Annotated in this window: 50 protein-coding genes and 1 tRNA gene (1 of these 51 cut by a window edge); 17 read left to right on the forward strand and 34 right to left on the reverse strand. The window is 71.9% G+C overall.

Translation table 11 applies throughout. From position 1 onward, the window contains the following. Positions 1–41: 41 nt before the first annotated feature. From SSNG_RS42090 to rsmI, 4 genes are all read right to left on the reverse strand, one after another. Positions 42–464, reverse strand: a complete 423-nt coding sequence (locus tag SSNG_RS42090) for a hypothetical protein (RefSeq protein ID WP_007264575.1) — start codon at positions 462–464, stop codon at positions 42–44. A gap of 146 nt (positions 465–610) precedes the next feature. Then, positions 611–1,522 (reverse strand): TatD family hydrolase, encoded by a 912-nt coding sequence (locus SSNG_RS14460; protein ID WP_007264576.1) that lies wholly within the window; start codon positions 1,520–1,522, stop codon positions 611–613. A gap of 9 nt (positions 1,523–1,531) precedes the next feature. Further along, positions 1,532–1,918, reverse strand: coding sequence for a hypothetical protein (locus tag SSNG_RS14465; protein WP_128637462.1), 387 nt, complete (start codon positions 1,916–1,918; stop codon positions 1,532–1,534). A 268-nt stretch (positions 1,919–2,186) separates the two neighbouring features. After that, entirely contained in the window at positions 2,187–3,083 is an 897-nt protein-coding gene (rsmI, locus tag SSNG_RS14470; RefSeq protein ID WP_007264578.1) for a 16S rRNA (cytidine(1402)-2'-O)-methyltransferase, read from the reverse strand. A gap of 154 nt (positions 3,084–3,237) precedes the next feature. Here rsmI and SSNG_RS14475 point away from each other — a divergent pair, with 154 nt between their 5' ends. From SSNG_RS14475 to SSNG_RS14485, 3 genes are all read left to right on the forward strand, one after another. Then, positions 3,238–4,917: a phospholipid carrier-dependent glycosyltransferase gene (locus SSNG_RS14475; protein WP_241695234.1), complete on the forward strand. Its 1,680-nt coding sequence runs from the start codon at positions 3,238–3,240 to the stop codon at positions 4,915–4,917. A gap of 79 nt (positions 4,918–4,996) precedes the next feature. Beyond that, positions 4,997–6,643, forward strand: a complete 1,647-nt coding sequence (locus SSNG_RS14480) for a penicillin-binding transpeptidase domain-containing protein (RefSeq protein ID WP_007264580.1) — start codon at positions 4,997–4,999, stop codon at positions 6,641–6,643. Positions 6,644–6,707: 64 nt separating this feature from the next. After that, on the forward strand, positions 6,708–7,187 hold the full coding sequence (locus SSNG_RS14485) for a YbaK/EbsC family protein (RefSeq protein ID WP_007264581.1): 480 nt from the start codon (positions 6,708–6,710) through the stop codon (positions 7,185–7,187). A 46-nt stretch (positions 7,188–7,233) separates the two neighbouring features. On the opposite strand, the gene SSNG_RS14490 is transcribed toward SSNG_RS14485, so the two are convergent. The 4 genes from SSNG_RS14490 to SSNG_RS14505 all read right to left on the reverse strand — a co-directional run bounded on the left by SSNG_RS14490 (position 7,234) and on the right by SSNG_RS14505 (position 11,246). Next, positions 7,234–8,397, reverse strand: a complete 1,164-nt coding sequence (locus SSNG_RS14490; protein ID WP_206731297.1) for a serine hydrolase domain-containing protein — start codon at positions 8,395–8,397, stop codon at positions 7,234–7,236. A 147-nt stretch (positions 8,398–8,544) separates the two neighbouring features. Beyond that, on the reverse strand, positions 8,545–9,306 hold the full coding sequence (locus SSNG_RS14495; protein ID WP_128636964.1) for an ABC transporter ATP-binding protein: 762 nt from the start codon (positions 9,304–9,306) through the stop codon (positions 8,545–8,547). A 115-nt stretch (positions 9,307–9,421) separates the two neighbouring features. Continuing rightward, positions 9,422–10,183: a cobalt ECF transporter T component CbiQ gene (cbiQ, locus tag SSNG_RS14500; protein ID WP_007264584.1), complete on the reverse strand. Its 762-nt coding sequence runs from the start codon at positions 10,181–10,183 to the stop codon at positions 9,422–9,424. 1 nt (position 10,184) lies between these two features. Continuing rightward, positions 10,185–11,246 carry an energy-coupling factor ABC transporter permease gene (locus SSNG_RS14505; protein ID WP_007264585.1) on the reverse strand — a complete coding sequence of 354 codons (1,062 nt, stop codon included), beginning with the start codon at positions 11,244–11,246 and terminating at the stop codon, positions 10,185–10,187. Positions 11,247–11,422: 176 nt separating this feature from the next. Between SSNG_RS14505 and SSNG_RS14510 the strand changes: the two genes are divergently transcribed. Further along, positions 11,423–11,815: an SsgA family sporulation/cell division regulator gene (locus tag SSNG_RS14510; RefSeq protein WP_007264586.1), complete on the forward strand. Its 393-nt coding sequence runs from the start codon at positions 11,423–11,425 to the stop codon at positions 11,813–11,815. Between the two features lie 122 nt (positions 11,816–11,937). On the opposite strand, the gene SSNG_RS14515 is transcribed toward SSNG_RS14510, so the two are convergent. Beyond that, the gene (locus SSNG_RS14515) at positions 11,938–14,148 is read right to left on the reverse strand and encodes an MMPL family transporter (RefSeq protein ID WP_007264587.1); all 2,211 of its coding nucleotides are present in this window, start codon (positions 14,146–14,148) and stop codon (positions 11,938–11,940) included. A 202-nt stretch (positions 14,149–14,350) separates the two neighbouring features. Next, complete coding sequence (locus tag SSNG_RS14520) at positions 14,351–14,959, reverse strand: TetR/AcrR family transcriptional regulator (RefSeq protein WP_241695051.1); 609 nt, start codon at positions 14,957–14,959, stop codon at positions 14,351–14,353. 277 nt (positions 14,960–15,236) lie between these two features. On the opposite strand from SSNG_RS14520, the gene SSNG_RS14525 reads away from it, so the two are divergent. Then, positions 15,237–18,500 carry a S41 family peptidase gene (locus SSNG_RS14525; RefSeq protein WP_042801018.1) on the forward strand — a complete coding sequence of 1,088 codons (3,264 nt, stop codon included), beginning with the start codon at positions 15,237–15,239 and terminating at the stop codon, positions 18,498–18,500. A 238-nt stretch (positions 18,501–18,738) separates the two neighbouring features. Here SSNG_RS14525 and SSNG_RS14530 read toward each other — a convergent pair whose 3' ends face one another. From SSNG_RS14530 to SSNG_RS14545, 4 genes are all read right to left on the reverse strand, one after another. Beyond that, the gene (locus SSNG_RS14530) at positions 18,739–18,927 is read right to left on the reverse strand and encodes a hypothetical protein (RefSeq protein ID WP_042801019.1); all 189 of its coding nucleotides are present in this window, start codon (positions 18,925–18,927) and stop codon (positions 18,739–18,741) included. Between the two features lie 76 nt (positions 18,928–19,003). Next, complete coding sequence (locus tag SSNG_RS14535) at positions 19,004–19,888, reverse strand: SDR family oxidoreductase (RefSeq protein ID WP_007264591.1); 885 nt, start codon at positions 19,886–19,888, stop codon at positions 19,004–19,006. Next, on the reverse strand, positions 19,885–20,928 hold the full coding sequence (locus SSNG_RS14540; protein WP_007264592.1) for an alpha/beta hydrolase: 1,044 nt from the start codon (positions 20,926–20,928) through the stop codon (positions 19,885–19,887). The genes SSNG_RS14535 and SSNG_RS14540 overlap by 4 nt, the downstream gene beginning before the upstream one ends. Further along, positions 20,925–22,550: an NAD(P)/FAD-dependent oxidoreductase gene (locus SSNG_RS14545; RefSeq protein ID WP_007264593.1), complete on the reverse strand. Its 1,626-nt coding sequence runs from the start codon at positions 22,548–22,550 to the stop codon at positions 20,925–20,927. The genes SSNG_RS14540 and SSNG_RS14545 overlap by 4 nt, the downstream gene beginning before the upstream one ends. Positions 22,551–22,774: 224 nt before the next feature. On the opposite strand from SSNG_RS14545, the gene SSNG_RS14550 reads away from it, so the two are divergent. Beyond that, positions 22,775–23,446, forward strand: coding sequence for a MerR family transcriptional regulator (locus tag SSNG_RS14550; protein ID WP_241695052.1), 672 nt, complete (start codon positions 22,775–22,777; stop codon positions 23,444–23,446). Between the two features lie 153 nt (positions 23,447–23,599). On the opposite strand, the gene SSNG_RS14555 is transcribed toward SSNG_RS14550, so the two are convergent. Beyond that, positions 23,600–24,403, reverse strand: coding sequence for an exodeoxyribonuclease III (locus SSNG_RS14555; protein WP_007264595.1), 804 nt, complete (start codon positions 24,401–24,403; stop codon positions 23,600–23,602). Between the two features lie 38 nt (positions 24,404–24,441). Between SSNG_RS14555 and SSNG_RS14560 the strand changes: the two genes are divergently transcribed. Continuing rightward, complete coding sequence (locus SSNG_RS14560) at positions 24,442–24,948, forward strand: GNAT family N-acetyltransferase (protein WP_007264596.1); 507 nt, start codon at positions 24,442–24,444, stop codon at positions 24,946–24,948. Positions 24,949–25,272: 324 nt separating this feature from the next. On the opposite strand, the gene SSNG_RS14565 is transcribed toward SSNG_RS14560, so the two are convergent. From SSNG_RS14565 to galU, 8 genes are all read right to left on the reverse strand, one after another. Continuing rightward, a complete protein-coding gene (locus SSNG_RS14565; protein ID WP_042803517.1) occupies positions 25,273–26,589 on the reverse strand; it encodes a CoA transferase in 1,317 nt (438 codons plus the stop codon). A gap of 180 nt (positions 26,590–26,769) precedes the next feature. Further along, positions 26,770–26,843: transfer RNA gene (locus SSNG_RS14570), tRNA-Ala, on the reverse strand. 78 nt (positions 26,844–26,921) lie between these two features. Further along, complete coding sequence (locus tag SSNG_RS14575; RefSeq protein WP_007264598.1) at positions 26,922–27,959, reverse strand: hypothetical protein; 1,038 nt, start codon at positions 27,957–27,959, stop codon at positions 26,922–26,924. 154 nt (positions 27,960–28,113) lie between these two features. Next, on the reverse strand, positions 28,114–28,734 hold the full coding sequence (locus SSNG_RS14580) for a GNAT family protein (protein WP_007264599.1): 621 nt from the start codon (positions 28,732–28,734) through the stop codon (positions 28,114–28,116). Between the two features lie 17 nt (positions 28,735–28,751). After that, on the reverse strand, positions 28,752–29,255 hold the full coding sequence (locus tag SSNG_RS14585; protein WP_042803518.1) for a MogA/MoaB family molybdenum cofactor biosynthesis protein: 504 nt from the start codon (positions 29,253–29,255) through the stop codon (positions 28,752–28,754). 74 nt (positions 29,256–29,329) lie between these two features. Beyond that, positions 29,330–29,809 (reverse strand): cyclic pyranopterin monophosphate synthase MoaC, encoded by a 480-nt coding sequence (moaC, locus tag SSNG_RS14590; RefSeq protein WP_007264601.1) that lies wholly within the window; start codon positions 29,807–29,809, stop codon positions 29,330–29,332. Between the two features lie 80 nt (positions 29,810–29,889). Then, positions 29,890–31,233 (reverse strand): gephyrin-like molybdotransferase Glp, encoded by a 1,344-nt coding sequence (gene glp, locus SSNG_RS14595; protein WP_007264602.1) that lies wholly within the window; start codon positions 31,231–31,233, stop codon positions 29,890–29,892. A gap of 4 nt (positions 31,234–31,237) precedes the next feature. Beyond that, the gene (galU, locus tag SSNG_RS14600) at positions 31,238–32,140 is read right to left on the reverse strand and encodes a UTP--glucose-1-phosphate uridylyltransferase GalU (protein WP_007264603.1); all 903 of its coding nucleotides are present in this window, start codon (positions 32,138–32,140) and stop codon (positions 31,238–31,240) included. A 94-nt stretch (positions 32,141–32,234) separates the two neighbouring features. On the opposite strand from galU, the gene SSNG_RS14605 reads away from it, so the two are divergent. Further along, the gene (locus SSNG_RS14605; protein WP_007264604.1) at positions 32,235–32,861 is read left to right on the forward strand and encodes a 5-formyltetrahydrofolate cyclo-ligase; all 627 of its coding nucleotides are present in this window, start codon (positions 32,235–32,237) and stop codon (positions 32,859–32,861) included. A 24-nt stretch (positions 32,862–32,885) separates the two neighbouring features. On the opposite strand, the gene SSNG_RS14610 is transcribed toward SSNG_RS14605, so the two are convergent. Continuing rightward, positions 32,886–35,804, reverse strand: coding sequence for a penicillin acylase family protein (locus SSNG_RS14610; RefSeq protein WP_042801020.1), 2,919 nt, complete (start codon positions 35,802–35,804; stop codon positions 32,886–32,888). Between the two features lie 236 nt (positions 35,805–36,040). Between SSNG_RS14610 and SSNG_RS14615 the strand changes: the two genes are divergently transcribed. The 7 genes from SSNG_RS14615 to mscL all read left to right on the forward strand — a co-directional run bounded on the left by SSNG_RS14615 (position 36,041) and on the right by mscL (position 42,685). Next, on the forward strand, positions 36,041–37,546 hold the full coding sequence (locus SSNG_RS14615; protein WP_128636965.1) for a potassium/proton antiporter: 1,506 nt from the start codon (positions 36,041–36,043) through the stop codon (positions 37,544–37,546). A gap of 415 nt (positions 37,547–37,961) precedes the next feature. Beyond that, positions 37,962–39,284 (forward strand): MFS transporter, encoded by a 1,323-nt coding sequence (locus SSNG_RS14620; RefSeq protein WP_007264607.1) that lies wholly within the window; start codon positions 37,962–37,964, stop codon positions 39,282–39,284. A gap of 67 nt (positions 39,285–39,351) precedes the next feature. Then, positions 39,352–39,663: an FmdB family zinc ribbon protein gene (locus SSNG_RS39630; RefSeq protein ID WP_128636966.1), complete on the forward strand. Its 312-nt coding sequence runs from the start codon at positions 39,352–39,354 to the stop codon at positions 39,661–39,663. 86 nt (positions 39,664–39,749) lie between these two features. Further along, complete coding sequence (locus SSNG_RS14625; protein ID WP_007264609.1) at positions 39,750–40,583, forward strand: S-methyl-5'-thioadenosine phosphorylase; 834 nt, start codon at positions 39,750–39,752, stop codon at positions 40,581–40,583. 166 nt (positions 40,584–40,749) lie between these two features. Then, positions 40,750–41,307 carry a carboxymuconolactone decarboxylase family protein gene (locus SSNG_RS14630; protein ID WP_042801023.1) on the forward strand — a complete coding sequence of 186 codons (558 nt, stop codon included), beginning with the start codon at positions 40,750–40,752 and terminating at the stop codon, positions 41,305–41,307. 307 nt (positions 41,308–41,614) lie between these two features. Continuing rightward, the gene (locus SSNG_RS14635) at positions 41,615–42,049 is read left to right on the forward strand and encodes a hypothetical protein (RefSeq protein WP_347232449.1); all 435 of its coding nucleotides are present in this window, start codon (positions 41,615–41,617) and stop codon (positions 42,047–42,049) included. Between the two features lie 123 nt (positions 42,050–42,172). Then, positions 42,173–42,685 carry a large conductance mechanosensitive channel protein MscL gene (gene mscL / locus SSNG_RS14640; RefSeq protein ID WP_007264612.1) on the forward strand — a complete coding sequence of 171 codons (513 nt, stop codon included), beginning with the start codon at positions 42,173–42,175 and terminating at the stop codon, positions 42,683–42,685. Positions 42,686–42,701: 16 nt separating this feature from the next. On the opposite strand, the gene SSNG_RS14645 is transcribed toward mscL, so the two are convergent. The 10 genes from SSNG_RS14645 to SSNG_RS14695 all read right to left on the reverse strand — a co-directional run bounded on the left by SSNG_RS14645 (position 42,702) and on the right by SSNG_RS14695 (position 55,536). Further along, positions 42,702–42,923 carry a hypothetical protein gene (locus tag SSNG_RS14645; RefSeq protein WP_007264613.1) on the reverse strand — a complete coding sequence of 74 codons (222 nt, stop codon included), beginning with the start codon at positions 42,921–42,923 and terminating at the stop codon, positions 42,702–42,704. A 73-nt stretch (positions 42,924–42,996) separates the two neighbouring features. After that, complete coding sequence (locus SSNG_RS14650; protein WP_050779624.1) at positions 42,997–44,424, reverse strand: NarK family nitrate/nitrite MFS transporter; 1,428 nt, start codon at positions 44,422–44,424, stop codon at positions 42,997–42,999. A 2-nt stretch (positions 44,425–44,426) separates the two neighbouring features. Next, positions 44,427–44,795 carry a hypothetical protein gene (locus tag SSNG_RS14655; protein ID WP_042801025.1) on the reverse strand — a complete coding sequence of 123 codons (369 nt, stop codon included), beginning with the start codon at positions 44,793–44,795 and terminating at the stop codon, positions 44,427–44,429. After that, the gene (locus SSNG_RS14660; RefSeq protein WP_007264616.1) at positions 44,792–45,451 is read right to left on the reverse strand and encodes a Rieske (2Fe-2S) protein; all 660 of its coding nucleotides are present in this window, start codon (positions 45,449–45,451) and stop codon (positions 44,792–44,794) included. The genes SSNG_RS14655 and SSNG_RS14660 overlap by 4 nt, the downstream gene beginning before the upstream one ends. After that, a complete protein-coding gene (locus tag SSNG_RS14665; protein WP_042801027.1) occupies positions 45,448–46,047 on the reverse strand; it encodes a 4Fe-4S dicluster domain-containing protein in 600 nt (199 codons plus the stop codon). Before SSNG_RS14665 ends, SSNG_RS14660 begins: the two co-directional genes overlap by 4 nt. 7 nt (positions 46,048–46,054) lie before the next feature. Next, positions 46,055–48,373 carry a molybdopterin oxidoreductase family protein gene (locus tag SSNG_RS14670; protein WP_042801029.1) on the reverse strand — a complete coding sequence of 773 codons (2,319 nt, stop codon included), beginning with the start codon at positions 48,371–48,373 and terminating at the stop codon, positions 46,055–46,057. Beyond that, positions 48,370–49,464 (reverse strand): hypothetical protein, encoded by a 1,095-nt coding sequence (locus SSNG_RS14675; protein WP_007264619.1) that lies wholly within the window; start codon positions 49,462–49,464, stop codon positions 48,370–48,372. Before SSNG_RS14675 ends, SSNG_RS14670 begins: the two co-directional genes overlap by 4 nt. 67 nt (positions 49,465–49,531) lie before the next feature. Continuing rightward, positions 49,532–50,401: a pyruvate formate-lyase-activating protein gene (gene pflA, locus SSNG_RS14680; RefSeq protein WP_007264620.1), complete on the reverse strand. Its 870-nt coding sequence runs from the start codon at positions 50,399–50,401 to the stop codon at positions 49,532–49,534. A gap of 145 nt (positions 50,402–50,546) precedes the next feature. Continuing rightward, positions 50,547–52,817, reverse strand: a complete 2,271-nt coding sequence (pflB, locus tag SSNG_RS14685) for a formate C-acetyltransferase (protein WP_042803524.1) — start codon at positions 52,815–52,817, stop codon at positions 50,547–50,549. A gap of 1,312 nt (positions 52,818–54,129) precedes the next feature. Further along, complete coding sequence (locus tag SSNG_RS14695; protein WP_007264622.1) at positions 54,130–55,536, reverse strand: MFS transporter; 1,407 nt, start codon at positions 55,534–55,536, stop codon at positions 54,130–54,132. Positions 55,537–55,768: 232 nt separating this feature from the next. On the opposite strand from SSNG_RS14695, the gene SSNG_RS14700 reads away from it, so the two are divergent. Continuing rightward, positions 55,769–56,941, forward strand: coding sequence for a low temperature requirement protein A (locus tag SSNG_RS14700; RefSeq protein WP_241695053.1), 1,173 nt, complete (start codon positions 55,769–55,771; stop codon positions 56,939–56,941). Positions 56,942–57,017: 76 nt separating this feature from the next. Next, on the forward strand, positions 57,018–57,224 hold the beginning of the coding sequence (locus SSNG_RS14705) for a cytochrome P450 (protein WP_007264624.1). 1,050 nt of this gene lie beyond the right edge of the window; the window shows 207 of its 1,257 coding nt (coding positions 1–207); it begins with the start codon at positions 57,018–57,020; its stop codon lies beyond the right edge, outside the window.

Consider the following 57,224-nt stretch of genomic DNA (forward strand, 5'->3'; position numbering starts at 1 on the left):
CTCCGTCGACCGTGAGGCGGACGGCCTTGTCGGCGGCGATTTTAGGCGGTGGTGCCGCCGGCCAGGAAGGCGACGACGAGGGCCTGGGGGACGATGCGCCGCCAGCTGTCGCGGGCGGGGGCGGGGGCCGGGGTACGGCCGGCCGGGGCGGGGGCGGAGCGCCTGCGGCGGCCGGATCCGGATCCGGTTCCGGGGGCGGGGGACGGCGGGGGCGGAGGTTCCGCGGTGGTGGCGCGGCGGCGTCCTCCGGCGGGGGCGGCCGCGCGGCGGCGGGCGGCCCGGCGGCCCTCGCCGCGGGGGGCGGGGACCTGAGGCTCGGGGGCGGCTGGGCCGTACGGGTCCGCGTACGGGTCGGCGTACGTCTCCTCGTGGGGCGGCGCGTCGTACGGGGCGTCGTGCGGGTCCGGGCCGGGTGCGGTGTCCGGCCACGGGGCACGGCGGTGACTGCCCTGCGTTTCGCTCACGTCGCTCGCTCCACTGGTCCGGCCCCCGGCTGCTCGGGCACGGCACCCTAGCGGCAGGTGGCGTCACGCACCAAAGCCGTTCGACTACCCAGCGTGTCGGACGAACGGCTGCGCGAAGGGCGGGGTGGAGCGGGGCTGGCGGCGCGTCAGTAGTCGAAGGCGCGCGCCGTGTTGGCGGCGAGGGCGGTGGCCATGGCGTCCTCGTCGATCCCGCGGACCGCGGCCATGGCGCGGACCGTCAGCGGAACGAGGTACGGGGCGTTGGGCCGTCCGCGGTAGGGCGCGGGGGTGAGGTACGGGGCGTCGGTCTCCACCAGCACCAGTTCCAGCGGGGCCACGGCGAGGGCCTCGCGCAGCGGTGCGGCGTTCTTGAAGGTGACGGTCCCGGCGAAGGACATGTAGTAGCCGGCGGCGGCGCACTCGCGGGCCATCTCGGCATCGCCGGAGTAGCAGTGGAAGACGGTGCGCTCGGGGGCGCCCTCCTCGCGCAGCACGCGCAGGACGTCGGCGTGGGCGTCGCGGTCGTGGATGACGAGGGCCTTGCCCTGCCGCTTGGCGATCTCGATGTGGGCCCGGAAGGAGCGCTCCTGCGCGGCCATCCCCTCGGGGCCGGTGCGGAAGTAGTCCAGGCCGGTCTCGCCGACCGCCTTGACGTGGTCGAGTGCGGCCAGCGCCTCGATCTCGGCGAGCGCGTCGTCGAGGGCGCCCTGGCCTCCGCCGGGGCGGGCGCCCTGCCGGGACCAGCCGTCGGGGTCCCCGTGGACGATGCGGGGGGCCTCGTTCGGGTGGAGGGCGACGGCGGCGTGGACGTTGGCGTACGCGGCCGCGGTCTCGGCGGCCCAGCGCGAGCCCTTCACGTCACAGCCCACCTGGACGACGGTGGTCACGCCCACCGAGGCGGCCTTGGCGAGGCCCTCCTCGACGGTGCCGGACTGCATGTCGAGGTGGGTGTGCGAGTCGGCCACCGCCACCCGCAACGGCTCGGGCAGCGGGGGCGGGACGTCCTTCGACGCGGCCTTGGCGGCGGCGGCCGGGGAGGAGGAGGGGCTCGGGCTCATGAGCCGATCTTATGACCGCCTGAAGAAGGCGAGGAGGCGGGACAGCGGCCCGCGGCGCCGCTCGGACGCGTCCACGGCCACCGGCCCCGGCGCGTCGTGCGACGGCGTCCGGCGCTGCTTCGGCGGCCGGGGGGCGTTCTCGCCGGCCGGGACGGGTCCGGCGATCCCGGGGGCGATGCGGTGGTGGTAGAGCCGGTCGATCGTGCCGAGCACCGTGGAGACCTGGCCCGCGCGCATGATGCGTACGACGTGGCCGCCGCAGTTGAGGCAGGTCGGGTTCGACAGCGGCGAGGGCACCCGCTCGCCGTTCACCGTGTACATGATGAACGGCTCGCCCTTGCCGTCGACGTGGTGCTCTATCGCGTACGCCTGCTCCCAGCCGTAGCCGCACTTCATGCACGCGAACGAGTAGGCCTCGTGCACGGTCTGTACGCGGGAGGTGGGAACAGGGGCCGGTCCCGCGGCGGCCGTGACGGGTACCGGGGTGTCTGCGATCTCACTCATGCCAGCTCCTCTTGTTCCACTGGTGCCATTGCCAGTGGACGCCTCTTCGGGCGGGAGCGCATCAGGCCCTGTCCAGTAATGGACGGTCCTTGGCCGAGTCATGCCCAAAGGGGCCGGTGCGCGGTCTGAGCTTTGCTTTTCAGGTTAGCTCTTTACCGTCTTACGGCATCTTTTGTGTCGCGTTCTTTGCCGCCACGACCGCGTCGAAGACCTCGCGCTTGGGTACGCCGGCCTCCGCCGCGACCGCCGCGATCGCCTCCTTGCGGCGCTCGCCGGCCTCCTCGCGCACGCGCACGCGGCGCACCAGCTCCTCGTCGTCGACGTCGCCCGGCGCGGGGGCGGGGGCGCCCTCCACCACGATGGTGATCTCGCCGCGCACGCCCTCGGCCGCCCACGCGGCGAGGTCGCCGAGCCCGCCGCGCTTGACCTCCTCGTACGTCTTGGTCAGCTCGCGGCACACGGCGGCCCGCCGGCCGGCGCCGAACACCTCGGCCATGGCCGCCAGGGTGTCGTCCAGCCGGTGCGGGGCCTCGAAGTAGACGAGGGTGCGCCGCTCGCCCTCCACCTCACGGAGCTTGCCCAGGCGCTCGCCCGCCTTGCGCGGCAGGAAGCCCTCGAAGCAGAAGCGGTCCACGGGCAGCCCGGACAGGGCGAGCGCGGTGAGCACGGCGGACGGCCCCGGCACGGCCGTGACCTTGATGTCCTTCTCGACGGCGGCGGCGACCAGCCGGTAGCCGGGGTCGGAGACGGAGGGCATCCCGGCGTCGGTCACCAGCAGAACCCGCCGGCCGGCCTCCAGGGCCTCGACCAGTTCGGGGGTGCGGGCGGACTCGTTGCCCTCGAAGTACGACAGGACGCGCCCGGTGGTGTGCACGCCGAGCCCCTGCGTGAGCCGGCGCAGCCGCCGGGTGTCCTCGGCGGCGATCACGTCGGCCCGCTCCAGCTCGGCCGCGAGCCGGGGCGGGGCGTCGGCGAGATCGCCGATGGGGGTCCCGGCGAGGACGAGTACGCCGTGGGAGGAGGGGGCTTCGGCACCGCGGGGCTGTTCAGCTGTCACCGGCTCATCCTCTCATTGGGGCTCGTGGGGGCTGGGGCTCCACAGGGGCGTTCCCTACGATGATCCGGTGACCAGTACCGCGACGCCGCCGCCCAGCCCCGCGGGGGCCCCGCCCGTCCGGCCGGGCGGAGGCGACTCCGACTACGAGCCGCCCGTGTGGCTGCGCCGCCTGCGCGGGTTCGGCTACGCGCCGACCGCACCGGTGACCGACGTCCGCACCCGCCTCGTGCCCCCGTACGCACGGCCGTCCGAACAGCTGTGGACGGCGCTCGGCGTCCCCGAGCCGGCCCGCCGGACCTGGCGGCGGGTGATGGCCTGGGCGGGGCCGCTGCTGGTCACGCTGGTGGCGGGGGTGCTGCGGTTCACGCACCTGGGCAGCCCCAAGGCGGTGATATTCGACGAGACGTACTACGCCAAGGACGCGTGGGCCACCGTCAAGCAGGGCTACGAGGCCAGCTGGCCCAAGGATGTCGACAAGTCGATCCTGTCGAATCCCGACGCGGTACCGCTCCCCCTGGACCCCGGCTACGTCGTGCACCCGCCCGTCGGCAAATGGGTGATCGGCCTCGGCGAGTGGATGTTCGGCTTCACCCCCTTCGGCTGGCGGTTCATGACGGCGGTGCTCGGCACCCTGTCGGTGCTGATGGTCTGCCGCATCGGCCGGCGCCTGTTCCGCTCCACCTTCCTCGGCTGCCTGGCGGGCGCGCTGCTGGCGGTCGACGGACTGCACCTGGTGATGAGCCGGACCGCGCTGCTCGACCTGGTCCTGATGTTCTTCGTCCTGGCGGCCTTCGGCGCGCTGGTCATCGACCGGGACAAGGCGCGCGCCAGACTCGCCGCCGCCCTGCCCGTCGACGAGGAGGGCCGCGCCCACCCCGACGTCACGGTCGCGGAGACCCTGAAACTGGGCTGGCGCCCGTACCGGCTGCTGGCCGGCGTCTGCCTCGGCCTGGCCTTCGGCACCAAGTGGAACGGCCTCGTCGTCCTGGCCTTCTTCGGGATCCTCACCGTCCTGTGGGACGCGGCCGCGCGCCGCACCGCCGGCGCGGGCGCCCCGTACGCGGCGATGCTGCGCCGCGACGCGCTGCCCGGCTTCCTGTCGACGGTGCCGGTCGCGGTCGCCGTGTACCTGGCCTCCTGGACGGGCTGGATCCTCAGCCCGGACAACGGCAAGGGCGGCTACTTCCGCGACTGGGCCGCCAAGTACGACCAGAACAGCCCGCTGTCCTTCCTCCCCGAGTGGCTGCGCAGCCTGTGGCACTACGAGACGGAGGTCTACAAGTTCCACGTGGGCCTGACCTCCGGCCACACCTACGAGTCGAACCCGTGGAGCTGGCTGGTCCTGGGCCGGCCCGTCTCCTACTTCTACGAGTCCCCCTCGCCCGGCACCGACGGCTGCCCGGCGTCCGAGGCCGGCAAGTGCGCCCGCGAGGTGCTGGCGCTCGGCACGCCGCTGCTGTGGTGGGCGGGCTGCTTCGCGCTGCTGTACGTGCTGTGGCGGTGGTTCTTCCGCCGCGACTGGCGGGCGGGCGCGATCGCGTGCGCGCTGGGCGCCGGCCTGCTGCCCTGGTTCAACTACCAGGAGCGGACCATCTTCTACTTCTACGCGGTGGTCTTCGTCCCCTACCTGTGCCTGGCGGTGGCGATGCTGGTCGGCGCACTGCTGGGGCCGGCGGGCTCCTCGGAGCGGCGGCGCGCGGTGGGCGCGATCGGCGCGGGCGTCCTCGTCCTCCTGATCGTCTGGAACTTCATCTATTTCTGGCCGATCTACACCGGCCAGACCCTGCCCATGGACTCGTGGCGTGGCCGGATGTGGATGGACACCTGGATCTGAACCGTTACTGAGAGGTAAGGTCCCCTCACAGGTTCTTTGAACATGTTCAGAGGACGGGGGCTCCTGGGGAGGGGACGCAGTGAACGGGGCGGCGAAGGGTGCCATCGTCGGCGGGGTGTTCCTCGCGATGGTCGGCGGCACCGCATACGGGGTGTACGCGCTGGTCGGGGACGCCGGCGACGACGGCGCGGGCGACCGCGCCACGACGAACAGCGCGGCGACCGCCGCGAAGGGGAGCGGGCCGGTCACCGAGAAGGAGGCCGCCGCCACCGCGAAGGCCTTCCTCGCTGCGTGGGCGGCCGGCGACGACGCCACGGCCGCCGCGCTGACCAACAACACGCAGGCCGCGCAGACCGCGGTGGCCGACTACCGGGCCAAGGCGATGGTGTCCAAGGCCGCCATCACCCCCGGCGCGGCGGAAGGCGCCTCGGTGCCGTTCAAGGTCGAGGCCGAAGTCAGCCACCAGGGCACGGCCAAGCCCCTCGTCTACGACTCCCGCCTGACCGTCGTCCGCGGCACCGAGAGCGGCAGGCCGCTCGTCGACTGGCAGCCCTCGGTGATCCACCCGCAGCTCCAGAAGGACGAGAAGCTGCGCGCGGGCACCCCGGCGAGCCCGCCGGTCAAGGCCGTCGACCGCAACGGCAAGGAGCTGACGCCCGAGCAGTACCCGTCGCTGCGGCCGGTGCTGGACTCGCTGCGCAAGGCCTACGGGGAGAAGACCGGCGGCACGCCCGGCGTCGAGCTGTGGATCGAACCGGCGGCCCAGGACGCGCCGAGGCGGAGCCTGCTGACGCTGGTGGAGGGCAAGCCGGGGGAGATCCGGACCGTGCTGGACGCCGACGTGCAGGCGGCGGCGGAGAAGGCCGTCGCCCAGCACCCGGAGGCCTCCGTGGTCGCCGTCCAGCCGAGCACCGGCGACATCCTGGCGGTGGCCAACCACCGCAGGGACGGCTTCAACGCCGCGATGCAGGGCCGGCGGGCGCCCGGCTCGACGATGAAGATCGTGACGGCGGCGATGCTGCTGGAGAAGGGCCTGGTGGCGGCCGACCGCCCGGCGGACTGCCCGCAGAGCGTCTCGTGGGACGGCAAGGTCTTCCACAACCTGAACAACTTCTCGCTGAAGGGCCAGCCCTTCTCGACCAGCTTCGCCAAGTCCTGCAACACGGCCTTCATCGGCCTGATCGACGAGGTGCACGACAACGCGGCACTGCCGAGGACGGCCAAGGAGGCCTTCGGGATCGGGCTGGACTGGAAGACCGGCATCCCGTCCCAGGACGGCAGCGTGCCGGTGACCTCCGGTCCGGCGGCGGCCGCGGAGTACATCGGCCAGGGCGCCGTCCAGATGAACCCGCTGAACGTCGCGTCGATCACGGCGACCGCCCGGACCGGGGTGTTCCGCCAGCCGGTGCTGGTCAAGGCCTCGCTGGACGGCCGCACCCTGGCCACCGCCCCGCGCGCGCTGGCACCGGGGGTGTCGGCGCAGCTGGTGAAGATGATGAAGCAGGCCGCCGGCCCCGGCGGCACGGCGGCGGGCGCCATGTCCTCCGTGGGCGGCTCCGACAAGGGCGCGAAGACCGGCTCGGCGGAGGTCGACGGCGCGGCGGCCCCGGACAGCTGGTTCACGGGCTTCCGGGGCGACGTGGCGGCGGCCGCCATGGTCGAAGGCGGCGGCCACGGCGGCGACTCAGCGGGCCCCATCGTCGCCACGGTCCTGAACGCCTCCTGACGGGGGCGGGGGCGCCGGGGGTAAACGCGTGGCCCCGGGCCCCGCACAGCGCTAGCGTCCCGGCATGACGACCAGCACCCCGCACCCCCTCTTCGCCCGGGCCCTCACCGAGCTGGGCCTCGACCTCGACGTCCGCGCCTTCCCCGAAGGGACCCGTACGGCCACCGACGCCGCCGCCGCGATCGGCTGCGAGCTCAGCCAGATCGTGAAGTCGCTGATCTTCGCGGCGGACGGGGTCCCGGTGCTGGTCCTCATGGACGGCGCCTCCCGGGTCGACGTCGAGGCCGTACGGCGTCAACTCGACGCCGCGAAAGTCACCCGCGCCGACGCCGCGCTCGTCCGCGAGACCACCGGCTACGCCATCGGCGGTGTCCCGCCCTTCGGCCACCGCACCCGCACCCGGGTGCTGGCCGACCGCTCGCTGCTGGAGCACGACGTGGTCTGGGCCGCCGCCGGCACCCCGCACACCGTCTTCCCCATGCCCCCGAAGGAGCTCATCGAGCACGCCGCGGCCACGCTGGCAGACGTACGCGAAGGCGCCTGACCGCGGCCGCACCCGGCCACCCCGCACCCGCGCCCGCCGTACGGCGTCAGAGGCAGGACCGCAGCGCCCGCACCAGCGCCTGCGCGCGCGGGTCGGCGGTGACCGACTTGGCGTGGGCATTGGTGACGTAGCCGAAGCCGATCCCCGCCTCCGGGTCCGCGAAGGCCAGGGAACCGCCCCGCCCCGGATGGCCGAAGGAGGCCGGCGACAGCAGCGGGGACGCAGGCCCGTGCAGCATGTAGCCCGGGCCGAAACGGGTGTTCACGACCAGCACCCGGTCCGGCCCGGACGCGAACTCCGTGCCGGCCAGCGCGGTGGTGGCGGGGGTGAAGATCCTCGCCCCGTCCTCCACCACGCCGATGGTCGCCCCGTAGAAGCGGGCCAGGGCGCGCGCCGTGCCGATGCCGGCGGAACCGGGGAGCTCGGCCGCCTGGTAGACGGGGTCGTTCTCGTCCGGCGCGGGGTCGATGGCCGCGAAGGCGCGCCGGGTGAGGGAGTCCGGGTCCGCGTAGGCCTCGGAAACATTTCTCCTCGGCCGTGTCTTCAGCAGTCCCGCGCTCGCCGGCGGCTCCACCGGCGCCACCCGGCCCACCCGCGGCGCCTCGCTCTCGGGCAGGCCTATCCAGAAGTCCAGCCCCAGCGGCTCGGCGATCTCCTCCGCGAGGATCCCGCCGACGGTGCGGCCCGTCGCCCGCAGCACCAGCTCGGACACCAGCCAGCTGAAGGTCTGCGCGTGGTAGCCGTGCTCGGTGCCCGGCTCCCAGAAGGCCCTCTGTCCGGCGACCGCGCGCGCCCCGCTCACCCCGTCGGCGGCCTGCGCCGTGGTGAGCCCCCGGTCCAGCGCGGGCACTCCGGCCTGGTGGGCGAGGAGGTGGCGGACCAGCGTCTTCTCCTTGCCGCCCGCCTTGAACTCGGGCCAGTAGGAGCCCACCGGCGCGTCGAGGTCCAGCAGTCCGCGCTGGTGCAGGAGCAGCGGGACGGCGGCGGCCACGCCCTTGGTGGCGGAGCGCACGATCGTCGCGGTGTCCTCGGTCCAGGGCCCGGCGGCGTCGCCGTCGGCGTCCTTCGTGCCGGCCCACAGGTCGACGACCTTGCGGCCGTCCCGGTACACGGCCACGGCCGCACCCCGGTCCCCGAGGACCTCGAAGTTGCGCACGAAGGCGTCTCTGACGGGCTCGAAGCCCTCGGTCACCACACCCTGGATGTTCACGAGCAGGCACAACAACCATCGGCCGCCCCTTATGCCGCCGACCGCCCGCAGCCGGCCCGCACCACAGCCCGACACCCCCGGCTAATGCCACATGGTCACGCCGTGACATTAGTCGCCCACGTTACGTCGCCACCGAGCGCCGCCGCCCTACGCCGCCGCCACCGACCGCGGGTCGAAGCCGAACGGCAGCTCCAGCCGGTGCTCCCGCATCAGCGCGTCGTCGCACAGCAGGTCCCGGGTGCGTCCGTCGGCGGCGATGACGCCCTCGCTCAGGATCACCGACCGCGGGCAGAGTTCCAGCGCGTACGGCAGGTCGTGGGTCACCATCAGCACCGTCACGTCCAGTGAGCGCAGGATGTCGGCGAGCTCGCGCCGCGAGGCCGGGTCCAGGTTGGAGGACGGTTCGTCCAGGACGAGGATCTCCGGCCGCATCGCCAGTACGGTCGCCACCGCCACCCGCCGGCGCTGGCCGAAGGACAGGTGGTGCGGGGGCCGGTCGGCGAAGCCGGCCATGCCGACCAGTTCGAGTGCCTCGCGGACCCGCTCCTCCAGTTCCGCGCCCCGCAGGCCGGCCGCCGCCGGGCCGAAGGCCACGTCCTCCCGCACGGTCGGCATGAACAGCTGGTCGTCGGGGTCCTGGAAGACGATGCCCACCCGGCGCCGGATCTCGGCGAGGTTCCGCTTCTCCACGGGCAGCCCGGCCACGCTGACCGAGCCGATCCCGCCGCCGAGGATGCCGTTGAGGTGCAGCACGAGGGTGGTCTTCCCCGCGCCGTTGGGGCCGAGCAGCGCGACCCGCTCCCCGCGGCCGACGGTGAGGTCGACCCCGAAGAGGGCCTGGTGCCCGTCGGGGTAGGCGTAGGCGACCCCGGACACCTCCAGGGAGGGCGCCGCCTTCGATACGTCCATTTCCATCTCCTTTCAGGGGGTTCCCCGCTACGGTCGGTCACCTGCTACGGCAGCGGTCAGGGCTTGGCCGTCATGAGCCTCTCAGGCCAGTGAGAAGCCGCCCCAGGCGGAGGAGTCACCCCATCAGGCAGACGGCCAGGACGGCCGATGCTGTCAGAGGGAGCGCAGAGGCGCGCGCCCACTCCGTGGGCGTTGCCGCCACGTCGTCGATCACCGGCATGGAACCGGCGTAGCCGCGGCTGACCATGGCGAGGTAGACCCGCTCGCCGCGTTCGTAGGAGCGGATGAAGAGGGCGCCGGCCGTCTTGGCGAGCACCCCCCAGTGCCGGACGCCGCGCGCCTCGAACCCGCGCGAGCGGCGGGCGATCGACATGCGGCGCAGCTCGTCGGTGATGACGTCGCCGTACCGGATCATGAAGGAGGCGATCTGGACGAGCAGCGGCGGCAGCTTCAGCCGCTGGAGTCCCAGGAGCAGGGCGCGCAGTTCGGTGGTGGAGGCGAGCAGTACGGAGGCGGCCACGCCGAGGGTGCCCTTGGCCAGGACGTTCCAGGCGCCCCAGAGGCCGGAGACGCTCAGGGACATGCCGAGCACCTCCACCCGTTCGCCCTGGGACACGAAGGGCATGAGCACGGCGAAGAGGACGAACGGCACCTCGATCAGCATCCGCCGCAGCATGAAGCCGGCGGGGATCCGGGCCGCCGCCGCGACGGCGGTGATGAGGACCGCGTACCCGGCGAAGGCCCACACCGCCTCGCGCGGGGTGGACACGACGACGACCACGAACGCGAACGTCGCGGCGATCTTGCAGTGCGGCGGCAGCTCGTGCACGGGCGAGTGCCCGTGCCGGTAGAGCTTGTGCGCGTGGCCGGCTCCCATGTCAGCCGGCCGTCGGGGCGGCCGTGGACGTCGCGGTCAGGTCCTGCGCGCGGCGGCGGCGCACGGCCCAGAACACGCCGGTGCCGACGGCGACGGTCGCGCCGACGCCGATGACTCCCGCGAGGCCGCCGGACAGCCGGGCGTCGGAGACGTCCTTGACGCTGTAGTCGGCGAGCGGGGAGTCCGCGGCGGCGTGTTCCTCGACCTTGGTGTCGATGCCCTTGTCGGCGGCGACCTTCTCCAGGCCGTCGGGGCTGGCGGAGGCGTAGAAGGAGACGAAGCCGGCCAGTACGAGGGCGGTGGCCAGGCCGGTCAGCCAGAGCTTGCGGGTGGAGCGGGCGGCGGCCGGCACCGGTGTGGCGGCGGGGGCGGGGGCGTCGACCAGTTCGCCGCCGACGCGCAGCTTCAGCGGGGCGGTCAGCCGGCGCGCGCCGTGGACCAGGTCGGGGCGTACGGCGATCACGGCGCCTACGGTCGCGGCGGTGATGGCGGCCTCGCCGATGCCGATGAGGACGTGGACGCCGACCATGGCGGTGACGACCTTGCCGATCGGGACGTCGGTGGTGCCGCCGAGGGCGTAGAGGGCGGTGAAGGCGGTGGCCGCGGCGGGCACGGAGAGGAGGGCCCCGGCGAAGGCGGCGACGGTGACCGAGCGGCGGCCGGCGGGCAGCAGCCTGAGGAGGCCGCGGAAGACGGCGTAGGCGACGACGACGGTCACCACGGCCATGTTGAGGACGTTGACGCCGAGTGCGGTGAGGCCGCCGTCGGCGAAGAGGATGCCCTGCATCAGCAGGACGACGGACACGCAGAGCACGCCGGTGTACGGGCCGACGAGTATGGCGGCGAGTGCCCCTCCGAGGAGGTGGCCGCTGGTTCCTGCGGCGACCGGGAAGTTCAGCATCTGCACGGCGAAGATGAAGGCGGCGACGAGGCCGGCCAGCGGGGCGGTGCGCTCGTCGAGCTCGCGGCGGGCGCCGCGCAGGCTGACCGCGACAGCGGCGGCGGCCGCTACTCCTGCGGCCACCGAGACGGGTGTGTTGATGAATCCGTCGGGCACATGCATGGAGTAGCTCCGCATCCTCTTTCTCGCACAAGTCTTTAACCATTCAAGAGTAGTGCCCAGTTGCAAACCGTTGGCAAGAGCAGCCGGGTCACAAATAGATCCGTGCGGTTTCGTCGGAATGTGCGAGGCTGGACGGACAAACGGACGCAAATGTTCCGATTAGAGGAGTCTTGTCGATGTCAGCCACCGCCGAGAATCCAGCAGCCACCGCCACCGCGACCTCCGTCGAGGAGCGGGTGCGCGCCCGCGTGATCACCGACGAGCCCCTCTACCGGGCCATTCCGGTGGCCCTGCGCTTCACCCCCGCCGAGCCGCTGGCCGTGCGCGTGGTCTTCCCCGCCGAGCTGTCCCCCGAGGACACCGACAACGAGTGGGTCTTCCCCCTGGCCCTCCTGGAGGCCGGCCTGCTGGCCCCGACCGGGAGCGGGGACGTACGCGTCTGGCCGTGCGGTCGCGTCCAGGCGGTGATGGAGTTCCACTCGCCCGAGGGAGTCGCCGTCCTCCAGTTCGACAGCGCCGCGCTGCGCCGCTTCCTGCGCCGTACGTACGCCACCACCCGGACGGCGTAGCGGAACGCCACCGGCCCCGCACCTGAGATTCCAGGTACGGGGCCGGCGTTCGACAGGTGTGACTTTCCGGGCCCGGCGTTGACGCGGGGCGTTGACCCCGGGACGCAGCCTCAGGCGTCGGCTCAGGCGTTGACGAGCTCGCGCCGCTTGTCGGGGTCCTCCGGCGCGCCGGCGTCGGAACCGGACTCGCCGAGGTGCTTGCGCAGGCTCTCGCCCTCCACGTCCACGTTCGGCAGGATCCGGTCGAGCCACTTGGGCAGCCACCAGGCCTTGTGGCCGAGGAGCGCCAGCACCGCCGGCACGATGGCCATGCGGACCACGAAGGCGTCGAAGAGGACGGCGACGGCCAGGCCGAAGCCGATCATCTTCACCATCGCGTCGCTGGCGCCGAGGAAGCCGGAGAACACGGCGATCATGATGACGGCGGCGGCCACGACCACGCGGGCGCTGTACTGGAAGCCGGTCACCACGGCCTGGCCCGGCCGCTCGCCGTGGACGTACGCCTCACGCATGCGGGTGACCAGGAAGACCTCGTAGTCCATGGCCAGGCCGAAGACCACGCCCACCATGAAGATCGGCATCATCGACATGATCGGACCGGTCTGCTCCACCCCGAAGAGCGAGCCGAGCCAGCCCCACTGGAAGACCGCGACGACCGCGCCGAGGGCCGCGACCACCGACAGCAGGAAGCCGAGCGCCGCCTTGAGCGGGACCAGGATCGAGCGGAAGACCAGCATCAGCAGCAGGAAGGCGAGGCCGACGACGAGCGCCAGGTAGGGCAGCAGCGCGTCGTTCATCTTCTGCGAGAAGTCGATGTTCAGCGCGGTCTGGCCGCTGACGAACACGTCCTTGCCGTTGCCCTCGCGGATCTTGTGGACCAGGTCCTCGGTCTCCGTGGAGGACGGCCGGTCCTTCGGGATCACGCTGACGATCGCGGCGTCCTTGGCCTCGTTCTGGAGCGGGGGCATCACTGCAGCCACCCCGTCCAGGCCCTTGATCCGGTCGGCGGTGCTGTCGGCCAGCGCCTTGTCACCGTCGACGACCACCATCAGCGGACCGTTGAAGCCGGGGCCGAAGCCCTCGGACAGCATGTCGTACGCCTTGCGCTGGCTGGTGGAGACCGGCTTGGAGCCGTCGTCCGGCAGGCCCATCTCCAGCTTGCTCGCCGGGATCGCGATGGCGCCGAGGCCGATCACACCGGCCAGCAGCACCACGACCGGGCGGCGCAGCACGAAGCGCGCCCAGCGGGTGCCGCCGTTGGCCTTGGGCTCGGCGCCGGCCGGGCGGCCCTTGCCGAACAGCTTGCTCTTCTGGCCGGCGGGCAGCACCTTCCTGCCCGCGAAGCCGAGGATCGCGGGGACCAGCGTCAGGGCGACGAGCACCGCGATGACCACCGTTCCGGCGGCGGCGACACCCATCTTCGTCAGCATCGGGATGTTGACGACGGCCAGGCCCACCAGGGCGATGACCACGGTCAGACCGGCGAAGACCACGGCGGAGCCGGCGGTTCCGGCGGCGCGGCCGGCGGCCTCGTCGCGCTCGCGGCCCTCGGCGAGCTCCACGCGGTAGCGGGAGACGATGAAGAGCGCGTAGTCGATGCCGACCGCGAGGCCGATCATCATCGCGAGGGTGGAGGTGGTGGAGCCGAGGTCCAGGACGTTGGCGAGCGCGGTGATCGAGGACACGCCGATGCCGACGCCGATCAGCGCGGTCAGCAGCGGCAGCCCGGCGGCGATCAGCGAGCCGAAGGTGATCACGAGGACGATGCCGGCGATCAGGATGCCGATGGCCTCACCGGAGCCCGTCTCCGGGGCCTCCATCAGCGCGTCGCCGCCGATCTCCACCTGGAGGCCGGCCTTCTGGGCCGCGTGGCCCGAGTCCTTGAGCGCCTCTCGGGTGTCGTCCTTCAGCTCCATGCCGCTGACCTTGTACTTCACGCTGACGTAGGTGGTGGAGCCGTCCTGGCTCACCGCCTTCGTCTGGTACGGGTCGTCGACGGTGGCGATCTGGGCGGCGCCGTCGCCGCTCTTCAGGCCGGAGATGAGCTTCTCGACCTCGGCCTTGGGGCCCGGGTCGGTGACCTTGGCGCCCGCCGGGGCCTTGACGACGATGCGGGCGGTCGCGCCGTCGGCGGACATGCCCGGGAACTTCTCGTCCAGCAGGTCGAAGGCCTTCTGGGCCTCCGTGCCGGGTATCGAGAACGAGCCGGAGGTGGGCGCGGAGGCCGTCGCGGCGCCGAAGCCCGCGGCGACGAGCAGCGCCACCCATACGAGGGCGACCAGACCGCGGCGCCTGAAGGCGCCGCGGCCGAGCCGGTAGAGGAAGGTGGCCACGTCGTGGTTCTCCCGTTTCAGGTCGTGGGATGGATCCGGGACGGATCTGGGCGTGGAAAGCCGGCCCGACGACGAGAGCGGCGTGTCAGGAGCAGCAGGAAGGACGTTCTGTACTTCTGGGGAGCTGTGCTTCGCACGGTCGTGCAGTCGTGCAGTCGTGCGGCCGGGGAGCCGGCCGCGGGCGAAGCATCCGGGCGGGACGTCAGACGCCGAGGGCGGGGAAGACCACGGCGTCGATGAACTGGCCGAGGAAGGCCCGGTCGACGGACCGGTCCTCGATCAGCGGTAGTGCGATGAACGCCCCGATGAGCATGTGCGGGACGAAGTCCAGGGCCGGGCAGTCCGGCCGGATCTCGCCCCGCTCGACGGCGCGCTGCAGCATCGCCTGGAGACCGTTGAGCTCCGGGTCGACCAGCAGGTCGCGCAGTGCCCGGTGCAGCTCCGGGCTCTCGTGGACGGCATGGGCCAGGCCCCGCATCAGCGCGGTGTCCTTGGCCATCTGCGCGTCGTCCGAGCGCTCGACCATCGTGGCGAAGTCCCCGCGCAGGGTCCCCGTGTCGATCTCCCGGAGGGAGACCGGCTGGGTACATCGCAGGGCCTTGGCGACCAGCTCCGGCTTGCTCCCCCACTGGCGGTAGAGGGTGGCCTTGCTGGACTTCGTACGGGCGGCGACGGCGTCCATGGTCAGGGCCTCGTAGCCGACCTCGCGCAGGAGGTCGAGGACCGCCCCGTGGAGTTCGGCTTCCCGTTCGGGGGTGATCCGGCTGCGGCGGGCCGACATGACGTCGGTCACCCGGCAACTCGCCTTCATCGCGACCTCCTCCGAACGAGACGGTTCCGTACTCCTCAGAGACTACCTCGGCGGCTAGCGAAACGAAACCGTTCCGTTTCGTTAGCGAGGTGGCGTGGGTCACGCGGCGAGGGTCGCGCGGCATGGCGTCACGCGGCACGCGGCACGCGGCACGCGCCACACGGCATGCGTCAACGCCCAGGAAGCGCCCCGGCACCGTCCGCACGTCACCCACACGGACGGCACACGGTCACCTGTACGAGTTGCCGCGCCCCTCCGCCGCGGAAAGCATTGGGGGGTGAGTCACGACGTCGCGTACCTCCGCTTCCCGCACCTCCACGACGACCTGCTGTGTTTCGCCACCGAAGACGACCTCTGGGTCGCCCCCCTGGTCCCCGAGGGCCAGAACCCCGGCCGCGCCTGGCGCATCACCGTCGACCGCACCCGGGTAGGCCACCCCCGTTTCTCCCCCGACGGACGGCACATCGCCTTCACCACCTGGCGCAGCCTCGACCCGGAGATCCACCTCGCCCCCGTCGACGGCGGCCCCGCCCGCCGGTTGAGCCACTGGGGCTCCACCGACACCCGGGTCTGCGGCTGGGACCCGGACGGCAACGTCCTGGCCGTCTCCTCGCACGGGCAGCCCTTCTCGTACTACTCCTGGGCCTACAAACTGCCCACCGACGGCAGCCCCGGCGGCCGCCTCCCCTGGGGCCCGGTCTCCGACATCCAGGTCGCCGACGTCGACGGCGAGCACCGCAGCCTGCTGCTGACCGGCAAGCCCCCGCACGAGCCCGCCGCCTGGAAGCGGTACCGGGGCGGCGCCACCGGCCGGCTCTGGCTGCACGGGCAGCGGCTCCTGGAGGACATCGAGGGACACCTCGAATCACCGATGTTCGTCGGCGGCCGGATCGCCTTCCTCTCCGACCACGAGGGCATCGGCAACCTCTACTCCTGCCTGCCCGACGGCACCGGCCTGCGCCGCCACACCGACCACGACGAGTTCTACGCCCGGCACGCCTCCAGCGACGGCTCCCGCGTGGTCTACCAGTGCGCGGGCGACATCTGGCTGGTGGACTCCCTCGCCGACGGAGCCTCGCCGCGCAAGCTGCCGGTCCGCCTCGGCGGCCCGCGCGCGGGGCGGCGTACGTACCAGGTGCCGGCCGCCAGCAACGTCGACTCGCTGTCCGTGGACACCACCGGCCGGGCCAGCGCCGTCGTCGTGCGCGGCAGCCTGTACTGGCTCACCCACCGCGACGGCCCGGCCCGCACCATCGCCGACACCCCCGGCGTACGGGTACGGCTGCCGGAGATGCTCGGCAGCGGCGGGCAGGTCGCGTACGTCACCGACGCCGAGGGCGAGGACGCGATCGAGATCGCCTACCTGCCGCGCGCCTCCGGCGACCGCGAGCCGCGCCGGCTGGCCTCGGGCGAGCTGGGCCGCGTCACCGAACTGCTGTCGGACCCCGACGGTGAGCGGCTCGCCATCGCCTCCCACGACGGGCGGCTGCTGCTGCTCGACGCGACGGAGGAGTCCAACGGCGAGGTCACCGAACTCATCCGGTCCATCAACGGCCCCGTCACCGACCTGGCCTTCTCCCCCGACGGATGCTGGCTGACCTGGTCGCACCCGGGCATCGGACGCTCCCTGCGGCAGATCAAGATGGCGAAGATCTCCGGCCCCGGCGCGCGCGTCGTCGTCGACGTCACCAACGGCCGCTTCGAGGACGAGAACCCGGTCTTCACGCGGGACGGCCGCTACCTCGCCTTCCTGTCCTGGCGCGGCTTCGACCCGGTGTACGACGTGCACACCGGCGACCTGTCCTTCCCGCTGGGCTGCCGCCCCTACCTGGTGCCGCTGTCCTCGGCCACCCCCTCCCCCTTCGCCTTCTCCCCCGACGGCCGGCCCGCCGCCGGGGGACTCGACCCCGTCGAGGGCGAACCGGGCGAGGGCGACGGCACCGTCACGGTGGAGGTGGAGGGCCTGGAGAACCGGGTCACACCCTTCCCCGTCTCCGCGTCGAAGTACTCGGCACTCCACCCGGTGCACGGCGGTGGCCTGGTCTGGCTGCGCTGGCCCATCTCCGGCGCGCTCGGCGAGACCTTCGCCAACCCGGCCGACACCAGCGGCAAGCCGACGCTGGAGCACTTCGACATGACCAAGGCCCGCAAGACGGAACTGGCGTCGGGGCTGGACTGGTTCGCGGTCAGCGGCGACGGCACCCGGCTCGTCGTCAACGACGACGGTGACCTTCGCGCCGTGCCGGCCACCGAATCGGGTGACGGCGACTCCACCGTCTACCTCGACCTGCGGCGGATCCTGCACGAGGTGGACCCGGCGGCCGAGTGGCGCCAGGCCTTCGAGGAGGCTGGCCGGCTCATCCGGGCGTACTTCTGGGAGCCGAAGATGTGCGGCATCGACTGGGACGGCGTGCTGCGCCAGTACCGGCCGCTCGTCGAACGCGTCGCCTCGCCGGACGAGTTCGCCGACCTGCTGCGCGAGGTCCTCGGCGAACTCGGCACCTCGCACGCCTACGTCTCCCCCGCCCGCCGCAACGAGGGCCCGCCCCACTACCAGCGGGCCATCGGGCTGCTCGGCGCCAACCTCGTGCACCGGGAGGAGGGCTGGGTGGTCAAGCGGATCCTGCCGGGCGAGTCCTCCGACTCCAAGGCCCGCTCCCCGCTCGCGGGCACCGGCATCCGGGACGGCGCGGTCCTCACCCACGTCGACGGCCGGCCCGTGGACCCGGTCGCCGGCCCCTACCCGCTGCTGTCCGCGGCCGGCGGCACCACCGTCGAACTCACCTTCCAGCCCGCCGAGGGCGAGGGCCGGGCCCGGCGTGTCGCGGTCGTACCTCTGATCGACGAACGTCCGCTGCGCTACCAGGACTGGGTCTCCAAACGCCGCGCCGTCGTCCGCGAGGTCAGCGGCGGCCGCTGCGGCTACCTGCACATCCCCGACATGGGCGGCTCCGGCTGGGCGCAGTTCAACCGCGACCTGCGCATGGAGATGTCCCGGCCCGCCCTGATCGTCGACGTACGCGGCAACGCGGGCGGCCACATCAGTGAACTCGTCGTGGAGAAACTCACCCGTTCGATCCTCGGCTGGGACCTGACGCGCAACGCGCAGCCGGTCTCGTACGCCTCGAACGCGCCCCGCGGCCCGATCGTGGCGCTGGCCGACGAGGCGACCTCCTCCGACGGGGACATGATCACCGCCGCGTTCAAACTGCTGGGCCTGGGCCCGGTGGTGGGCCAGCGCACCTGGGGCGGGGTGGTCGGGATGACCGGCCGGCACACCCTGGGCGACGGGACGGTGATCACCGTGCCGATGAACGCCGCCTGGTTCCCGGAGTACGGCTGGTCGGTGGAGAACCACGGCGTGGAGCCGGACCTCCCGATCCTGCGCACCCCGCTCGACTGGGCGGAGGGGCGGCACGCACAGCTGGACGACGCCGTGCACCTGGCGCTGGAGCTGCTGGAGCAGGACCCGGCAGCCGTGCCGCCCGGCTACACCGACGTACCGGACCGCCGGCGTCCGAAGCTGCCGCCGCGGGAGTAGGCGTACGGGCGGCAGCGGTACGGCGGCAGCGGTACGGGCGACGGGCGGTGCACGCGGGTACGGGCGGTGCACGCGGAGGTGCACGCGGAAGGGGCGCGGTCCGGACCTCCTCGGTACGGACCGCGCCCCTCGGCGCTGTGTGCGCCGGCACCGTGTGCGTCGGCGCCGGGTGTGTCATGTGTCAGGACCTGGTAGCAGTCAGGCCCGAAGGTGCGTGCCTCGCGGTCGCTCCAGGACCTCAGGTCCGGTCGTCGAGCTCGCCCCTGGTGTCGTCAGCCGACTGCTTGGACTTGGACCTCATGTCCTTCTTCTGCTGCTTGGCCTTCGCGGTGCGCTCGGACATCTCGTCCTTGGCGCCCTGCTTGGCCTGCTCGGCGCGTTCCTTGATCTCGTTGGCCTTGTCCTGGAACTGGTCCTTGATACCCATGCTTCTCACTCCGTACGGGGTGTCGGTGGTTGGGCCTCGACCAGACTGACATGCAGGCACAAAGCGCGCATTTCGATCAGTTGTGGGCTGATCGCTCCTTTTCGTCGGCCGCCCCGCCGGCCCCCACGAGCCCCTTGGGGACCTCGGCGAGCCTCGGCTCGAAGCGCTTCATCTCGCGCTTCCCGCCCGCCGCGATCACCGCCGGCAGGTAGCCGCGGACGCCCTGCATGCCGCGCAGCCACCACTGCGCGTACACGTGTGCCGAGCGCCGCTCGATGCCGGCCACGATCCGGTCGACCGCCGGACCCAGCGGGTAGGTGCGGTTGGCGGGCCAGGGCAGCCGCCCGCGCAGCTCGCGCATGACCTCGTCCTGGTCGGCGCCGCGCACCATGTCGGTGTCGGTCCAGGAGAGGTAGCCGACGCCGACCTTGACGCCCTTGTAGCCCACTTCGGCGCGCAGGCAGTGCGCGAAGGCCTCGACGCCGGACTTGGAGGCGCAGTACGCCGTCATCATCGGCGCCGGGGTGATCGCGGCGAGCGAGGCGATCTGGAGGAAGTAGCCGCGGCTCTCCATGAGGACGGGCAGGAAGGCGCGGGCGGTGACGGCTCCGCCGATCAGGTTGACCTCGATGACGCGGCGCCAGGCCTCGGGGTCGGAGTCCCCGAATGGACCGCCGGCCGCGACGCCCGCGTTGGCGACGACGATGTCGACTTTCCCGAAGCGCTCCTTGACCTCCCGCGCGACCCTGGCCATGGCCACGTGGTCGGTGACGTCGGCGTGCCAGTGGTCGCTGTCGGTGTGCAGCCGCCCGGAGACCTCCTTGAGCGCCTCCGGCTCCAGGCCCACCAGGGCGATCCTGGCGCCACGCGCGGACAGCTTGCGGGCGAGCAGTTCGCCGACCCCGCGGGCGGCGCCGGTGACGACGGCGACCTGGCCTTCCAGACTCCTGCGAGCGCTCACGCGGTCTTCTCCTTCTCTGCGTCGGATGTGCCGGATACGCCGGATGCGGCGGTTGCGGCGGATGCGACAGGTACGCCGGATGCGTCAGATGCGGCAGGTGCGGCGGGTGCGCCGGATGCGGCAGGTGCGCCGGATGCGGCGGGGAGGTAGCGGCCCGTCAGCTCACGGACGGCGCGGGTGACGGCCTCGGGGGCCTCGACGGGGGTCATGTGCCCCGTGCCGGTGAGTTCGGTCAGGCCCACGCAGTTCGGCAGCGCCACCGCCAGCCGCCGGGCGTGCACGACGGGGGTGAGCCGGTCGTCCCGGCCGGCGATGACGGCGGTCGGCACGGTCAGCCGGACCAGTTCGGCGTCCAGGTCCAGCCCCGCCAGCACCTCGGACCAGGCGTGGCGCACGCCCGCCGGGCAGGCGTGCACGATGCGGGAGCAGGCCTCCACCCGGTCCGGCGCGGACCCGGGGCCCATGGTGGCGTACTTGAGCACCGCGCGGGCCACGGGCGTGACGGGCCCGAGGGGGGCGCGCGAGCCGAGCACGGCACGGGTCGTACGGGTCCTCACGCGCCCGGCGCGCAGCGGCAGCACGGCCGCCTCCGCGACCAGCCGCGAGCTGCCGGTGCTGCACAGCAGGGCGGCCGCGGCGTGCTCGGCGAACTCGGGGCGTCCGGCGGCGGCCATGACGGTCATGCCGCCCATCGAGTGCCCGGCGATCACGGCGCGCTCGCCGGGGGCGAGGGCCGCCTCCAGTACGGCGGCCAGGTCGTCGGCGAGGGCGGTGGTGCCGTAGGCGGCGGCCGCCGGGCTGCGGCCGTGGCCGCGCTGGTCGTAGGCGACGACCCGGTGGTCGCGGGCCAGGTCGCGGATCTGCGCCGCCCAGAAGGCGGTGGAGCAGGTCCAGCCGTGGGAGAGCACGACGGCCGGGGCCCCTTCCGGACCGTGCACCTCCACGTGCAGCCGGGACCCGTCGGCGGATACGGCGACCAGCTCGCGGGCCGCGGCCGGGGGCGCGTACCGGCCGGCGGTGACGTGCCCGGGCCGGCTCACGCGGCCCCCTCCTCCGCGGGGGCGGCCGCGGCGCCCGACGGAGCGGCCACGGCGGGGGCGGCCGCGGCGGGGGCCGGGACCCGGCCGCGGTCGCGGTCGCGGTCGCGTACGACCTCGTACTCGGCCAGGTCGACCGTCAACGTGGCGCGCCGGAACTCACCCGTCGTACCCGGCCACACGGTGGTGTTGCGGCCCTGTGCGTCCAGGTACCAGCTGGTGCAGCCGCCGGTGTTCCACACCGTCCGCTCCATCCGCGTCTGGACGCGCCGGTTCCACTGGTTGACGGCGGACGGCCGGACCGCGAGCGCGGTGCGCCCGCCCAGGCCGCCGCCGTCGAGGAGGGAGAGCTGGCGCAGGTAGTCCGCCATGTAGTTCAGCTGGGACTCGATCATCAGGATCATCGAGCTGTTCCCGAGGCCGGTGTTGGGTCCGATGATCGTCATCCAGTTGGGGAAGCCGGCCGCGGTCGCCCCGCGCAGCGCCTGCATCCCGTCCTTCCACGCGTCCGCGAGGGTCTGTCCGTCGGCGCCCACCACCCGTTCGGCGATCGGCATGTCCGTGACGTGGAAGCCGGTGCCGAAGATGATCGCGTCCACCTCGGTCTCGGTCCCGTCGGCGGCGACGAGCACCGAGCCCCTGATCTCCTTGAGCCCCGAGGCGACCACGTCCACGTCGGGCCGGGCCAGCGCCGGGTAGTACTCGCTGGAGAGCAGGATCCGCTTGCAGCCGATCCGGTACGAGGGCGTGAGCTTGGCCCGCAGCTGCGGATCCTTGATGGAGCGCGCCATGTTGGCCTTGGCCAGGGATTCGATGAGCCCGAGCTGGTTGGGCCGTTTGGTGAACGCGCTGACCTGGAGCTCGCGGATCCCCCACAGCAGCCCGCGGCGGGCCGACTGGGTGAAGGGGAGCTGCCGGTGCAGCCAGCGCTCGGCGGTGCTGATGGCGCGGTCGGTGCGCGGCATGACCCACGGCGGGGTCCGCTGGAAGAGCGTCAGGCGGGCCGTCCGGGGGGCGATGGCCGGCACGATCTGGATCGCGGAGGCGCCCGTACCGACCACGGCGACGCGTTTGCCGCTCAGGTCGTAGTCGTGGTCCCAGCGGGCGGAGTGGAAGACCTTGCCCGGGAACTCGGCGAGCCCGGGGATCTCGGGCGTCTTCGGGTCGGACAGCGGCCCGGTCGCCGACACCACGACGTCGGCGGTCAGGGAGCCGGCCGAGGTCTCGATCTCCCAGCGCAGTTCCCGCTCGTCCCAGCGCATCATCAGGACCTCGTGGCCGAGCCGGATGTGCGGGCGCAGGCCGAAGGTGTCGGCGACGCGCTCCAGGTAGGCGCGGATGGCGGGCTGCCCGGAGAAGGTGCGCGGCCAGTCGGGGTTGGGGGCGAAGGAGAAGGAGTACAGGTGCGAGGGCACGTCGCAGGCGCACCCGGGGTAGCTGTTGTCGCGCCAGGTGCCGCCGACGGAGTCGGCCCGTTCCAGGACGACGAAGTCCGTGATCCCCTCGCGCCGCAGCCGTACGGCCGCGCCGAGCCCGCCGAAGCCGGACCCGACCACCGCCACCCGTACGTGCTCGCGCGCGCCCTTGCCGACCTTCCTGCCCTTGCCGACCGTGCTGCCGCCCATGCCCGCCGCCTTCCGCACCGCAATCCGAACCGCAACGTTGCCAGCAATCACTGGCACAATCGGGAGGGTAGAGCAGCTCCGTACCCATGGGTAGGGGTCGCGCCGGGAAAGTTACCGCGAGTACTCCGTACGGACGCCCCGCGGACCGACCCCGGCGTGATCCACAGGACACCCCCTAGGCTGCGGGTGTGGACAGACCGGCGACGAGAGGGGCGCGGCCCGCCGTGGAAACCGTGGAGCCCGTGGAGCGCGAGGGCGGGCGCGAGTACCGGACGGAGGAACTGGCCGAGGCGGCGGGCATCCCGGTGCGCACGCTGCGCTTCTACCGCGAGCGCAAGCTGCTCCCGCCGCCGCGCCGCGAGGGCCGCATCGCCTGGTACGACGAACGCCACCTGACCCGGCTGCGCACGATCGCCGCCCTGCTGGACCGCGGCCACACCCTCGGCGGCATCGCCGAGCTGACCGCCGCCTTCGAGAAGGGCCGCGACGTCGGCCAGCTCGGCGAACTGCTCGGAATCGGCGGGTCGGAGGAGACGCCGGTCCGGCTCTCGCCCGAGATGCTGGCCGACTACTTCGAGGGCGAGGTCACCCCGGAGAACCTGGCGGCCGCGCTCGACCTCGGCTACGTCGTCACCGACGGCGAGGCGATCGTGCACGTCAGCCGGCGCCTGCTGGACGTCTCCTCGGCACTGGTACGCGAAGGCGTGCCGCTGTCGGCGGTGCTGGAGACGGGCCGCCGGGTCCGCGAGCACGCGGACGCGCTCGCGGAGCTGTTCACCGGGCTGATCTCCGCCCACCTCGGGGAGAAGGCCGTCACCCGGCTGCGCCCGCTGGCCAAAAGCGTGGTCGAGGCGGAGCTCACGATGGCGATGGACCGCCTGCACCAGCGGCCGTAGCCGCAACGGGCCACCCGGCCTCAGCCGCAAGGGGCACCCCAGCCGCCGCAGAACCCGCAGCCGCAACCGCCACAGAACCCGCATGCACCCCAGCCGCCACAAAACGCCCAGTCGCCGCAGCCGCCACAGCCGCCACAGCGGCCACCGCGCCCCTCAGACGCCCAGCTCGTAGACCACCGTCACCGGCGCGTGGTCCGACCAGCGCTCGGGGTGCGTCTCGGCGCGCTCGACGAAGGCCTTCACGGCCTTCGCCGCCAGCCCCGGGCTCGCGACCTGGAGGTCGATGCGCCAGCCCGCGTCGTTGTCGAAGGCCCGGCCCCGGTAGGACCACCAGGAGTACGGCCCCTCCGTGTCCGGGTGCAGCCCGCGCACGACGTCGACGTAGCCGGCCTCCGCGTACACCTTCCCCAGCCACTCCCGCTCCTCGGGCAGGAAGCCCGCGTTCTTGCGGTTGGTCTTCCAGTTCTTGAGGTCGGCCTCCTGGTGGCAGATGTTCCAGTCGCCGCACACCACGACCTCCCGCCCGTCGGCGGCGGCCCGCGCCTTCAGCTCCCCGAGGTAGCCGAGGAACTCCTCCATGAACCGGTACTTCTCGTCCTGCTTCGCGGTGCCCGCCTCCCCGGAGGGCAGGTACAGGCTCGCCACGGTGACGCCCGGCAGGTCGACCTCGATGTAGCGCCCCGAGGCGTCGAACTCGTCACTGCCGAAGCCCACCCGCACCCGCTCGGGCTCGCGCCGCGTGTACAGCGCGACACCGGCCCGGCCCTTGACGGCGGCCGGCGCGAACACGGTGTGCCAGCCCTCGGGCTCCCGGGCCTCCGCCGGGATCTGCGCCTCCTCGGCGCGCACCTCCTGGAGGCACACGACGTCGGCGTCGGATCCGGCGAGCCACTCCACGAACCCCTTCTTGGCGGCGGCGCGGATCCCATTCACATTCACGGAGGTCACGGTGAGCATCCCTGCACCATAGCGGGAGGGATCCGTACGATATTCGAATGTCTCACGGTATAAACATCCGCGCCGTGCCGTACGACCACCCGGACGCGGCGGCGCTCGACGCGCAGGTCCAGGTCGAGTACCGGCAGCGCTACGACGGCGAGGGCGACGCCACCCACCTCGACCCGGCGATGTTCCTCCCGCCGAACGGCCTCTACCTGCTCGCCTACGACGAGGCCGGCACCCCGGTGGCCAGCGGCGCCTGGCGCGGCCAGGAGAAGAACGACGAGGGCTACTCGGACGGCGACGCCGAGATCAAGCGCATGTACGTCGTCCCGCAGGCGCGCGGCCTGGGCCTGGCCCGCCGCATCCTGGCAGAGCTGGAGGCCGACGCGCTGGCGGCGGGCCGCACCCGCATGGTCCTGGAGACCGGCGACAAGCAGCCCGAGGCCATCGCCCTCTACCTCTCCTCGGGCTACGCCCTGTCCGAGAAGTTCGGCTACTACCGCGACTACCCGTCGAGCCGCTGCATGGCCAAGCCGCTGCCCGCCACCACAGACGCCTGACCGGCCACCCGACCCGCGCCTGGGTCACGCCCGACCGCGCCTGACCGAGACCGACGGACCCCGCCGACACCCGACCGCGCCGACACCCGACCCCGCCGACCGGGCGCCCGCCCACGCCCGCCCGGCGTCCGACCTGGCCGGCCGGACGGCGTCAGGCAACGGCTGACCGCCCCGGCCCGGCGTCCGACGGCGCCCCGGCCTGTCTGACCGGCTCCCAGCCGCGCCAGTCCGGCGTCAGGCGATGCCCTATCCCGCCCGGCCCCGCGCCCGACCGGTATCCGGCGACGCCCGGGCCGGCGGGCCCCGCGGGGCCGTTCCGCCGGGTCAGCGGCCGAGCCAGACGGCTCCGTCCGCGCCCCACCGGGACGGCCCCCGCCCCCAGTCCCCGAACGGGCTCGCGGCGTACCGCAGCACCCCGTACCCGGACTCCGCCTCGCGCAGCCACGGTTCCGGCGCGTACCCCGCCGCCGCCGCCCCCGCGGCCGGCACCTCCCGCACCAGCCACGACGCCGTCCCGGCCAGGGAGAACCGCAGCGCCCGGCCGCCGCCCTCCGCCAGCGCCCGCAGCACGCCCGCGGCCAGCAGGTACCCGGTGCCGTGGTCCAGCGCCTGCGCCGGCAGCACCCCCGGCCTCCCGTCCTCGCCCGCGCACCGGGCGGCGATCCCGTACCCCGCCTGCACCAGCGAGTCGAAGCCCCGGCGCCCCGCCCAGGGCCCGGTCCAGCCCCACGCGCACAGCTGCGCCACCACCAGCCGCGGGAACCGCTCCAGCAGCTCCTCCGCTCCCAGCCCGAACCGCTCCAGCGCGCCCGGCCGGTATCCCGTCACCACCACGTCGGCGGTGGCGAGGAGGCGGTCCAGCGCCGCCCGGCCGGCCGGGTCCCCGAGGTCCAGCAGCGCGGAACGCTTCCCGAAGCCGGTGTCCGCGTGCGCGTCGTCCGCCTCGCGCAGTGCCGGGGAGTCGATCCGCAGCACGTCGGCGCCCAGCAGCCCCAGCGTCCGCGTCGCGACGGGCCCGGCGATGACCCGGGTCAGGTCCAGCACCCGCACCCCGGACGCGGGCAGCGCGCCCGGCCCCGGTGGCCGACCGCCGCCCGGGCCCCGCACCCACTCCACCAGCGGCAGCGGCTCCCCGTACTCCGGCGCGACCGCGACGGCGAGCCCGCCCTCCGCGTAGACGGCCTCCTGCGCCTCGGCGGCGCTCCGGCCCGCGAGGGCCTCCCGCACCGCTTCCGCGGTCGCGGGCACGCCGAGAGCCCGTACCAGGGCCGCCTGGTGGTGCGGGTAGTTGGCGTGGGTCCGCACCCAGCCGTCGGCCGCCCGCCAGAACCCGGACAGCGGCGCGAAGCTCACCGGCGCCCGGCCCTCCACCCGCAGGTGCCGCTCGCTGACGAACGCCGTGGCCACGGCGCCCTCGTCCACCGTGACCGCGGCCGCGTCCAGCGCCGTGCCCCCGGCCCGTACGGCGGCCAGCTCGGCCGCGGCCAGCCCGCACACCCCGACGCAGGCCCGCGCCAATTCCCGTACCGGCAGCGGACCCTCCAGCCCGCTCGGCCCCGCGAACCCGACCCGCCCCGCCAACTCGCCGTCCCCGCCCAGCGCTTCCCACGCCTGGGCGACGGCTCCGTCCCCGTTCACCATGCGGACCATTGTCGCGACGCCGTACGCCGCCCAACCAGGTGGATCCCCAACGGGTTTCGGCGTCGCCCCCGAAGACACGGCCCAAAAACACCGTCCCGGAAACGCCGAGATCCCGCCCGGTCTTTCGACCGGACGGGATCTCGTGACGATTCCCGGTAGCTATCCGAGAACTGTCGTCTGTGGACCTGTGGGGATTTGAACCCCAGACCCCCTCGATGCGAACGAGGTGCGCTACCAGACTGCGCCACAGGCCCTTGCGACGTGTGAAACATTAGCATCCCCGCGCGGGTGCTCCAAAACGCGTTGTCCGGAAGGTCCGCGCAGGTCACCCGTCACTCGTTCGCGGCGCGCGGCCGGTCGTCGCTCTCGTACTGGTCGAAGAGCGGCGTACGGCCGAGATCGCGGCCCCGGGGGCGGGGCGGGGCGGGCTGCGCGCCCGGGCCCGGGTCCGCCGGCTTCGGTACGGCCGGCTGGGCGCGCAGGCGGGGGTCGGTCGGCTCGGCGGTGCTGGAGCGGGCCGCGCTCCAGCCGTCCGGGTTGACCGGGCCGGTGGCGCGGGGGGCGACCGGGGCCGTCACGTACGTCGGCAGCGGGACCGGTACGGGCTCCCAGCTGTCGCCGCGGGCGGGGCCGCGCTCGCGCTCGCGCTGCTGGTCCACCCACTCGGCGTGGTCGGTCTGCTCGACGAGCGCCCGTCGCCCGGCCTCCTGCGGGGAGACCGGCGGGGCGGGGTCCGGTTCGGCGCCGCCGCCGGTGGCCGCGGGCTCGGGCTGCTCGCGGTGGCGCTGGGGGCGGTTCTCGCGCAGGCTGCGGGCGGCCGCCTCGGCGCGCCGCCGGTCCATCGTGAACTCGTAGCGGCGCCGCTCCTGGACCCGCAGGTGCACGATGTAGGCGCTCAGCAGCAGGGCGGGGACGGCCGGGGCCCACAGGTAGCGGATGCCGCCGACGGCAGCGGCGACCGCGCCGCCGCTGAAGACGAGGAAGAGGAGTGCCGTGGTGCGCCGGCGGCGTGCGAGCACCTGGAGGCGCTGCTGTCGGCGGGCCCGTTCCGCCTCGACGGATCTCGGTTCGGCCCTGGTCGGGGACACGCCGAGGGCCCGGGCGTCGGCGTCCACGGAGTTCACCGTTTCCGTCGCCGCTTCCGGGTCCGCGTGGGCCTGGGCCTCCGCCTGATCCTCACCGCGCTCACGCAGCCCCTTGGCGTAACGGCGCTCCATTCCCGCCCGGCCGGAAAGCAGCCGGATGGCGGTGGAGAAGCGTTCCGTCGGACGCGCTTCGTTCAGCTCGTCCTGCCTCCGGAGCCACATGGGCACCAAGTAGGCGGCCCAGGCCCCGACGATGACTGCGTAGATGAGGCCGCTGCTGCTCACACCTCACACCGTAGAGGGGCGCGCCCGGAAGGATCAGCCAATTGGGCCGGTGTGTCGCACGATCCGGCTGATATCACCGACTTTTTTTGTGATTCTTCGGATCAGGTTATGGGTGAATCGGCCAGCAATTCGAACGCTTTTGCGATTACCTGCTTTACGGGGTGGTGGTCGGCGGCGGACTTTCCCGCTTGCGCGTGCGGTGCCAGCGGCGCAGCAGCCCCTGCGGCACCTCCTCCGCCGTCAGCGCGAAGACCAGGTGGTCGCGCCACGCCCCGTCGATGTGCAGATAACGCGGCCGCAGCCCCTCCTCACGGAAGCCGAGCTTCTCCACGACCCGGCGACTGGGCCCGTTCTCGGGGCGGATGCACACCTCGATCCGGTGCAGCCCTACCTTCTGGAAGCAGTGGTCCACCGCGAGCGCGACCGCCGTCGGCATCACCCCGCGGCCGGCCACGTCCCGGTCCACCCAGTAGCCCACGTGGGCGGCGCACATCGAGCCCCAGGTGATCCCGGCGACCGTCAGCTGACCGACCAGCCGCCCCTGGTACTCGATGACGAAGGGCAGCATCCGGCCCGCGTTCGCCTCGGCCCGCAGATGACGAACCATTTGTCGATATGTCGGCCTATGGATAACGGGGCCCCACGGCGCGGGCGGCGGGATCGTCGCCTCCCACGGCCGCAGCCAGTCGCGGTTGCGCTGGTTGACCTCGCGCCAGGCACGCTGGTCCCGCAGCTTTATCGGCCGGAGCGTGACATCGCCGTCCGCCAGCACCACCGGCCAGGAGGGGCCGTTCAGCTCGGGCTCCCGGGCGCCGCGTCAGGTCTGGGGTGGTCGCCGCCCCGGAGCTGGTCCACGGCGTGCGGCAGGATCCGCGACAGCACCGCGAGGCCGTCCTTCACCCCGCCCGTCGAACCGGGCAGGTTCACGATCAAGGTGCGGCCTGCCACGCCCGCCAGGCCCCGCGACAGGGCGGCGGTGGGAACCTTGGCCAGCCCCTCCGCGCGGATGGCCTGCGGGATGCCGGGAACCTCGTAGTCCAGTACGCGGGCGGTCGCGTCCGGGGTCCGGTCGGTCGGCGAGATGCCGGTGCCGCCGGTGGTGAGGATGACGTCGTAGCCGCCGGCCACGCCCTCGCGCAGCGCCTGCTCGACGGGGTCGCCGTCCGGCACCACGCGCGGGCCGTCGACCGTGAAGCCGAGCCCCTCCAGCGCCTCGGCCAGCAGCGGGCCGCCCTTGTCGGCGTACACGCCCTGCGAGGCCCGGTTCGAGGCGGTGACGACCAGGGCGCGCCCCACCGGGGGCCGCGGGGCCGCGTCCGCCGGCGCCGCCGCGTGGCTGTGGCTGTGGACCTCGCCGCCGCGCGGGGGGTTCACGCGCGGGTCCAGTCGCCGGACTTGCCGCCGGTCTTCTCCTCCACCCGCACGTCGGTGATGACCGCGCCCTTGTCGACGGCCTTCACCATGTCGATCACGGTGAGGCCGGCGACGGCGACCGCGGTCAGCGCCTCCATCTCGACGCCCGTACGGTCGGCGGTCTTCACGGTGGCGAGGATCTCGACGGCGTCGTCGGCGACCGTCAGGTCCACCTTCACCCCGGAGACCGCCAGCGGGTGGCAGAGCGGGATCAGGTCGGGGGTCTTCTTGGCCCCCATGATCCCGGCGATCCGTGCGGTGGCGAGGGCGTCGCCCTTCGGCACGCCCTCGCCGCGCAGCAGTTCGATCACCCGCGGCGAGACGAGGACGCGTCCGCTGGCGCGCGCCGTCCTGGTGGTGACGTCCTTCTCGGAGACGTCGACCATCCGGGCCGCGCCGGCCTCGTCGATGTGCGTCAGCCTGCTCTGCGTACTCATGTCTGCGTGCCGCTCCCGCTCCGGGCCCCCTGGAGCCTGGGGCCTGTGTGATGCAACACGCTACCCGCACCGGCGGCAGCTCAGCCGAGCAGGATCACTTCCAGCTCGGCCCCGGGCTCCACCGAGGTGACGTCCTCCGGTACGACCATCAGCGAGTCGGCGTGTGCGAGCGCGGCGATCAGGTGCGAGCCCGATCCGCCGACCGGGGTGACGGTGCCGGCCTCGGCGTCGTACTTGCCGCGCAGGAACTGCCGGCGGGCCGCCGGGGAGCGGAGCGGCTCGTCGGCCTTGAGCACGGCGCGCACGCCGGGCCGGGACACCTCGGACTCCGGCAGGCCCATGAGCGTCCGGATCGCGGGGCGCACGAACAGCTCGAAGGAGACGTACGAGGACACCGGGTTGCCGGGCAGGGCCAGCAGCGGGGTGTGGTCGGGGCCGACGGTGCCGAAGCCCTGCGGCTTGCCGGGCTGCATGGCGAGCTTGCGGAAGTCGACGCCGCCGCCGGAGGGCTCGTCGCCGTCGCCGGAGCCGGCGGCGGTCAGGGCCTCCTTGACCACGTCGTACGCGCCGACGGAGACCCCTCCGGTGGTGACGAGGAGGTCGGCCCGGATCAGCTGGTCCTCGATGGTGGAGCGCAGGGTCTCGGCGTCGTCGGCGACCGCGCCGACACGGTAGGCGATGGCGCCGGCGTCGCGGGCGGCGGCGGCCAGCGCGAAGCTGTTCGAGTCGTAGATCGTCCCGGCGGTCAGCGCCTCACCCGGCTGGACCAGCTCGCTGCCGGTGGACAGGACGACCACGCGCGGGCGCGGCCGGACCCGTACGGTGCCGCGTCCGATCGCCGCCAGCAGCGCGATCTGCGGCGGGCCGAGGACGGTGCCGGCGGCGAGCGCCAGGTCGCCGGCCTGTACGTCGCTGCCGCGCGAGCGCACGTGCGCCCGGGCCTCGGCCGCGCGGTGGACGCGTACCTCGCCGGCCGCGCCCTGGGGTGCGGCGCTGGCGGGGGTCATGCCGGAGGCGGCGCCGCCGCCCGTGCCGCCGTCGGTCCACTCGACCGGGACGACGGCCTCACTTCCCGGGGGCAGCGGGGCGCCGGTCATGATGCGGGCGGCCTGGCCGGGGCCGACGGTGGGCAGCTCGTCGCTGCCCGCCGCCACGTCTCCGATGACGGCGAGCACCGCGGGGAACTCCTCGCTCGCACCCTGGACGTCGGCCGTGCGGACGGCGTACCCGTCCATCGAGCTGTTGTCGAAGGGCGGCAGGGCGACGGGCACGGTGACGTCCTCGACCAGGACACAGCCCTGGGCGTCCAGCAGCTGGAGCTCGATGGGCTCCAGCGGCCGGACGGCGGCGAGTACGTCCGCGAGGTGCTCGTCCACCGACCACAGACGGTGCCGGCCGGTGTCCTGCGGTGCGGAACTGCTCAAGGTGCTACATCTCCTCCGTGACGTAACGGTGAAGCCAGGTGCGGAACTCCGGGCCCAGGTCCTCACGTTCGCACGCGAGTCGGACGATGGCCCGCAGGTAGTCACCCCGGTCCCCGGTGTCGTAGCGGCGGCCGCGGAAGACCACGCCGTGCACCGGGCCGCCCACGGTCTCGTCGGCGGCCAGCTTCTGCAGGGCGTCGGTGAGCTGGATCTCCCCACCGCGGCCCGGCTCGGTCTCCCGCAGTATGCCGAAGATCGCGGGGTCGAGGACATAGCGTCCGATGACCGCGTAGTTGCTGGGCGCCTCGGCGGGTTCCGGCTTCTCGACGAGGCCGGTGATCCGGACGACGCCGTCCTCGCCGGTCGGCTCGACGGCGGCGCAGCCGTAGAGGTGGACGCTGGACGGGTCGACCTCCATCAGCGCGATGACGGTGCCGCCGGTGCGGGCGTGGACGTCGACCATCTGCCGCAGCAGCGGGTCGCGCGGGTCGATCAGGTCGTCGCCGAGGAGGACGGCGAAGGGCTCGTCGCCCACGTGCGGCTCGGCGCACAGGACGGCGTGGCCGAGGCCGCGCGGGTCGCCCTGGCGGACGTAGTGCATGGTGGCCAGGTCGCTCGACTCCTGGACCTTCTTCAGCCGGTCGTCGTCACCCTTGGCGATCAGAGCCGATTCGAGCTCGTAGTTCCGGTCGAAGTGGTCCTCCAGGGCCCGCTTGTTACGGCCGGTGATCATGAGTACGTCGTCCAGCCCGGCCGAGACGGCCTCCTCGACGACGTACTGGATGGCCGGCTTGTCCACGACCGGAAGCATTTCCTTGGGGGTCGCCTTGGTCGCCGGGAGGAACCGAGTGCCGAGCCCCGCAGCCGGGATGACGGCCTTCTTGATCACTGGGTGCGACTGAGTCATGGGCAGAACGATAGTGGGTCGTACAGGAGGCCCAGCAGGGTTCCGGTGAATATGCCCGACTTGATTCATATGTGAAAGGAATTGTGACGAGACTGTGGTAGAAAACCCGCCCGGGAACCACCCCTTCGTACCCGAAAAGGCCTCCCTGCGCCGGGAACTCCTCGCCGCCCGCCGCGCCTTGCCCCCCGAGGCCCGCGACGCCGCGGCCCGGGCCCTCGCCCGCTCCGCCCTCACCCTGCCCGAACTCGACGGCGCCCACACCGTCGCCGCGTACGTCTCCGTCGGCGCCGAGCCGGGCACCCGCGAACTGCTCGACGCGCTGCGCGCCGCGGGCAAGCGGGTGCTGCTGCCCCTGCTGCTCCCGGACAACGACCTGGACTGGGCCGCGTACGAGGGCCCGGACAGCCTCGCCGAAGCCGCGCACCCGGGGAAGATGCGGCTGCTGGAGCCCTCCGGCACGCCGCTCGGCCCGGACGCCGTGACCGGCGCCGACGCCGTGCTGCTGCCCGGACTCGCGGTCGACGGGCGCGGCATGCGGCTCGGCCGCGGCGGGGGCTCGTACGACCGGGTGCTCGCCCGGCTGGCACGGGCCGGCGCACACCCCGCGCTGGTGGTGCTCCTGTACGACGAAGAGGTGGTCGCGCGGGTCCCGGAGGAACCGCACGACCACCCCGTCCAGGCGGTGGCCACCCCGTCGGGTGTGGTGCGCTTTACCGCGTGATCAACCGGCCGGCCGGCGCCGCGCTCACGGCTTGAGCGTCAGGGTGTCCACTGTCGACTTGTCGACGGCGCCCTTTGCGAACGGCCACTCCAGCAGTTCGCCCTTGGCCCACATCTCCGTCTGGTCCGTGTACGTGCCGGCGTACGCGTGGCCCGAGGCGCCGGTCAGGTTGATCCAGCGGGACTTGTCCAGGTCGCCGAGGTTGACGACCATCCGCATCGACGGCACCCAGGTGACCTCGTACCCGCTGGAGGCGTTCCAGCCGGTCGCGTTGACGGTGGCCTCGCCACCGCCCACGTTCCACGGGCCGCGGTTGAGGAGCCACTGCATGAAGCCCGGGCCCTCCTTGCCGATCGTCTGGTTCTTCAGCGTCAGCTGGTGCAGCCGGCCCCAGCTCCACGTCGACTGGTCCTTGCCGAGCTTGGCGGTCAGCTCCCAGCGCGCGTCCTCCATGGCCCGGGCGAACAACTCGTCGCGGGTCTTGATCGGCTTGTCGTGGACGGTCTTCGGGGTGGCGGTCCACCACGGCGACTTCTCGTCCTTGACCAGCCGGCGGACCACCTCGAACCAGCGGTCGCCGCCGTCCGGCTGCGCCGAGTCGGGGCCGCGCGTACCGCACTCGCGGACCGTCTTGGTGAGGTCGTCGTTCGGGCCGGTGCTCTCCTCGCTGACGTTCATGCAGCTGCCCTCGACCCGCAGCTCCTTCGGCATCTTGTCGCCGAAGGCCAGCTTGAGGATGTTGCGCCAGACCGCGTTGAAGTAGGCGGCCGCCGCGGAGTCGGGCTCCTGCGTGTAGTTCCAGCCTTCGAGCAGCTTCTGCGCCGAGCGCACGTCCGGGTCGGAGACCTGGATCTTGGCCAGCATCGGGGTCAGCAGCGCGGCGATCTCGCTGCTGTTGTCCATCTGCATGGTGCGCATGTCGTCGGTGGAGATCTTGCCGTTGTCCTTGGTCTTCGCCTCGATGAGGTCGTTGATCCGCTGGCTCCGGGCGCCGTAGCCCCAGTCCGTGGTCAGGACGTACGGGTACTTGCCGGCACCGGTGCCGGACTCGGTGACGGCCTGGTTGGCGGTGACGATGTAGCCGCGCGCCGGGTTGAGCTCCCAGGGCATCTCGTTCTGCGGGATGTAGCCGGCGTTGCCGTCCCGGCCGCCCTTCCAGGCGTACTTGGGGTCCCAGCCGGGCGCGGGCAGGCGGCCGTCGCCCTGGTTGCGGATCGGGATGCGGCCGGGGGCCTGGTAGCCGATGTTGCCGTTCGCGCCCTTGTTGTCGGCGTAGATCAGGTTCTGGGAGGGGACCTCGAAGTCGGCCGCCGCGGCGCGGAAGCTGTTGAAGTCCTTGGCCCGGTTGAGCTTGAACACGGCGTCCATCGACTTGCCCGGGTCCAGGGCGGTCCAGCGCAGGGCGACGGCGTAGCCGTCGCCGCGGTCGGGGGCCGAGCTGGGAACGGGGGCGCGGGAGCCGACGGCCTCCAGCTCGTCGCTTCGGTCGGAGATCAGCGGCCCGTTGTTGGTGGTGCGGACGGTGATCTTCTTGCTCTTGCCGCCCGCGACCTTGATCTCCTCTTCACGGGTGGTGAAGGGGACGACCTTGTTGTCGTAGACGTAGCCCTCGGGACGGACCTGCTCCAGGTAGAGGTCGGTCACGTCGGCGCCGAGGTTGGTCATGCCCCAGGCGATGTCGGCGTTGTGGCCGATGACCACGCCGGGCATGCCGGAGAAGGTGTAGCCGGCCACGTCGTACTGGCACTGGGGCGAGGCGGCGCGGCAGTGCAGGCCCATCTGGTACCAGACCGAGGGCAGCTGCGGGGAGAGGTGCGGGTCGTTCGCGAGGAGCGGCTTGCCGGTGGTCGTGTACTGGCCCGAGACGACCCAGGAGTTCGATCCGATGCCGCTGCCGTTGGGGCCGAGGATGGCCGGGATCTCGTCCAGGGTCTTGGCGAGGGAGCCGAGCTGCGTGCGCAGGCCGACGGTCGCGCCCTGGGCGGTGGCGTTGTCGGTGAGGCCGGTGGCGCCCGTGGCGCCGTTGGGGGTGGCCTGCGAGCCGGCGCCGGGGGTGGTGCTGCCGCCCGTACCGGTGCCCGCGCCGGTGCCGGTACCCGTGGTGCCGTTGCCCGTGCCGGTGGTGCCGTTGCCCGTGCCCGTGCCCCTGCCGGTGCCGGTCGAGCCGGAGCCCGGGGTGCCCTGGGGCGCGTACTTGCCGCCGGAGACCGTGCCGCCCTCGACGATCGGCTTGTTCCGGTCGAAGGGGTACGGCGGGTAGAGCTCGTCGATCTGCGCCTGCGAGAGCTTGTTCGTCATCAGCGAGCGGTCGATCTCGTCCTGCATGTTGCCGCGCAGGTCCCAGGCCATCGCCTTGAGCCAGGCCACCGAGTCCACCGGCGTCCACTGCTCCGGCTTGTAGCCGTCGGTCAGCTTGAGGGCGGCGTGCTCGACGGAGAGGTCCTTGCCGGACTTCCCCTTCAGGTACGCGTTGACCCCGTCGGCGTAGGCCTGGAGGTACTTCTTCGTCTCCGGCGAGAGCTTCTTGTCGTACTCCTCCTGCGCCACGTGGCGCCAGCCGAGGGTGCGCAGGAAGGCGTCCGTCTCGACCTGGCCGGAGCCGAACATCTCCGACAGCCGGCCGGCGGTCATGTGGCGGCGGACGTCCATCTCCCAGAACCGGTCCTGGGCGTGCACGAAGCCCTGTGCGCGGAAGAGGTCCTCGTCGTTGTCTGCGTAGAGCTGCGGAATGCCGTGCTCGTCGCGCTTCACATCGACCGTCCCGGTCAGGCCTGGGACCTTGAGGGAGCCGGTCGTCTGCGGGAAGGAGGCGCGCACGGTGTCCACGCTCCAGTACGCGCCGTAGCCGAGGCCCGCCAAGAGCGCCAGGACCATGACGAGCACGAGCAGGCGTGCGCGTCGTCCCTTCTTCTTGACGGAAGGTCCGGATTCATTGGCGGGCATCGCTGTCCTTAGAGGGGCAGGGTGGTCCTGGGATTGCTGGGAGCAACCATAGGCGCAGGACCGCCTCCGTTGATCCGCCAGGGGTCGAGGTCCGTAGGACAGGCGGGAACCGGCGTTTCACAATGTGGTTATCGCGTAAAGAGTCCGTCAAAGATTAGGTAAGGTAACGAAGTACTTGCCGAATGCGCCGCCGGGGGAACGATCCGCCAGGCGCGCTCTGAGGAAAGGGCCGCCCGCTGACTGTCCACACGCTCAATGAGCTCCTGCTGGTCTGTTCGCTCGTGCTGCTCGTCGCGGTGGCGGCGGTGCGCATCTCCTCGCGCAGCGGACTCCCCAGCCTGCTCATCTACCTCGGCATAGGCATCGCGATAGGCCAGGACGGCATAGGCAACGTCGTATTCGACAACGCCGAGCTGACGCAGGTCATCGGTTACGCGGCGCTCGTCGTCATCCTCGCCGAGGGCGGTCTGGGCACCAAGTGGAAAGAGATCAGACCGGCGCTGCCGGCGGCGGTGGTCCTGTCGCTGCTCGGCGTCGCGGTCAGCGTGGGGGTCACGGCGGCGGGCGCGCACTACCTGGTGGGGCTGGAGTGGCGCCAGGCGCTGCTGATCGGCGCGGTCGTCTCCTCGACCGACGCGGCGGCCGTCTTCTCCGTACTGCGCAAGGTCCCGCTGCCGTCGCGGGTGACGGGCGTGCTGGAGGCCGAGTCCGGCTTCAACGACGCCCCCGTCGTGATCCTGGTCGTCGCCTTCGCGGCGGTCGGACCGGTGGACGAGTGGTACGTACTGCTCGGCAAGATCGCGCTGGAGCTCGCGATCGGTGCCGCGATCGGCCTGGCGGTCGGCTTCCTGGGGGCGTACGGGCTGCGGCACGTGGCGCTGCCGGCCTCCGGCCTGTATCCGATCGCGGTGATGGCGATCGCCGTGACCGCGTACGCGGCCGGCGCCATGGCGCACGGCTCCGGATTCCTCGCGGTGTACCTGGCGGCGATGGTGCTGGGGAACGCGAAGCTGCCGCACTGGCCCGCCACGCGCGGGTTCGCGGACGGGCTCGGCTGGATCGCCCAGATCGGCATGTTCGTGCTGCTGGGCCTGCTGGTCACCCCGCACGAGCTGGTGCACGACTTCTGGCCCGCGGTGATCATCGGACTGGTGCTGACCATGGTGGCGCGGCCGCTGGAGGTCTTCGTCAGCCTGTTGCCCTTCCGCATTCCCTGGCAGGAGCAGGCGCTGATGTCGTGGGCGGGCCTGCGCGGCGCCGTGCCCATCATCCTCGCGACGATCCCGCTGGTGACCGGGATCGAGGGCAGCGACCGGGTCTTCAACATCGTCTTCGTGCTCGTGGTCGTCTACACGCTGGTGCAGGGGCCGACGCTGCCGTGGCTGGCGCGCAAGCTGAACCTGCGCGACACCGACGAGGCGGCCTCGGACCTCGGGATCGAGTCGGCGCCGCTGGAGAAGCTGCGCGGGCACCTGCTGTCCTTCGCGATCCCGTCCGCCTCGCGGATGCACGGCGTGGAGGTCGGGGAGCTGCGGCTGCCCGCGGGGGCGTCGGTGACGCTGGTGGTCCGGGACGCGAAGAGCTTCGTGCCGGCGCCGTCGACGGTGCTGCGGCGCGGGGACGAGCTGCTGGTCGTGGCCACGGATCCGGTGCGGGACGCGGCGGAGGCCCGGCTGCGGGCGGTGGCGCGCGGCGGCAAGCTGGCGGGGTGGCTGGGAACCGGTGGCGGAACGTCACTCTAGGTGGCGGAGGGTGTCCGGAACGCCGCTCGGATGATCGTTTTTCATTAGAGTGGCGTTCTAATTCGGCCATTTTCGCTGGCTTGTGACCACGCTTGCGCCCATTTCACGGGGCGCGGAATGCAAAGTTCCAGTTAATCGCAGGTGAAGACATACCTTGTCACCGTAATCACAGGGCGTGGTAGTGGATTCCCCTGTACGATGAAGGCACACCAGATCGAACCAACTCTGCCTGACGCAGAGCTGGCGCGACCGCAAAGCGGCCGTGGCTCCCTCCCGCAGTGGGCGCCCAGGTATCACTCGGTTCTGCGCAAGAGGACAGCTCTCGGGGCTCCCACATGTACGGGTGCGGTCGCTCACAAAGCGGCCCGCCGTCCGCAGACGGGGACGCTCTACCAGGCAGCGGAAAGGCCAGGCCGTGACATCCGCGGTCACGACCGACAAGTCCGCCCGACCCGGCTACGGGCAGCTGCTGCGCACGCCCGGTGCCCCCTCCTTCGTCCTCCCCGGCTTCGCCGCCCGCCTGCCGTTCGGCATGCTGACCATCAGCATCCTGCTGCTCGTCCAGCACGCCACCGGCTCCTACGGCGACGCGGGAATCGTCGCCGCCGTCACCGGCGTCTCCATGGCCCTCTTCGCGCCGCTCATGGGCAAGTTCACCGACCGCCGCGGCCAGAGCGCCGTCCTCGTGCCGGTCGTCCTCGTCCACGCCGCCGCGGTCTCCGCTCTGACCGCGCTGGCACTCCTCGGCGCCCCGCTGTGGGCGCTCGCGCTGGCCGCCGTCCCGGCCGGCGCCTCCGTCCCGCAGGTCGGCCCGATGGTCCGGTCCCGCTGGGCGGCCAAGCTGGAGGGCTCGCCGCTGCTGCCGACGGCCGCCGCGTTCGAGTCCGTCACCGACGAGTTCACCTTCGTCGTCGGCCCGGTGCTCGCCACCGCGCTGTGCACCGGCGTCCACCCGGCCGCCGGTCTGGCGACCGAGGCGGCCCTGACCCTGCTCGGCGGCCTGTTCTTCGCCGCGCAGCGCGCCACCGAGCCGAAGGTCGCCCCGCTCTCGGCGGCCGGCGGCAAGCACCAGTCCGCGCTGTCCTTCCCGGGCCTGCGCGTCCTGATCGTCGCCTTCGTCGGCATCGGCGCCGTCTTCGGCGGCATGCAGGTCTCCCTCGCCGCCTTCTCCAACGAGATCGGCAACCCGGGCGCCAACGGCCTGCTGTACGGCATCTTCGCGGCCGGCAACATGATCGCCGGCATCACCATGGGCGCCGTCACCTGGAAGATCGGCCCGCGCCGCCGCCTGATCCTGGGCTACATCGGCCTGACCGCCGCCGCCTCGGTGCTGTGGGCCGCGCACTCGATGGTCCTGCTGGGCGCGCTCGGCCTGGTCGTCGGCCTGTGCATCGCCCCCGCACTGATCACCGGGTACACCATGATCGAGCAGCTGGTCCCGGCCGCCTCGCGGACCGAGGCCTTCACCTGGCTGACCGGAGCGGTCGCGTTCGGGCAGGCCGCCGCCGTGACCCTGGCCGGCCGTCTGACGGACGCGCACGGGTCCTCGTACGGCTTCCTGGTGCCGCTGGTGGCCACCGCCCTGGCCCTGGTCACGCTGGTGGCGCTGCGCGCGAAGCTGGCGCCGAAGGCGCCGAGCCGGATCGTGAACTCGTCCGCGCCGGCTGCCCCGGCGGCCGCCCGCAACACGGCGAACGAGCGTGGGATCGGTCACCGCACGCCTGTGACGGTGGACTGATCCGCCGGAATACGTCACCATGGAGCGTCGTTAGCACTCATTGAGTGAGAGTGCCAGGAGGAAATTCGTGCCGACCTACCAGTACCAGTGCACCGAGTGCGGTGAGGGCCTTGAGGCCGTGCAGAAGTTCACCGACGAGGCACTGACCGTGTGCCCGAGCTGCGACGGACGCCTGAAGAAGGTGTTCTCCGCGGTCGGCATCGTCTTCAAGGGCTCCGGTTTCTACCGGAACGACAGCCGTGGCGCCTCGTCGAGCAGCACCCCTGCCTCGAAGTCGTCCTCGTCGTCCACGACGACGTCGACCGCTGCCGCCGCTCCTGCCGCTTCGACCTCCTCGGCGACCTCGAGCACGGGCAGCAGCTCCACCTCGGCTGCCTGATCCCGCAGTACGTCTTCCGCTTTCCGCAAGGCCCCGCCACCCTCTTGGGCGGCGGGGCCTTGCGCGTCCCCCGTTAGGGTGAGGCCATGGTGAACGCGGAGATCGGTGTAATCGGCGGGTCGGGCTTCTACTCCTTCCTCGAGGACGTCTCAGAGATCCAGGTGGAGACGCCGTACGGGCCTCCCAGCGATTCCCTGTACGTGGGTGAGCTGGCCGGGCGCCAGGTGGCGTTCCTGCCGCGGCACGGGCGCAGCCACACCGTGCCTCCACACAAGATCAACTACCGGGCCAACCTGTGGGCGCTGCGCTCGGTCGGTGTCCGCCAGGTGATGGGCCCCTGCGCGGTCGGCGGCCTGCAGGCGGAGTACGGGCCCGGCACGCTGCTGGTGCCGGACCAGCTGGTAGACCGTACGAAGGCGCGCGCGCAGACCTTCTTCGACGGTGAGCCGCTGCCGGACGGGACCGTTCCGAACGTCGTGCACACCACCTTCGCCGACCCGTACTGCCCGGTCGGCCGGTCGGTGGCGCTCGCGGCGGCGCGGGGACGCGAGTGGGAGCCGGTGGACGGCGGCACCATGGTCGTCATCGAGGGGCCGCGGTTCTCGACGCGGGCGGAGTCGCGGTGGCACGCGGCGGCCGGCTGGTCGGTGGTCGGCATGACCGGGCACCCGGAGGCGGTGCTCGCTCGTGAGCTGGGGCTCTGCTACACCTCGATGGCCCTGGTCACGGACCTGGACGCGGGCGCCGAGACGGGTGAGGGCGTCTCCCACGCGGAGGTCCTGAAGGTGTTCGGCGAGAACGTCAGCCGGCTGCGCGAGGTCCTCTTCGACGCGGTGGCGGCGCTGCCGCAGACCGAGGACCGCGACTGCCTGTGCACCCGCGTCCACGACGGCTGGGACCTGGGCATCGAACTTCCGTAGCGGCGGCTGAAGGCCGGTGGAGCCCCTCAGGCGGCTCCGCCGTGCCGCCTGCCGCGCCCGGGCTGTGCCGGCCGGAAGAACTTTCGGGGCGGTGTCACGTCCCGCGGGGCTGTCCTGTCTCCATGGCGAAGGGGTCACCGGGACCCCCGAGCCGGAAGAGGCCGTCATGCCGCGCATCTCGCTCACCCCGCCCCGCACCCTGCTCACGCGCATCGGCGCCTGGTACTCGCGCCGCACCTACGGCAAGGTGCTGGACCCGGGCCAGGCGTACGGGCACAACTCGCGCGTGCTGTTCTCGTACGTGCGCATGGAGCAGCAGGCGGCGAAGTGGAACACGCTCGACGCCGGCCTCAAGCACCTGGCGGTGATGGCTTCGGCCGCGCGCATCAACTGCTCGTGGTGCATGGACTTCGGCTACTGGGAGGGGCGTGAGAAGGGGCTCTCGCCGGAGAAGATCGAGCGGGTGCCGCAGTGGCGGGAGGCGCGTGAGGTGTTCACCGAGCTGGAGCTGCTGGTCATGCAGTACGCCGAGGCGATGACCGAGACGGAGCCGTCGGTCACGGACGAGCTGGCGGCCGAGCTGATCGACCGGCTCGGTGAGGCTGCGTTCGTCGAGCTCACGGCCATGGTGGCGCTGGAGAACTGGCGCTCGCGGGTCAACAGCGCCTTCGGTCTGACCAGCCAGGGGTTCTCGGAGGCCTGCCAGGTGCCGACCGGACGCTGACACCTGAGGGTGACGGCGTTGTCCACAGCCTGGGGATTGTCCACAGGTCGGAGCGGACGCCGACGGGGCGGCGGATCGTGGGGAAGGTCCGGGCAGTGGGCCCGGACGCCGGACCACGACCAGCTTGGCGGTGCCCATGATGTCCAGGACCTCTCCCCCGTTCCCCGTTTCCTCCTCTCCGCTCGCTTCTCCCGCCTCTCCTGCCTCTCCTGCCTCTCCTGCCTCTCCCGCTTCCGTGGGTTCCCGTCCCGTCTGTTCTTCCACGTGCCCCCCGGCGCGGCCGGTGCCACCCTTTCCCCCGCTCCGGGTGGGCCGGGCCGGAGGCCGGCTGCGGCGGGCGGTGCGGCGCAGGCGCCGGGTCGCCTCGGCCGGGCTGGCCGTGGTGGCGGCCGCCCTGGCGGTGGGCGGGACGGAGGCCCGGGCCTCCCGGGGCGCGCCCGCACCCGTACCCGTGGTCAAGCCGGCGCCCGCGGCGGTGCGGATGGTGTCGGCGCCCGTGCGCATCGCGGATGCCGGGACGGTGCGGCTGTTGCGTCCCGGTGACCGGGTCGACGTGGTGGCGGCGGAGCGCAACGGGGTGCCCCGGGTGGTGGCGGCGGGTGCCCGGGTGGCTGAAGTGCCCGCTGGGGACGCGGGTGTCGGGGACGGCGGGGCTCTGGTGGTGCTGTCCGTGCCCCGGGACACGGCGCGTGCCCTCGTGGGGGCGGGTGCTGTGGCGCGGCTGGCGGTGACGGTGTGTTGATTCGCACTGAGGAGCAGTCAAGTCGCCCTGGAGGGGGCGCTGATTGGACACGCCGTGCCGTGCCTGCCGTAGCTTTCGGAACCGTTGGCTCCGTCTACAGCAGGTACAAGGAAAGGCACATTCGTGAGCGAGAAGAAGAAGGAGAGCGTACTGGCGGGCTTCAAGGCCTTCCTGATGCGCGGGAACGTGGTCGACCTGGCGGTGGCCGTGGTCATCGGCGCGGCGTTCACGAACATCGTGAACTCCATCGTCAAGGGCATCATCAGCCCTCTCGTGGGCGCCATCGGCACCAAGAACCTGGATGTCTACACCTCGTGTCTGAAGGCACCCTGTGGGGTCGACGCGAAGGGCGAGCCGACCGGCGTCAACATCATGTGGGGTTCGGTGCTGAACGCCGCGCTCAGCTTCCTGATCACCGCGGCGGTCGTGTACTTCCTGATGGTCCTGCCCATGGCGAAGTACCTCGCCAGGGTGGAGGCGCGCCGCAAGGCGAAGGAGGGCGTGCAGGAGAGCATGGAGATCACCGAGCTGGAGGTGCTCAAGGACATCCGCGACGTCCTGGTCGCGCAGCGGAGCGGGAACGGCGAGGGCAGCAGCCGGGCGCAGGGGACGCCGGGGGCGCGCGACGCCTTCTGACGGCCGCCGCGGAGGATCAGATGTGGTGCGGGGGCTTCTCGTCGAGGAAGCGGGCCAGGTCGGCCGCGCTCCCTCCGGCGGGCGGCCGCTCGCCCCAGCCGCGGTCGGTGTCGTCCGAGGACTGCTGGTCCAGCGGGTCGTCGAAGACGAGCTTCGGCCTGGGCTTCGGCTTCGTCTCGGGCTTCGCCCCGGCTTCGGGCTTCGGGGACTGCGGGTCGGAGGCGGGGGCGGTGCTCATGCCCCAAGGGTACGGCCGCCCGCGCCCCCGGCCCCGGTCTCTGTCACGGCCGCTGCCGCTGCAGCTCCCCGGGTCAGCTGGGGGCCTCGGCGCCCTTGCGGGCGTAGAACCACCAGCAGACCGCGAGGCAGGTCGCGTAGAAGCCGATGAACAGCCACAGCGCGTGGGTGACCGCCATGGCGGCGAACATCGCGGGGATGAAGAAGAAGCCGTAGGCGGCGATGGCGGAGGAGAAGCCGGTGACGGCGCCCGCCTCCATCTCCGACTGCTTCAGCGCGGCCGCCTGCGCCTGGGGGCCCTGGCCCTCCACCTGGCGCATGTGCTGCTCGCGGAAGATCACCGGGATCTGCCGGAAGGTCGAGCCGTTGCCCAGTCCGGAGAAGGCAAAGGCCGCCAGGAAGCCGGTGAAGAACGCCCAGAAGCTTCCCTGGTCGCCGCCGGTCGGCAGCGCGAAGATCACGACCACCAGGGCTGCCGCCATGCCGACGAAGGACAGCATGGTCACTCTGGCGCCGCCGAACTTGTCGGAGAGCCAGCCGCCGGCCCAGCGCATGAGCGCGCCGATGAACGGGCCGATCCAGGCGTAGGTGGTGGCCTGGTAGCCCTGCGTCTCGAAGTTGTTCTTGATCAGCAGGGGCAGACCGGCGGCGAATCCGATGAAGGACCCGAAGGTGCCGACGTAGAGCCAGGTCATCAGCCAGTTGTGCTTGCGCTTGAAGATGACTTTCTGCTGGCTGAAGGGGGCCGCTGCCACCTTCAGGTCGTTCATCAGGAACCAGGCCAGCAGCGCCATGATCACCAGGAGCGGCACCCAGAGGAAGGCGCCGTTCTGGAGCCAGATATCCGTGTTCTCCTTCGTGTCGTGCTGCGGGCCGCCCGCGGGGGCGCCGAGCACGGCGGCGGTGACCACCAGCGGCGCGACCAGCTGGACGACGCTCACACCGAGATTGCCGAGGCCGCCGTTGAGGCCGTTGGCACTGCCCTTCTCCCGCTTGGGGAAGAAGAAGCCGATGTTGGCCATGGACGAGGCGAAGTTCGCGCCGCCGATACCGCAGACGGCCGCGATGAGGGCCAGCTCCCAGTAGGGGGTGCCGGTGTCCTGGAGGGCGAAGCCCAGCCACAGCATGGGGCCGATCAGGATGAAGGTGCTGAAGGCGGTGAACTTCCGCTCGCCGAAGATCGGGCCGATGAAGGTGTAGAGGATCCGGAAGGTGCCGCCGGTGATGCCCGGGATGGCGGTCAGCCAGAACAGCTGCGACTTGGAGAAGCCGAAGCCGACGTCGTTCAGCTTGACGACGGTGACCGACCAGACCTGCCAGACCACGAAGCCGAGCATGAGCGCCGGGATGGACACCCAGAGGTTGCGCTGGGCGACCCGCCGGCCGGTGGCCTGCCAGAAGGCGTCGTCCTCGGGGCGCCAGTCACCGATGACGGTGCCGGGCTTGTAGGTCTCGGCGCGGTGCGAGCGCACCGCGGACGGGGTGGGCGTGGGTATCGACATGGTCATCGGTCCTTCGGGTCGAGGAGCCACAGGGCGATCACGACGAGGAAGGACAGGATCAGGAATCCCGCCCCCCACCAGGCCGTGCCGGTGTTGCCCTTCATCCACTCGTTGACGGTCACGGTCAGGGCCCAGAGCTGCCCGATCACGACCGTGAGGGCCAGGGCCAGTCGGGCGTTGAGCTTGGAGGAGCGCTCCGGTTCCTGTTCGGTGCCGGCGCCCGGGCCGGGGCCGGTGTGCCGGACGCGCGGGTCGCCGTAGCCGCTGGTGGCGCGGATCTGCGGGTACCGCTCGTGGACCGGCCGGTTCAGCCGGGGCTGGGTGCTCCCCGGGTGGTATTCGGGGCGGGGAGGTAGCTGTGCGTCGCTCATGTGCGCCTGCTTTCGTCGGCGCGGGCCGCGCCGGGGCAGCCCAGGCGCTGTGCCGTCTCGGGCTGGGAGTCGCCGAACTGCCGGCACAGGGCTTCCTTGGCGGGTTCCCCGGAGCGGGCGGTGGCGATGGCCCAGACGCTGCCGTCGCTCCGCTCGGTGAGGAAGATCTTCGGGAGTGGGCGGGGCGGCGGCCCTGCGGTGACCTCGCCGGTGCGGGCGTCGAAGACGCCTTCGTGGCAGGGGCAGTACAGCTCTCCTTCGGGGCCGCGGTCCTCGCGCCAGAGCACGGCGCAGGCCAGGTGGGTGCAGACGGCGGAGTAGGCGACGAGGCTGCCGTCGCCGAGCCGGACGGCGAGGGCCCGGTCCTCGTCGCCGGGGAACCTGAAGGCCACGGACTCGCCCGGTGCGAGCTGGTCGGTGACCTTCTTGGCTTCGGGCATCGTCTCGCTGTCGCCGTGGCGGTGGAGGATGCCGGAGGCGACTCCGACCCCTCCGATGGCCAGGCCGCCGGAGACGGTGGCGACGATCCTCAGGTAGTCGCGGCGGGTGGTGAGGGAGTCGGCGCTGATCCTGTCGCGCAGCTGGTCGGCGGCGGCGTCGCCGCCGGCGTCCGGGCCCGGTCGGGAGCCGGGTGCGGGCTGCTGGGTCACGCTCATCGGACGTCCACCCCGTTCACCTCGACGACGGGCAGTCCGCCGGGAACGGGCCACTGGACCTTGTCTGCGGGGACGACCATGGCCACGCCGGTGGAGACGACCACGTCGCCGAAGGCGAAGGAGTCGGCGACCTGGACGCCGGGGCGTTCGGCCTGGAGCTCTTCGAGCGTTCCGTAGAAGAGGGCCCCGGTCGGGCAGACGGTGGCGCACATGGGGGCCAGGCCGTAGGCGGTGCGGTCGTAGCAGAGGTTGCACTTCATCTGGAGCTTCGCCTGGAGGTCGATCTTCGGGACGCCGAAGGGGCAGGCGTTGACGCAGTTGGCGCAGCCGATGCAGCGTGTGGTGTCGGCCTGTTGGACCACGCCGTCCGCGGTCACGAGGATGGCATCGGCGGGGCAGACCTCGGCGCAGGGCGCGACGGGGTCCTCGCAGTGCATGCAGACGGTGGGGAGCGAGGCGACGGACTGGCCGGGGTCGGTGTAGTCCAGGTGGATCATCGACTTGCCGCGGTGCGAGTCGCATTCGCGGCAGGCGGATACGCAGGCCTGACAGCCGATGCAGCGGCCGGGGTCGATGAAGATCGTGCGACCCATCATGGCGGCGTCAGCTCCTCTCCGCCGTGCCACGGCCCTGCGAGGACGTGGGGGGCAGGGGGTCGGTGCGGGAGACCTGGGTCTGCGGGTAGGCCTGGCAGCCGGGGGCCGTGGGTGGTGCGGGCACCTCGTCGACCCGCTCGGCTGCCTCGATCCGGGCGGCGCACACCTTGTACTCGGGGATCTTCGAGCGGGGATCGAGGGCGTCGATGGTCAGGGCGTTGGCCGCTGTCGGGACGGGCCAGTGGTACGGGATGAAGACGGTGTCGGGGCGGATGGCCTCGGTGACGAGGGCGGGGAAGACCTCGCTGCCGCGGCGGGTGACCACCCGGACGGGGTCGCCGTCGCGGAATCCGTGGGAGGGGTGCACTTCCACCCAGGGCCGCGGGGTCTGTTCGACGAGGGCACCCAGCCGGCGGGTCTGGTTGCCGGACAGGAAGTGCGCGACGGTGCGGCCGGTGGTGAGGGAGAGCGGGAACTCCTCGGTGTAGGCGTCCATGGGCGGGTGCCATTCGACGACCTGCATGTGGATCTTGCCGTCGGGGTGGTAGGTCCTGCCGTCCTCGAACAGGCGGGGCGTTCCGGGGTGCTCGGTGGACGGGCAGGGCCAGGCGATGCCTCCGGTCGCTTCGAGCCGCTCGTAGGTGATGCCGTAGTAGTCGTTGACGGTGCCGGCGGAGGCGATGCGGAGTTCCTCGAACACCTCTCGGGAGCCGGGGAAGTCGAACTTGTCGCCTGCGCCGAGGCGTCTGGCCAGTTCGCACATCACCCAGGTGTCGGTGCGCACCCCGGCGGGCGGCTCCTGTGCCTTGTTGTGCTTGACCACGCGGGCTTCGGTGTTGGCCATGACGCCCTCGTCCTCGGCCCAGACGGTGACGGGGAAGACGACGTGCGCGTTGGCGGCGGTCTCGGAGAGGAAGAAGTCGAACTGGGCGTGGAAGTCGAGGGTGTCGTAGCCCTGCTTGACCGCCCCGTAGTTGGGGAGTGAGACGAACGGGTTGTTGCAGATGCCGATCAGGCCGCGGATCTCCTGCCGCTGCATCTGCCAGACCATTTCCATCATGGAGGTGCCGGCGGTCGGGAGGTCGGCCTCGTCGATGCCCCAGATCCGGCAGATCTGGCGGCGGTGCTCCTCGTTCATGATGGAGCGGCCGCCGGGCAGGAGGTCGGCCTTCTGGCCGTGTTCGCGGCCGCCCTGGCCGTTGCCCTGGCCGGTGATGGTGCCGTAGCCGGCGCCCGGTTTGCCGAGGTTGCCGGTGGCCACGCACATGTTGATGACGGACAGGCAGTTCTCGACGCCCTGGGAGTGGTGTTCGATGCCGCGGGCGTGGAAGGCCATCGCCTTGTCCGCGCCGGCGAACATGCGGGCGACCTGGACGATCTGGGAGGCGGGGATGCCGCAGATCTCTGCGGACCGGGCGGGCGGGTATTCCTGGACGGTCTTCTTGACCTCGTCCCAGCCGGTGGTGTGGGCGGCGAGGTACGCCTCGTCGGTGAGGCCTTCGTCGACGATGACGTGGAGCACTGCGTTGAAGAACGCCGAGTCGGTGCCGGGTTTGATGGGGACGTGGACGTCGGCGGTGCGGGCGATGGCCGTCTCGCGCGGGTCGACGACGATCAGGGTCGCGCCTCGGTCGCGGGCGCCCCAGACGTACTGGGTCATCACGGGGAAGCACTCGCCCACGTTCGACCCGGCGATCAGCAGGCAGTCGGTGAGGAGGATGTCGGAGAAGGGGTTGGCGGCGCGGTCGATGCCGAAGGCGAGCTTGTTGGCGCCGGCGGCGCTGACCATGCAGAGGCGGCCGTTGTAGTCGACGTGCCTGGTCTTGAGGGCGACCCGGCCGAACTTGCCGACGAGGTAGGTCTTCTCGGAGTAGAGGCTGGCACCGCCGAGCAGCCCGAAGGCGTCGTTGCCGTGGGCGGCCTGGATGCGCCGGATCTCGGAGACGGTGAAGTCGAGGGCCTCGTCCCAGGAGGCCTCCTTGAACTCCTCGTCGCGGGAGCGGCGCATCAGGGGCGCGGTCAGCCGGTCGGGGTGGTTGACCTGCTGGTAGGCGTTGATGCCTTTGGGGCACAGCCGCATGCGGTTGATGTCGTGGTTGCGGGGTTCGACGCCGAAGACCTTGCCGGCGTTGTCGACACGCAGGTACATGCCGCACTGCACGCCGCAGAAGCAGCAGTGGGTGGGGACGAGGGTCTCGCCGTTCTGGTCGGCGTGCCACCGGTCGGCGGGGATGCCGCCGGCGTCGCGGAAATTGCGGGTGCCGGGCGGTGCGATGGCCGGGTCGAGGGGCAGGGATACCGGCTTGGCGGGGTCCGTCGCGGTCACTTGAAGCCCTTCTTGACGTGGGTCAGGTAGGCGTTGCCGCGCAGGATCCGCTTGCAGCGGGGGCAGTATTCGGCGAAGGCGTTGAAGTCGAGCCGGAGGTCCTGCATCGTGCCGCGCAGGTTCTCCACGTACGGGGTGGTGTCGATGGGTTCGCCGCAGCGCTTGCAGGCGAAGATCTCCTCGTCCTGGCGGGCGGTGTACTTGAAGAGCTGCATGCCGACCGCCGCCGACCGCTGGACGATGTGGAAGAACTTCCCGAAGGGGATGTAGATGAGGGTGAGGACCACCGAGACCATGTGGAGGATCGCCAGGAACTCGTAGCCGCCGCCGTGCAGGAAGATCGACGAGAAGGTGAGCAGCAGCCCGGTCACCGAGATGACGATCAGACAGATCAGCGGGAGCAGGTCGTAGGCGAAGCGCTGGCCGGTGATGGCGCCGCGGTCCTTCATGCGGCGCCACAGGAAGTACGAGGCTCCGGGGATGACGAGGACGGCGGCGATGTCCAAGCCGTGGAACATCAGCCAGCCCAGGATGTCGAGCGAGTTGAAGCCGAGGACTTTGAAGCCCCAGATCCGCATCTCGTAGCCGGGTCCGGAGCCGCTGCCGGAGGTGAACGTGAACCAGCCCCAGGTGAGGGGGAAGGTGATCGCGGCGGCGAGCAGGCAGCCCCAGAAGATCAGCTGGTGGGCGGCCCAGCGGGCGCGTGAGCGGGCGCCGAGGAACTTCTGGAAGCCGAGGTAGGTGGCGATCATCTTCGGCAGGGCGGTGGGCGCCTTCTTGAAGTTGGCGGCCGAGAAGAAGCTGCCGAAGCCCTTCCTGAAGAGGCGGCGCGCGCCGGGTGCGGACACCCAGACCGTGTACCGGTAGGCCACACCGAAGGCGAGGAAGACCGTGGCGACGGCGTACGGCAGCAGGGCGGAGTCGAAGTCCCGCAGGAGGCGGCTGCCCAGCACGATCGCGGCGATGAGCAGGAGGGAGACGGCGACGCCGGCCGCGGTGGCGCGTGCGGTGACGGACCGCCCGGCCGGGGGCGGGGTCTCGGGCGGCCCGGGGGGTGGGGCTGCGGCGAGTGCTTCTGTGGGCTCGGACACAGCACCACGCTAGGTGATCTATGCCCATTCAGCCCGTTATGCGGAGCTTGTGATTGCTCCGAACGGGTCATGCGGCCTGCAGTCCGTGCGCCGCGAAGACCGCCTTGGCCTCCTCCACCTGTGCGGGGATGGGTGACGGGGTGTCGTGCAGGGTGAAGGGCATGTCCAGGGCGTCCCACTTGCTCTCGCCGAGTTTGTGGAAGGGCAGTACGTCGACCCGCGAGACGTTGCCGAGGGTGCCGGCGAAGGCGGCGATCCCTTCGACGTTCTCGCGCGCGTTGGTGAGCCCGGGCACGAGCACGAACCGCAGGTGCACCTCCTTGCCGAGGTCGGCGAGGCGGCGCGCGAAGTCCAGGGTGGGCTCCAGCGGCCGGCCGGTGACCTTCCTGTAGGTGTCCCGGTCCCAGGACTTGATGTCGAGCAGTACGAGGTCCACGTCGCGCAGCAGCGCGTCGCTGGCCCGGGACCCGAGGAAGCCCGAGGTGTCGAGGGCGGTGTGCAGGCCCAGGTCGCTCTTCAGGCGGTGGAGCAGTTCGCCGGCGAAGACGGGCTGGAGCAGGGGTTCGCCGCCGGAGAGGGTGGCGCCGCCGCCGGAGGCGGAGATGAACCGGGTGTACTTGCGGGCTTCGGCGATGACGGCGTCGGCCGAGGTGCGCCGGCCGTTGCGCATCCGCATGGTGTCGGGGTTGTGGCAGTACAGGCAGGTCAGCGGGCAGCCGGCGAGGAAGGTCACGAACCGGGTGCCGGGTCCGTCGACTCCGGTGGACAGGTCCCAGGAGTGCACCGAGCCCTCGCTCGGCCGCTGCGTCGCGGCGGCGGCGAGGGTTTGCGCGGGGGTGGCCGGGGGCTGCGCGGTGGCGGCCGGGGGGCGGGTGGCGCTGACGACGGCGGCGTTCTCGGGGCCGACGGGGAGGCTCGTACCGAAGTAGACCGTCATGGCAGGTGCTCCAGTCGTGTTCCGGCACGTGCAGTGCGTGCGGGTGCGTGCGTGCGGTGCGCGTGGCGTGGCGTGTCCGGTGGGGGTGCGTGGCTCGGGGCCGGGGTGAGGGCCCGGCCCCGGGCCGCGCGGTCTGCGGACGGCGCTACAGCGCGCCGTGGAAGGTGCGGTTCAGCACGTCGAGCTGCTGCGCCCGGGTGAGTCGCACGAAGTTCACCGCGTAGCCGCTGACGCGGATGGTGAGCTGCGGGTACTTCTCCGGATGCTCCATGGCGTCCATGAGGGTGTCGCGGTTCAGGACGTTGACGTTCATGTGGAAGCCGTCGACGGCCATGTAGCCGTCGAGGACGCCGGCGAGGTTGCTGATCCGCTCCTGCGGGGTGCGGCCGAGGCCGTCGGGGGTGACGGTGTTGGTCAGCGAGATGCCGTCCTCGGCGTCCTCGTAGGGGAGCTTGGCGACCGACAGGGCCGAGGTGACGTAGCCGTGGGTGTCGCGGCCGTTCATCGGGTTGGCGCCGGGGGAGAACGGTTCGCCGGCCCGGCGTCCGTCCGGGGTGTTGCCGGTCTTCTTTCCGTAGACCACGTTCGAGGTGATCGTCAGCACGGACTGGGTGTGCTCGGCGCCCCGGTACGTCTCGTGCTTGCGGATCTTCCTCATGAACTCCTCGACGAGCCGGACGGCGATCTCGTCGACGCGGTCGTCGTTGTTGCCGTACGCCGGGTACTCGCCTTCGATGGCGTAGTCGGTGGCGAGGCCGCTCTCGTCGCGCAGCGCGGTGACCTTGGCGTGCTTGATGGCGGACAGCGAGTCGGCGGCGACGGACAGGCCGGCGATGCCGCAAGCCATGGTGCGGCGCACGTCGCGGTCGTGGAGGGCCATTTCGAGGCGCTCGTAGGCGTAGCGGTCGTGCATGTAGTGGATGACGTTGAGGGCGTGGACGTAGGTCTCGGCGAGCCATTCCATCTGCTCGTCGAACTTGGCCATGACCTCGTCGTAGTCGAGGACGTCGGAGGCCGGCAGGCCGGTCCGCGGGCCGACCTGGGCTCCGGTCTTCTCGTCCCGGCCGCCGTTGATCGCGTAGAGGAGGGTCTTGGCGACGTTGACGCGGGCGCCGAAGAACTGCATCTGCTTGCCCACCGGCATGGCCGACACGCAGCAGGCGATGGCGGTGTCGTCGCCGAAGCGCGGGCGCATCAGCTCGTCGGATTCGTACTGCACCGACGAGGTGTCGATGGAGACGCGGGCGCAGAACTCCTTTAAGCCCTGCGGCAGCCGCGGCGACCAGAAGACCGTCATGTTGGGTTCGGGGGCCGGGCCGAGGTTGTAGAGGGTCTGGAGGTAGCGGAAGGAGGTCCTGGTGACGAGCGGCCGGCCGTCTTCTCCCATGCCGCCGATGGACTCGGTGACCCAGGTCGGGTCGCCGGAGAACAATTCGTCGTACTCGGGGGTCCGCAGGAAGCGGACGATGCGCAGCTTGATGACGAAGTCGTCGACGAGTTCCTGTGCCTGTTCCTCGGTGAGGATGCCGGCCTCGATGTCACGCTGAAGATATATGTCGACAAAGGTGGAGGTGCGGCCCAGGGACATGGCCGCGCCGTTCTGCTCCTTCACGGCGCCGAGGTACGCGAAGTACAGCCACTGGATGGCTTCGCGGCCGGTGGCGGCGGGTCCGGAGATGTCGTAGCCGTAGGAGGCGGCCATCGCCTTGAGTTCGGACAGCGCGCGCATCTGCTCGGCGAGTTCCTCGCGCAGGCGGATCGTCTCCTCCAGCGAGCGGTTGCCGGCGGGGAGGGAGTTCAGCTCCTCCTTCTCGTCCTTCTTGAAGGCGATCAGGCGGTCGACTCCGTAGAGGGCGACGCGGCGGTAGTCGCCGATGATGCGGCCGCGGCCGTACGCGTCGGGGAGGCCGGTCACGATGCCGGCCTTGCGGGCGGCGCGGATCTCGGTGGTGTAGGCGTCGAAGACGCCGGCGTTGTGGGTCTTGCGGTATTCGGTGAAGACCTTCTCCAACTCCTCGGAGACCGGGTAGCCGTAGGTCTCCAGGGCGCCGGCAACCATCCGCCAGCCGCCGTAGGGCATGATCGCGCGCTTGAGCGGGGCGTCGGTCTGGAGCCCGACGATCAGGTCCTTGTCGCGGTCGATGTAGCCCGGGGCGTGGGCGGTGATCGACGACGGGATGTCGTGGGCGACGTCGTAGACGCCCTTCTCGCGCTCCTCCGGGAACTTGTCGGTGATCGCCTTCCACACCGCGGTGGTGCGCTCGGTGGGGCCGGCGAGGAAGGAGTCGTCGCCTTCGTAGGGCGTGTAGTTCTGCTGGATGAAGTCGCGGACGTCGATGGCGTCGCGCCAGAGGCCGCCCTTGAACCCTTCCCAGGCCTGGCCGTTCTTCGTGGTCTCCACAGGGGTGGCAGTCATCACCGGCACCTTCTCCGAGTCGCCTCATTGCTTGCGTCCATTCCACGCCGTTTGATCGATCATTTGGCGCCGCAATGGTCCTGAGCTGAGGCCCGAAAGTCCCTCGGCTGCGGCGAGCCGGCCACTGATGCCGCCTTTGAGCTGGGCGTTGTGGCGGGACCATAGTCCGTAGTGCGCTTGTGAATGGATTCACAAGAATTCGAGAGCCAGGTTGAAAGTCGGAAAATCTGCATTCTGACGGCGCCTGTGGATAGCGCGACGCACGTCGTGAACGGACCCGGCAGCATGAAGGAAGTCGGCGCGAGCGCGAGAGAGAAGAGGCGGAGATGAGCAGCGACGTGATGGCGAAGAACCAGGGGTTGTCCTGCGCGATGCCGGTGCAGGACGGACCGTACGGCCCGCCGGGGAAGAGGAGGAGGAAGAGGTACGCGGCCCAGCGCGCCGGCGGCCGCGAAGGGGCCCCGGGAGCGGTGGACCCGGCCTCCCCGGCGGGCGGCCGGGGTTCCTGTCGGGCCCCGGCCCGGGCGGAGGCCGCGAGGAGGTTCGGCGGGATTGCCGGGACCGCCCCGGCCGTGGGGCGGTGCGGATGCCGACTGCCGGCGTCGCCCGGCCCGGCGGCGGTGCCGGTGCCGGCGCCCACGGCGGTGGGGACGGGGGACTCGGTGATACGGCAGCCGGCGGCGGTGGAGGGCGGGTGACGGCGCCCTCCGGGTCCACGTCGTCGCTGACGGGCGGCGGTGGAGGGCGGCGGACGGCGTGAGCCGCGTGTGACGCCGCCCTCCGCGCCCGCCCCCAGCCCGGCGGCCCGGTCGGGGCCGGCCGCCTGACGGTCCCGAGACCCGGACCCGACCCAGGGCACAGAACAGGACCCCGAGCACGGGACCCGCCCGGGAGGAGCAGATCCGGCGCCCGGGGGCAACCGACCGACGCCCTGATCAAACCCCGACGTCCGGGGCAAAACCCGACGCCAGGGACGGGACCCGGTGCCCCGGGCAAAACCCAACGCCCGGGGTGAGGAGCCGGGCGTCGGGCTTCGGGGGGCGGCCACGGGTGAGGGCCGGGCGTCGGGCTTCGAGGGACGCCCGGGGTGAGAGGCCGGGGCGGCGGGCTTCGAAGGACGCCCGGGGTGAGGAGCCGGGCGGCAGGCTTCGAAGGACGCCCGGGGTGAGGAGCCGGGCGTCGGACTTCGAAGGACGCCCGGGGTGAGGAGCCGGGGCGGCGACTCCGGGAGATGCCCGAGGTGAGGCCGGGGCTTCGGGCTTTGGGTGGCTCGGCTGGGTGGGTGGGGCGCCGGGTTGGGTTCGGGACGGGGTTAGCTCGGGGCTTCTGCGTTCTTGCGGGCGTAGAACCACCAGGTGACGACCACGCAGCTGGCGTAGAAGGCGACGAAGCCCCACATCGCGCTGGTGACCGAGAAGTTGGCGAACATCGCCGGGATGAAGAAGAAGCCGTAGGCGGCGATGCCGGCGGTGAAGCCCGTCACGGCGCCGGATTCGATCTCCGCCTGCTTGAGGGCGGCCGCGTACTGCGGCGTGCCCTCCGTCAGGCCCTTCAGGTGCTGCGCCCGGAAGATGACCGGGATCTGCCGGAAGGTCGAGCCGTTGCCGATGCCCGAGAAGAAGAAGGCGGCCAGGAAGCAGAGGAAGAAGCCTTGGAACGAACCGTGGTCAGAGCCTGCGGGCAGGAAGTTGATGACTCCGATGATCGATGCGCCCATGCCCACGAAGGAGAGGATCGTCACCCGGGCGCCGCCCAGCTTGTCGGCGATCCAGCCGCCCGCCCAGCGGGCCAGTGCGCCCAGGGCGGGGCCCATCCAGGCGTAGGTGGCGACCGAGTACGCGGGGAAGGTGGTCTTGATGAGCAGCGGCAGGGCTGCGGCGAAGCCTATGAAGGAGCCGAAGGTGCCGACGTAGAGCCAGGTCATCAGCCAGTTGTGCTTGCGCCGGAAGATGATCTTCTGCTGGCTGAAGGGGGTGGAGGCGACCTTGAGGTCGTTCTGTCCGAACCAGGCGACCGCCGCGAGGACGACCAGGACCGGGATCCAGACGAAGGCGGCGTTCTGGAGGTAGATCTCCGAGCCGTTCGCCTTCTTCTGGCCCGCTCCGATGGCCAGGACGGAGGAGGTGATCAGGATGGGGGTGAGCAGCTGGACCACGGAGACGCCGAGGTTGCCGAGGCCGCCGTTGATGCCGGTGGCGTTGCCCTTCTCCTGCTTCGGGTAGAAGAAGCCGATGTTGGCGAGGGAGGAGGAGAAGTTCGCGCCGCCGATTCCGCAGAGGGCGGCGATGGCGACCATGGTGGTGTAGGAGGTGGCCGGGTCCTGCACGGCGAAGCCGAGCCAGAGCAGCGGGATGACCAGGACCACCGTGGAGAGGGCCGTGAAGCGGCGCTGGCCGATCATCGGGCCGAGGAAGGTGTAGAAGATGCGGGCGGTGCCGCCGGTGATGCCGGGGACGGCCGTCAGCCAGAACAGCTGCGACTGGGAGTAGCCGAACCCGACGTCCTTCAGGTTGGTCGCCGTGATGCTCCACACCTGCCAGACCACGAAGGCCACGAGGAGGGCGGGGACCGCGATCCACAGGTTCCGGGTGGCGACCTTCTTCCCGGTGGAGTGCCAGAAGGCGGGATCCTCCGGGGTCCACTGCGTGATGGTGCGGCCCGGGCGGTACTGCGCCGGGTCGGCGAGGACCTGTGGCGCTTGCTGCGTGGCGGAACTCATGGCGTGGTCCTGAACATTGAGACGGGTCCTGACTTATCCAGGCTCCGTCCCGGGGGGCGGGGGGCGGCAGGGGCGAACGTCGTGCGGGTGGCGGGACCTTGTCCCGCCGGGCGGGGTCCCTTCGTCTCACGGCCGGGCGGGGCGGGCCGGTACGAGTCCGCCCGGGGTACCCGGGGGGCGTCGGCCGCGCGCCTCGCCGGTCGGGGGGCCGGGCCCTGGTGTGCTGGGCGGTATGACGTACGTACCGATGACCGCCCGCAGCCGCGACGAGGGGCACCGGACGGCGACCTCGCTGGAGTTGTTCTTCGACCTGTGCTTCGTCGTGGCGATCGCCCAGGCGGGGGCGCGGCTGGTGCACGCGCTGGCGGAGGGCCATCCGGGGAGCGGGGTGGTCGGCTATTTCTTCGTCTTCTTCGGGGTGTGGTGGGCGTGGATGAACTTCACGTGGTTCGCGTCCGCCTACGACTGCGACGACGTGCCGTACCGGGTCGCGACGCTGGTGCAGATCGCCGGTGTGCTGGTCTACGCGGCGGGGGTGAGCCGGGCCTTCGACGACAACGACTGGGCGGTGGCCGTCATCGGCTACCTGATCATGCGGGTGGCGCTGACGGCGCAGTGGTTGCGGGCGGCGGCCGGGGAGAGCGGTGCGGCGCGTTCGGCGGCGCTGAAGTACGCGGCGGGGCTGGTGATCTGTCAGGCGGGCTGGGTGGGGTTGCTGTTCGCTCCGGACGCTTGGAAGCGCTGGCTGTTCCTGGTGCTGGTGATGGCCGAGCTGATGGTGCCGGTGCTGGCCGAGCGGGAGCACCAGACGCCCTGGCACGCGCATCACATCGTGGAGCGGTACGGGCTGTTCACCATCATCGTGCTGGGCGAGACCATCGCGGCGAGCACGGTGGCGGTGAAGTCGGCTCTGGACGAGCACGAGGCGCTGGGCGAGCTGCTGCCCATCGCGGCGGGCGGGCTGTTGATCGTCTTCGCCGCGTGGTGGATCTACTTCGCGGTGCCGATGCACGAGCGGCTGAACAGCAACCGGGAGGCGATCCCGTGGGGCTACGGCCATCTGCTGATCTTCGCGTCGGGTGCGGCGATCGGTGCGGGCATCGAGGTGGCGGTGGAGCACGCGGTGGGGAAGGCGCACGTGTCGCAGGTCGCCGCGAACGCGGCGGTGACCGTCCCGTCGGCGCTGTTCCTGCTGATGGTGTGGTTGCTGCACTCGCGCCACTTCAAGCGGGGTGCGGCGCAGCAGCTGGTGCTGCCGGTGTCCGCGCTGGCCCTGCTCGCCTGTACGTGGGCGGGTTCGTACGCGGTGCTGTACGCGGGGCTGGTGGCGACGGCCGCGGTGGTGGTCGGGATGACGCTGTCGGTGCACGGCGGGCAGTTCGAGCGGGTCGGTGCCGAAGTCTGAGGTTCCGGCCGTCACCCCCACGCCCCCGAAGGCGTTCAGCAGCTCAGCACAACGGCTACAGGAAGAGACAGCCCCCATGACACTCCCCCCGCAACGGCACGGCTCCGGCACCGATCCCGGAGGGGAACTGGCCGAGCCGGGTTTCTGGCAGCGGCCTCCCGATCAGCGGCTCGCGGCGTTCGCCCGGCTGCGTGCGCTGGGCTCCCCGGTGTTCGTCCCCGAGGGGAGCGGTCACTGGGCGTTGGTGCGGCACGCCGATGTGCAGGAGGCGAGCCGGCTGCCG

Source organism: Streptomyces sp. C, assembly GCF_000158895.1.
Classification (GTDB): domain Bacteria; phylum Actinomycetota; class Actinomycetes; order Streptomycetales; family Streptomycetaceae; genus Streptomyces; species Streptomyces racemochromogenes.

What these genes read in the sequence shown, in the direction of transcription:
- SSNG_RS14465 (WP_128637462.1), bottom strand. Translation starts at nt 1,918, where the DNA reads ATGAAGTGCGGCTACGGCTGGGAGCAGGCGTACGCGATAGAGCACCAC.
- SSNG_RS14665 (WP_042801027.1), bottom strand. Translation starts at nt 46,047, where the DNA reads ATGATGGGTCGCACGATCTTCATCGACCCCGGCCGCTGCATCGGCTGT.
- SSNG_RS14485 (WP_007264581.1), top strand. Translation starts at nt 6,708, where the DNA reads ATGACGACCAGCACCCCGCACCCCCTCTTCGCCCGGGCCCTCACCGAG.
- cbiQ (WP_007264584.1), bottom strand. Translation starts at nt 10,183, where the DNA reads ATGGGAGCCGGCCACGCGCACAAGCTCTACCGGCACGGGCACTCGCCC.
- SSNG_RS14610 (WP_042801020.1), bottom strand. Translation starts at nt 35,804, where the DNA reads ATGCCCGCCAATGAATCCGGACCTTCCGTCAAGAAGAAGGGACGACGC.
- SSNG_RS14660 (WP_007264616.1), bottom strand. Translation starts at nt 45,451, where the DNA reads ATGAGCGTGACCCAGCAGCCCGCACCCGGCTCCCGACCGGGCCCGGAC.
- SSNG_RS14530 (WP_042801019.1), bottom strand. Translation starts at nt 18,927, where the DNA reads ATGGGTATCAAGGACCAGTTCCAGGACAAGGCCAACGAGATCAAGGAA.
- SSNG_RS14700 (WP_241695053.1), top strand. Translation starts at nt 55,769, where the DNA reads ATGACGTACGTACCGATGACCGCCCGCAGCCGCGACGAGGGGCACCGG.
- moaC (WP_007264601.1), bottom strand. Translation starts at nt 29,809, where the DNA reads ATGAGTACGCAGAGCAGGCTGACGCACATCGACGAGGCCGGCGCGGCC.
- SSNG_RS14520 (WP_241695051.1), bottom strand. Translation starts at nt 14,959, where the DNA reads ATGAAGGCGAGTTGCCGGGTGACCGACGTCATGTCGGCCCGCCGCAGC.
- SSNG_RS14505 (WP_007264585.1), bottom strand. Translation starts at nt 11,246, where the DNA reads ATGCATGTGCCCGACGGATTCATCAACACACCCGTCTCGGTGGCCGCA.
- SSNG_RS14650 (WP_050779624.1), bottom strand. Translation starts at nt 44,424, where the DNA reads ATGTCGATACCCACGCCCACCCCGTCCGCGGTGCGCTCGCACCGCGCC.
- SSNG_RS14695 (WP_007264622.1), bottom strand. Translation starts at nt 55,536, where the DNA reads ATGAGTTCCGCCACGCAGCAAGCGCCACAGGTCCTCGCCGACCCGGCG.
- SSNG_RS14460 (WP_007264576.1), bottom strand. Translation starts at nt 1,522, where the DNA reads ATGAGCCCGAGCCCCTCCTCCTCCCCGGCCGCCGCCGCCAAGGCCGCG.
- SSNG_RS14555 (WP_007264595.1), bottom strand. Translation starts at nt 24,403, where the DNA reads ATGCTCACCGTGACCTCCGTGAATGTGAATGGGATCCGCGCCGCCGCC.
- SSNG_RS14560 (WP_007264596.1), top strand. Translation starts at nt 24,442, where the DNA reads ATGTCTCACGGTATAAACATCCGCGCCGTGCCGTACGACCACCCGGAC.
- pflA (WP_007264620.1), bottom strand. Translation starts at nt 50,401, where the DNA reads ATGACGGTCTACTTCGGTACGAGCCTCCCCGTCGGCCCCGAGAACGCC.
- SSNG_RS14625 (WP_007264609.1), top strand. Translation starts at nt 39,750, where the DNA reads ATGGTGAACGCGGAGATCGGTGTAATCGGCGGGTCGGGCTTCTACTCC.
- galU (WP_007264603.1), bottom strand. Translation starts at nt 32,140, where the DNA reads ATGACTCAGTCGCACCCAGTGATCAAGAAGGCCGTCATCCCGGCTGCG.
- SSNG_RS14545 (WP_007264593.1), bottom strand. Translation starts at nt 22,550, where the DNA reads ATGGGCGGCAGCACGGTCGGCAAGGGCAGGAAGGTCGGCAAGGGCGCG.
- SSNG_RS14630 (WP_042801023.1), top strand. Translation starts at nt 40,750, where the DNA reads ATGCCGCGCATCTCGCTCACCCCGCCCCGCACCCTGCTCACGCGCATC.
- SSNG_RS14495 (WP_128636964.1), bottom strand. Translation starts at nt 9,306, where the DNA reads ATGGACGTATCGAAGGCGGCGCCCTCCCTGGAGGTGTCCGGGGTCGCC.
- pflB (WP_042803524.1), bottom strand. Translation starts at nt 52,817, where the DNA reads ATGACTGCCACCCCTGTGGAGACCACGAAGAACGGCCAGGCCTGGGAA.
- SSNG_RS14510 (WP_007264586.1), top strand. Translation starts at nt 11,423, where the DNA reads ATGTCAGCCACCGCCGAGAATCCAGCAGCCACCGCCACCGCGACCTCC.
- SSNG_RS14565 (WP_042803517.1), bottom strand. Translation starts at nt 26,589, where the DNA reads ATGGTGAACGGGGACGGAGCCGTCGCCCAGGCGTGGGAAGCGCTGGGC.
- SSNG_RS14655 (WP_042801025.1), bottom strand. Translation starts at nt 44,795, where the DNA reads ATGAGCGACGCACAGCTACCTCCCCGCCCCGAATACCACCCGGGGAGC.
- SSNG_RS14645 (WP_007264613.1), bottom strand. Translation starts at nt 42,923, where the DNA reads ATGAGCACCGCCCCCGCCTCCGACCCGCAGTCCCCGAAGCCCGAAGCC.